A 55,114-nucleotide genomic window follows, 5' to 3' on the forward strand; every position below is an offset into this window, starting at 1 on the left:
AGTGTTCCGGTGGTCATAGCGAGAGGGAAACGCCCGGTCACATTCCGAACCCGGAAGCTAAGCCTCTCAGCGCCGATGGTACTGCAAGGGGGACCTTGTGGGAGAGTAGGACGCCGCCGGACTCAACGTAAGTGATGTGGCCATCGGCCCTCCATCGAGAACTCGTAGGGGAGACCCTCGTTCTCATGGAGGCCGGTGGCCACATCTGTTTCCGCCGTAGGTCGCTCGACTCGCGGTCCGGTTCGTGATGGACTGGACCCGCAGTGAGCACGGACGACCGTGCGGTACCCCCCACAACGACACAGCGGACGACCGCCCGGCGTATTCGAGCACGGGCACGCGATGAGGAGCAACGGTGGCGAACGACGACGAGCAGCAGCGCAACGACCGGGATCGCGGGGAGCGGCGCGAGGGCAGCCGCTGGTCGTCCGGGCCGCGCGACTTCGAGCGTCGCGAGGGGGATCGTGCGCGACGGGACGGTGACCGTCCAGTCCGCGACGCCGGCCGGAACGGTCGCGACGACCGTCGGGGCTTCCGCGAGGGCGACCGGTCGTTCGGTGATGGTGGCCGTCGGCCGGCTCGGCAGGGTGACCGCGACGGTACGGGGCGTCCGCCCCGCGGTGACGGTCCTCGAGGCGCTGACCGCCCGGCCCGTGATGGTGACCGCCGTCCGTTCCGTGGCGGCGACGACCGTCGGCCGCAGCGTGATGGTGATCGTCCTTTCCGTGGTCGCGATGACCGAGCGCACTTCCGTGGTGGCGACGACCGTCGTCCGCAGCGTGACGGTGGCGACCGTCGGCCGCAGCGGGATGGTGATCGTCCTTTCCGTGGTCGCGATGACCGCGCGCCCTTCCGTGGTGGCGACGACCGTCGTCCGCAGCGTGACGGTGGCGACCGTGGTCCGCAGCGTGATGGTGATCGTCCCTTCCGCGGTCGCAATGACCGCGCGCCTTTCCGCGGTGGCGACGACCGTCGTCCGGCGCGTGACGGTGGCGACCGTCGTCCATTCCGTGTTGGTGATGACCGTCGTCCGGCGCGTGACGGTGGCGAGCGCCGTCCGTTCCGTGGTGGCGATGACCGCCGTCCGCAGCGTGACGGTGATGACCGCCGTCCGTTCCGTGGTGGCGATGATCGTCGTCCGCAGCGTGACGGTGGTGAGCGTCGTCCGTTCCGCGGTGCCGACGACCGCCCGCGCCGCGACGACGACCGGGGCGACCGCCCTCGGTTCGGCGACGGCTCCCGTCATGCCGGCGCACGCTTCGGCGAGGCTGCCCGTGACGACTGGGAGGACCGTGACCCGTACGGCACGCGTTCCGTCCGTCCGCGACACGAGGACCCCGAGATCGACGAGAGCGTCTCGCCGCGGGACCTCGACCCGGCTGCCCGCGCCGAGCTCAAGACGCTCAGCAAGGACAACGCCGAGTGGGTCGCGAAGCACCTCGTCATGGCGGCGCTGCTCGTCGACGAGGACCCGGAGACGGCCAACCTGCACGCGCTGAGCGCTGCGCGTCGGGCCGGTCGTGTGGCGGTCGTCCGCGAGACCGCGGCGATCACCGCGTACCGGACGGGCGACTTCGCCACGGCGCTCCGTGAGCTGCGCACCTACCGTCGCATCTCCGGCAAGAACGACCAGCTGCCGATGATGGTCGACTGCGAGCGGGGTCTCGGACGTCCGGAGCGGGCGCTCGAGCTCGGCCGGTCGGTCGACCGTGCCGCGCTGGACACGGCGGTGCAGGTGGAGCTCGCGATCGCGATGTCCGGTGCCCGGATCGACCTGGGCAACCCGACGGCCGCGCTCGGCGAGCTCGAGATCCCGCAGCTCGACCCGACCACGGCGTACAGCTGGTCGCCGGCCCTCTACAGTGCTTACGCGGCCACGCTCGAGGAGCTCGGCCGCCAGGACGAGGCCGACGAGTGGTGGGCGCGGGTCGACCGGGCTGCCGCCGCCCTGGCCGAGATCGCCGACGAGAACGCATGGGAGACTGTCGATGTGGTCGAGGAAGAAGTCGAAGGACACGACGAGCACGACGCCGTCGTCGGTGACGAGTCCGTCGCCGGTGACGAGCACGGGACCGGAGCGCTCGACGACACCGACCAGCTCGGCGGCGACGTCGACCCCGACGACGACCTCGGCGAGATCGACGACGACAACCCCCGCGACGTCGACGGCTCCGCAGCCGACTGACGTCCCGAGGCCGCCGACGGACGGTGTGGACGTCGTCCTCACCGACCTCGACGGTGTCGTGTACCGCGGACGCAACGCGATCCCGCACGCTGTCGAGGCCCTGACACGGGCGTCGCTGACGGCTCGGGTCGGCTACATCACGAACAACGCCTCTCGTCGGCCGTCCGACGTCGCGGAGCACCTGGAGGGCTACGGCCTCGAGGTGACCGCCGACGACGTCGTGACCTCGTCGCAGGCGGGCGTGCGGCTGCTCGAGACACTGGTGCCGGCCGGGTCCACCGTGCTGGTCACCGGCGGCCTCGGGCTGACGAGCATCGTCGAGGAGGCGGGCTTCACCGTGACGACGAGCGCCGACGACGCTCCGGCAGCGGTCATCCAGGGGTTCTCGCCGGACCTCGGGTGGACGCACCTGGCCGAGGCCTCCTTCGCCCTCGCCGATCCGGACGTGCCGTGGGTGGCGACGAACATGGACTGGTCGATCCCGGTCGAGCGTGGCATCGCGCCCGGCAACGGCACGCTCGTGTCCGCGGTGCACCAGGCCGTCGGGCGGATGCCGGTGGTGGCGGGCAAGCCGGAGCGACCGATCTTCGACGCCGCGATCGCCCGCTTCGGCGGCGAGCACCCGCTGTTCATCGGCGACCGGCTCGACACGGACATCAAGGGCGCGAACGACGCCGGCATCCCGAGCGTGCTCGTGCTGACGGGCATCGACCAGGCGAAGCAGGTGCTCGCGTCCGACCAGCGCTCGCGTCCGACGTACGTCCTGCAGGACCTCCGTGGGCTGTCCGAGCCGTACCCGGTGACGGTGCGGCGGCAGGACCCGGACGGCACCCGGTACGTCACGGTCGGCGACGCCACGGTCGCGATGCACGGGCACGTCGTCCGGGTGCTCGACAGCGGGACCCCGATCGACCTGCTCCGCGCCGGAGCGGCGCTGATCTGGGAGTCCGGACTGGCGATCTACGGCCTCGACGTCGACCCGAAGCTGTACGGCGGCGAGTAGCGTGACCGACGTGCCCCACCCGCAGCAGCCGCCCGAGCAGGAGCAGGGCGAGCAGCAGCAGCCGGGCGAGCGACAGCCGGGCGAGCACCGACTGCCCGCGCAGCAGCCGGATGGCTTCGCGGAACGCACCGCGGCTGCCGAGGCGCTGCCCCTGCCCGAGCGCGCCGACGCCTTCGCCGCGCTGCACGACGATCTGCGCACCCGCCTCGAGAGCGGCCAGGCACCGCAGGGGCACAGCTCGGGTCGCGCTGCCGGCGCCACGCAGGTGTGGGGGAGCGGACGAGGAGACGGCGGTGCCGGTGCCTGAGCACGACGAGGAGCGCCCGGTCCGGTTGGACGCCCTGCTCGCCGCCCGCGGGCTGGTCAGGTCACGGACCGCCGCGGCGAAGCTGGTCCAGGCCGGCCGCGTGACGGTCGGGGGCACGGCGGTCGTGAAGCCGTCGGCCCCGGTCGCGCCGGACGCCGAGCTCGTCGTCGACACCGAGGACGAGTGGGTGTCGCGTGCGGCGCGGAAGCTCGTCCGTGCCCTCGAGGCCTTCGACGTCGACCCGAGCGGGCGCGTCGTGCTCGACGTCGGCGCGTCCACGGGCGGGTTCACACAGGTGCTGCTCCACCACGGAGCCGCCCGCGTCGTCGCCCTCGACGTCGGGCACGGTCAGCTCGACCCGGTGGTCGCCATCGACGAGCGGGTGCGTGTGGTCGAGGGGTGCAACGCCCGTGACCTCACGCCGGACACCTACGCGGCGCTCGACGACGCAGCGCCCCGCACGAGCCTGGTCGTCGGGGACCTGTCCTTCATCTCCCTGCGCATCGTCCTGCCCGTGCTGGCGGCCGCCGTGCCCGCGGACGACTTCGTGCTGCTCGTGAAGCCGCAGTTCGAGGTCGGCCGTGGTGGTGTGCGCGAGGGCATCGTGCGCGACCCCGCCCTGCGGAACGACGCGCTCATGAACGTGCTCTGGTCGGCGTGGGACGCGGGCCTCGGGACGGTCGGGCTGACCGCATCGCCGATCGTCGGCACGCACGGCAACCACGAGTACCTCGCGCACTTCCAGCGTGGTGTCGGGGGTCATCCGGCAGGATGGGGGAACCCGACAGCGTGGATCGGTCGGGCCACCGAACTCACCGAAGGGGCTGCATGAGCGACGACGACCGGCACATCCTGCTCGTCTCCCACACGGGCCGACAGGACTCCATCGACGCCGCCGTCGAGGTCTGCGACCTGCTGCACGCCGCCGGACTCACCCCGGTGATGCCGTTCGACGAGTACGCCGACGTCCGACGGGCGGAGGCCTCGGTCGGCCAGGTCGACATCCTGGGTGTCGACGTGCAGGCCGACGCCCTCGAGATCGTCATCGTCCTCGGCGGGGACGGCACGATCCTCCGTGCCGCCGAACTCGTGCGGGGGACGCGCGCCCCGATCGTGGGCGTGAACCTCGGACACGTCGGCTTCCTGGCCGAGAGCGAGCGCGACGGGCTGCGGGCCACGGTCGAGCGTGCCCTGGTCGGCGACTACAAGGTCGAGGAGCGTGTGACGCTCCAGGTCGACGTGGTCGTCGGGCACGAGGTCGTCTACTCCTCGTGGGCGCTGAACGAGGCGACGATCGAGAAGGCCTCCCGCGAGCGCATGCTCGAGGTCGTCACCGAGGTGGACGGTCGGCCGCTGTCGTCCTTCGGCTGCGACGGCGTCGTCGTCGCCACCCCGACCGGGTCCACGGCCTACTCGTTCTCCGGCGGCGGCCCGATCGTCTGGCCGGACGTCGACGCCCTGCTCATGGTGCCGCTCAGCGCGCACGCCCTGTTCTCGCGTCCGATCGTCGTCGGGCCGGACTGCACCCTCGCGATCGAGGTCCTCCGGCGCACGAGCGGCGTCGGTGTCCTGTGGTGCGACGGCCGTCGCACCCACGACCTGCCGCCGGGTGCCCGGGTCGAGGTCCGTCGATCGCCCGACCCCGTCCGGGTCGCCCGGCTGAAGGACGCTCCGTTCACCGACCGGCTGGTCGCCAAGTTCCAGTTGCCCGTCGCGGGTTGGCGCGGTCCGGCGACCGAGGACGACGCATGATCGAGGAGATCGTCATCTCCGACCTCGGCGTCATCGGCGAGACCACGCTCGAGCTCGGACCCGGCTTCACCGTCGTCACCGGCGAGACCGGTGCGGGCAAGACCATGATCGTCACGGCGCTCGGGCTGCTGCTCGGTGCCCGGGCGGATGCCGGCTCCGTGCGCCGCGGCGCCTCCAGCGCGGTGGTCGAGGGGCGTTGGCACGTCCCGGACAACGCCGCCGTCGCGGAGCGTGTCGAGGACGCGGGCGGGACCGTCGAGGACGGCGAGCTCATCCTGACCCGCACGGTCTCGGCGGAGGGCCGCAGCCGTGCGACGGTCGGTGGCCGCAGTGCCCCGGTCGCGGTGCTCGGCGAGCTCGCCGACCAGCTGGTGACCGTGCACGGGCAGTCGGACCAGATCCGCCTGACGTCGGCCTCGGCGCAGCGCGCCGCCCTCGACGGCTTCGGCGGCAGGGCCGTGCAGCGGGCACTCGGTGCCTACGTCGCCGCCTACGACACCTGGCAGGCGCACGCCGGCGAGCTGGAGACGCTCGTGCGGGACCGCGACGACCGCGTCGCCGAGGCCGAACGCATCCGCGCCGCGTCGGACGAGATCGAGTCGGTCGACCCGCAGCCCGGCGAGGACGTCGAGCTCGCCGAACGCGCCGAACGCCTCGGCAACCTCGAGGAGCTCCGCCTGGCCGCCGGCACCGCCCACGAGGCACTGTCCAGCGAGTCCCTCGACGGGGTCGCCGACGTCGTCGGACTGGTCGAGGCGGCACGCCGGGCCGTCGAGCGCGTCGCCGGGTCCGACCCGGCCCTCCAGCCCGTGCTCGAGCAGCTGACCGAACTCGGGATCCAGGCCTCGGACGCATCCGCCGGCCTGTCCAGCTACCTCGGCTCGTTGGAGCCGGACGCCGGGCACGACCTCGAGCTCGTCAACGAACGCCGGGCACTCCTGGCGAACCTGACGCGCAAGTACGGCGAGACGGTCGACGACGTGATCGCGTACGGCCAGCGGGCGAGCGACCGGTTGCTGGAGCTGGACGGTGACGACGACCGCATCGTCGCGCTGCAGCAGAGCGTCGAGCAGGACGAGCAGGCCCTCGCGCAGACGGCCGCTGCGCTGACCGCGGCCCGCACGAAGGCCGCGGGCGACCTTGCGAAGCGGGTCACCGCGGAACTCCGGACGCTGGCGATGGCCGGCGCGACCCTGGTGGTCGAGGTCACCGACGGCGGCGAGTACCGCCGGCACGGGCGCGACCAGGTCGCGATCCTGCTCCAGCCGCACTCCGGCACCGACCCCCGCCCGATCGGCAAGGGCGCGTCCGGCGGCGAGCTCTCGCGCGTGATGCTCGCGATCGAGGTCGTCATGGCCGGCAGCACGACCGTCCCGACCTTCGTGTTCGACGAGGTCGACGCCGGCGTCGGCGGAGCCGCGGCGATCGAGATCGGTCGGCGGCTCGCGAAGCTCGCCGAGCGGACGCAGGTCATCGTCGTCACGCACCTCGCCCAGGTCGCCGCGTTCGCGAACAACCACCTCAACGTCGTCAAGGACGCCAGCGGCGCCGTGACCTCGTCGAGCGTGCGCCGGCTCGAGGGCGAGGACCGGCTCCAGGAGATGGCCCGCCTGCTCTCCGGCCTGGGCGACAGCGCGAGCGGCATCGAGCACGCGCGCGAGCTCCTCGACGTCGCCGGCCAGCGCGCCTAGCCAACGGTCCGGCCTGGAGGCACGCCCCGCCCCGTCCCTCCGCCCTCGTCCGCAACACGCAACGAAGGCGGCTCCGCGCAGCGGTACAGCGCTGCGCACAGTCGCCGACGTTGCGTCCTGCGGGGACGGCGGGGGTGACCGGTCGGCGGGCGCAACGCCCGCGGCGAACGCGGGTCGCGCCTCCCGGCAGTTCTGACGTACGATGGAACCCCGTGGCGGACACTCTCAGCGGCGGAACCAATTCTTCGACCTCGACCCCGAAGGTCACGAAGCAGATCTTCGTGACCGGCGGGGTCGTCTCGTCCCTCGGCAAGGGCCTGACGGCGGCCAGCCTCGGCAACCTGCTCACGGCGCGCGGCCTCAAGGTCGTCATGCAGAAGCTCGACCCGTACCTCAACGTGGACCCGGGCACCATGAACCCGTTCCAGCACGGCGAGGTCTTCGTGACCGACGACGGTGCCGAGACGGACCTCGACATCGGGCACTACGAGCGCTTCCTCGACATCAACCTGTCGCAGGCCGCGAACGTCACGACCGGTCAGGTGTACTCCAGCGTGATCGCCAAGGAGCGTCGCGGCGAGTACCTCGGCGACACCGTCCAGGTCATCCCGCACATCACCGACGAGATCAAGCGTCGGATGCGCGAGCAGGCCGAGAACGACCCGCAGCCCGACGTCATCATCACCGAGGTCGGCGGCACGGTCGGTGACATCGAGTCCCAGCCGTTCATCGAGTCCGCCCGCCAGGTCCGCCACGAGCTCGGCCGCAACAACGTGTTCTTCGTGCACGTGTCGCTCGTGCCGTTCATGAGCGCCTCGGGCGAGCAGAAGACCAAGCCGACGCAGCACTCCGTCGCCGCGCTCCGCTCGATCGGCATCCAGCCGGACGCCCTCGTGCTCCGCTCGGACCGCCCGGTGTCGGAGTCGAACAAGCGCAAGATCGCCCTCATGTGCGACGTGGACGAGGACGCCGTGGTGAACGCCGTCGACGTCCCCTCGATCTACGACCTGCCGACGCTGCTGCACGACCAGGGTCTCGACCAGGTCATCATCGACGCGCTGAAGCTCGACGCGCACGACGTCGACTGGTCCGCGTGGAACCCGGTCCTCGACGCGGTGCACGAGCCGAAGAAGCACGTCACGATCGCGCTGGTCGGCAAGTACATCGACCTGCCGGACGCCTACCTGTCGGTCACCGAGGCCCTGCGCGCCGGTGGCTTCGCCCACAACGCCAAGGTCACGCTGAAGTGGGTCGTGTCCGACGACTGCACGACGCCCGAGGGTGCCGCGAAGCAGCTCGGTGACGTCGACGGCATCTGCGTCCCCGGCGGGTTCGGTGTCCGCGGCATCGAGGGCAAGCTCGGCGCGCTCAGGTTCGCGCGTGAGCAGGGCATCCCGACGCTCGGCCTGTGCCTCGGCCTGCAGTGCATGGTCATCGAGTACGCCCGCCACGAGGCCGGCCTGACCGACGCGTCGAGCACCGAGTTCGACCCGGAGACCTCGACGCCGGTCATCGCGACCATGGCGGAGCAGGTCGACATCATCGCCGGTGGCGACATGGGCGGCACGATGCGCCTCGGCCTGTACCCGGCGCACTTCACCGACGGGTCGCTCGCGGCCGAGCTCTACGGTGCGTCCGAGGCCTCGGAGCGCCACCGTCACCGCTACGAGGTGAACAACACCTACCGTCAGCAGATCGCGGACGCCGGCCTGGTGTTCTCGGGCACCTCGCCCGACGGCACCCTGGTCGAGTACGTCGAGCTGCCGCGCGACGTGCACCCGTTCTACATCGCCACGCAGGCACACCCGGAGCTGCGCTCGCGTCCGACGAACGCGCACCCGCTGTTCGCCGGGCTGGTGGACGCGGCGATCGCGCGCCACGAGGCGTCCAGCCTGTTCGACCCGGCCGAGGAGTCGGCGGAGGTCGTCGCGTAACGCGCGCTGTCGCTCAACGCGCGTTGTCGCTGACGGGAGGCGCGGTGCCAGCTGGCACCGCGCCTCCCGTCCGTCCCGGGGAGGGCTGACGGAGCCGCGTGCCAGGATGGGCTGGTGACTGCCGCTGACGCACCGATCGCCGACGAACACGCCTCGTACGAGGTCACCGACTCCACCGTCGTGTACGAGGGTGCCGTCTGGGACGTCCGCCGTGACCACGTCGACTACGACGGGCACGACATGGTCCGCGAGTACATCGACCACACGGGCGCCGTCGCCGTCTTCGCGGAGGACGACGAGGGCCGCGTGCTCGTCATCCAGCAGTACCGCCACCCCGTGCAGCTGCGCGACTGGGAGCTGCCGGCCGGGCTCCTCGACCACGAGGGCGAGGACCACCTCACCGCCGCGCAGCGGGAGCTCGGGGAAGAGGCCGACCTCGAGGCGGACCACTGGGAGCCCCTCGTCCGGTACAACACCTCGTCGGGCGGCAGCGACGAGTTCATCCAGGTCTACCGGGCCCGTGGGGTCCGTGCGACGGCGTCCGCGTTCGAGCGTGAGGCCGAGGAGGCGGACATCGTGACCCGATGGGTGCCGCGGGCGGAGCTCGTCGAGGGGATCCTCGCGGGCCGCCTGCAGAACTCGGCGCTCGTCGTCGCGACCCTCGCGGTCGATGCGATCGAGCGGGGCGCGGTCGAGCGCGGCGCGGTCGAGCGGGACGCGGTCGAGCGGGACGCGACGGCGTGACGGCCGACAGCGGGCTCGGTGCCCTGCTGCGGGACGGGCTCTGGACGCACGAGCCCGTCGCCGTCGAACCCGTCGTCGATCGTGCCGCCCTGCTCGTGACCGCGGAGGAGGGCAGCGATGCCTGGCGGACGACCTCGTACGGGTTCGTCCACGACTCGGAGCACGCGCTCCTCCGACCCACCGACGGCGCGTTCGCCGTGGAGGTCTCGTTCGTCCTCGACTTCGCGGAGCAGTTCGACCAGGCCGGGGTGTTCCTGCGGGTCGACGAGCAGGAGTGGGTGAAGGCGGGCGTGGAGTTCTCCGACGGGCTGCCGCAGGTCGGGGCCGTCGTGACGCACGGGACGTCCGACTGGTCCGTCGCGCCCGTGCCGTCCTGGACCGGGCGGGTCGTGACGGTGCGCGCGAGCCGCTCCGGTGACGCCGTGACGGTCCGGGCCTGGGCCGACGGCGAGGAGCCCCGGCTGGTGCGGGTCGCGCACCTCGACCCGGACGCCGTCGTGTCGGCCGGCCTGTTCTGCGCCGCACCAACCCGGGCCGGGCTCACGGTGACCTTCACCGCCTGCCGCTTCGGCGAGCCGGACGCCGGGCTGCACTGACGACCTCCGCAGGGCGGTCCCGCACTAGTTTTGTCGGGTGATCCCCCTCGACCGTGCCACCGACACCTACCTGCGGCACGTCGCCGTCGAGCGGGGACTGTCGCAGCACACGGTGGCGGCCTACCGGCGGGACCTGGCGGTGTTCGCGGAGTGGCTCGCCTCGGCGCCGTCGATCGCGTCCGCGGGTGCGGACCGGGCCGGGGGAGCGGAGGCCCTCGCGGACGTCGCGCGCCTGGCACGAGCGGACGTCGCCGGGTTCGTCACGCACCTGACCTCGCGCCCGGAGCGGCCGCTCGCGCCACGGTCGGTGGCCCGGATGCTCAGCTCGGTGCGGTCCTTCACCGCGTTCGCGGCCGCCGAGGGCTGGCTGCCGCTCGACCCCGCCACGGCCGTCCGGCCACCGAAGGCGCCGTCACGGCTGCCGAAGGCGATCTCGGTGCACGACATGGAGCGACTGCTCGGTGCCGCGGGCTCGGCCGACGACGACCCCGTGCAGCTGCGGGACCGGGCGCTCCTCGAGCTGCTCTACGCCACGGGAGCGCGCATCTCCGAGGCCGTCGGGTTGTCGGTGGACGACGTCGCGACGCTGTCCGGCCCCGAGGACGACGAGGGCGACGGGCTCGCGGTCGTGAAGGTCACCGGCAAGGGGAACAAGCAGCGCATCGTGCCGCTCGGCAGCTTCGCGCGGGCCGCGGTCGACGCCTACCTCGTCCGGGCCCGGCCGGTGTTCGCGGCGCGTGGGCCGTCGACCCCGGCGCTGTTCCTCGGCGCCCGTGGTGCGCGGCTGTCGCGGCAGAGCGCCTGGCTCGTGATCCAGGCGGCGGCGGAGCGGGCCGGACTGGCGGCGCACGTGTCCCCGCACACGTTCCGGCACTCGTTCGCGACGCACCTGCTCGAGGGCGGCGCGGACGTGCGCGTCGTGCAGGAGCTGCTCGGGCACGCGAGCGTCGCGACGACGCAGATCTACACGCTCGTCACGGCCGACATGCTGCGCGACGTGTACCAGACGGCGCACCCGCGGGCGCGGCGGTAGCGCTGCGCCCGGGCGGGGCCGGGGCCGGCCGGGCGGGGCCGGAGGCGGGGTCGGGGTGACGTGCGGCGCGACGTGCTCGGGCACAACCGGAAGCACGTCGCGCCATGGAGAACCGTGGCGCGACGTGTTTCCCGTGGTGCGGCGCGCCGAGCGCCGCGGGCGCGGCGGTAGCGCTGCGCCCGGCCGCCCGGCCGCCCGGCCGGGCGGCCGGGCGGGCAGGGCCGCAGGCAGGGTCGGGGTGACGTGCGGCGCGACGTGCTCGAGCACAACCGGAAGCACGTCGCGCCATGGAGAACCCTGGCGCGACGTGCTTCCCGTGGTGCGGCGCGCGGCGCGCCGAGCGCCGCGCGCCGAGCGCGCGAGCGCCGCGGGCGCGGCGGTAGCGCTGCGCCCGCAGCGCTCAGAACAGGTGGAACTGCGCGGATGCAGCGACCACGCCCGTGGCGACCGCGACCACGAGGGCGCTCGCCGCGGCGCTCCGCCACAGCGCCCGCCAGCCGCCGGTCGCGCCGGGACGCACGATCGCGAGGACGCCCGTGACGACGGCCAGCGTGCTCGCGATGCCGACCGGGTTCCAGACGATCGACACGACCGCGAGCAGGACCGCCACGAGCGCCGCCGCCCCGACCCGCTGCACGGACCCGCCGGACGCCCAGGACCCGGTGCGCACCGCTGCGCCCTCGACGGAGAACGACGGCCCGACCGGTGCGACGACGACCGGTGCGACGGGCTCCTGCCGTGCCGGGAGCACCCGCGTCGCCCCGCCCCACGCGTGGCCGTCCCACCACCGGAGGCGGTGGGCGTCCTGGGGGTCCGGGAACCAGCCGGCGGCCGGCAGCGTCACGGGGTGCTCCTCGCGGGTGCGGTGGATGGTGCACCTCGACGCTACGCAGCCGGGAGGCACGGCCACAGTCCCACAGCGGGTGTCGGCAACAAGGGGGACCGGTCGCACCTGCGCTACGGTCGTGCGGTGATCACCGCCGACGCCGAGACCCTGTCCGCCTTCTGGGCCGCCCGCCGCGACGAGGCACCGGAGCTGCCCGAGGCCGTGCCGGAGGCGTGGGCGTTCGGCGCGACGCCCGACCACGCGGACGGTCTGCTCGACCTGGTGCTCCGCGGGATCAAGGACGGCACGGCGTCGTCGATGTGGGACTACGAGGCGACGGGCGACCCGCTGCCCGAGGTCGGCGAGCTCAGCGTCATCCTCGACGGGAGGGGTGACCCCCGAGCCGTGATCGAGACGACGGACCTGCGGGTCGTCCCGTTCGACCAGGTCGGCGAGGAGCACGCCCGCGCCGAGGGCGAGGGGGACCGCACCCTCGCGCACTGGCGTGCGGTGCACGAGCGCTACTGGCGTGAGCACTCCGAGAACCCGCGCGGGTACGAACCGGACATGCCGGTGCTGTGCGAGCGCTTCCGCCTGCTCTGGCCGGAAGCGCCCGCCGGGGCGTGAGCCGGACGACCCGACCTACGTGGGGACGGTCGCGGCGTCGACCTCGTCCATGACGGCCTTCGTGGCTGCGAGCAGGCGGGCGTTGAAGTCCACGCCGAGCTGGTTCGGCACGGTGACGAGCACGGTGTCGGCAGCCCGGACCGCGGCGTCGGCGGCGAGTTCGGCCACGATCTGCTCCGGCTCCCCGATGTAGGACCGACCGAAGCGGGCGAGCCCGCCGTCGAGGTGCCCGACCTGGTCCTGCCCCTCGACCTGTGCCCGCACGCCGAAGTAGTGCCGCGACTCGTCGTCGGTGATCGGGATGATGCTGCGCGACACCGAGACCCGGGGCGTCCGCTCCCAGCCCATCTCGCGCCACGTCGTCCGGAAGCGCTCGATCTGCTCGGCCTGCAGCTGGTCGAACGGCACGCCGGTGTCCTCGGTGAGCAGGGTCGACGACATGAGGTTCATGCCCTGCTCGGCCGTCCACTCGGCGGTCGCGCGGGTCCCGGCACCCCACCAGATCCGGTCGGGCAGCGAGTCCGACAGCGGGGACACCGACAGCGACCCGGCCGACCCGGTCGTCTGCGGGTTCGCGTGTGCCATCGGCTCGCCGGCGATCGCACGACGGAACACGTCGGTGTGGGAGCGCGCCATGTCGCCGCCGTTGGTGTCGTGCGCCTCGGGCACGTAGCCGAACTGCTGGTACCCGGCGAGGGCGGTCTCGGGTGACCCCCGCGAGACACCGAGCTGCAGTCGGCCTCCCGAGATGAGGTCGGTGGCCGCGGCTTCCTCGGCCATGTAGAGCGGGTTCTCGTAGCGCATGTCGATCACGCCGGTGCCGATCTCGATGCGGCTGGTCCGGGCGGCGATCGCCGAGAGCAGGGGGAACGGCGCCGCCTGCTGCGGAGCGAAGTGGTGCACGCGGAAGTACGCGCCGTCGACGCCCGCTTCCTCGGCCGCGACGGCGAGGTCGATCGCCTGCACGAGGGCCTCGCGGCCGCTGCGGACACGCGAGCCCGGCACGTCGCGCCAGTGCCCGAAGGACAGGAACCCGATCTTCGTCATGCCGATGCGAACGCATGCTGCTGCGGCCGCATTCCGACGCGACTACGGTCGTCGGCATGGACGACCCCCGCACCGCGCTCGCCGACGAACGGCGGCGCAACGCGCGGCTGCTCGCCGACGTCGAGCGCAGCATGCGGGACGTCAGCGACGCGCGCCAGGACGCCAACGCGGACGACGAGCACGACCCCGAGGGGGCGACCCTCGCCTGGGAGCGTGGGTCGCTCGGTGCGGTGCGCGACGACGCCCGGGAACGCATCCGCCTGGTCGACGCCGCGCTCGCGCGGCTCGACGCCGGCACCTACGGGCGGTGCGCCGTCGGCGGCGAGCCGATCCCGGAGGCCCGTCTCGCCGCGGTCCCGTGGGCCGCGACGTGCGTCGCTCACGCGTGACGAGCCTCCAGGCCGACGGGGCCCGCTGACGGGGCTGCGGCCGGCGCGACACGGCCCCGACTGCGCGAGACGCCGCGGGGCGCGCAGAACGCCGTTGCATCCGACGCCGTCGCGACGAGACCGCGGCGTCTCGACGGAACGAGGGCTCCGGTGGGCCGAGGCCCGTGACGGCCGGGAGGCGCGGTGTCCGCCCGTCCCACTGCTCACGTGGCGTGGACCGGTTGCGCCGCCGTTTCCCAGCCGCGCGCCCTAGGTTGCCGCCATGGACGACACCCACGAGCGACCCGACGCGGTCGTGCGTGCCGACACCACGGCTCCCGAGACCGACGCCGACGACCGGCACCACCGCTTCCGGTGGTTCCGTCGGATGCGCGCCTGGATCCACGCGCGGCCGGGGTGGCACCTGTTCTACAAGGTGCTCGTCGGGATCGTCGGCGGACTCGTCGTGGTGATCGGGCTCATCCTCGTGCCGCTGCCCGGTCCGGGGTGGCTCGTGGTCTTCATCGGCCTGACGATCCTGGCGAGCGAGTTCCACTTCTTCCACCGCATCATCACGTGGCTGCGCGCGCAGCTCCACCGCTTCTGGGACTGGGCGAAGGCGCACGGACCGCAGTGGCTGCGGAGGGCGGCCGACCGCGGCAAGGCCGACGTCGACGCGGCGCACGCCGACGCACACCGCAGCACCGGGGTCCGCGCACAGCGACCGAACCGGGCGCGGGCCGGGCACTAGCCCTCGCGCAGCGCTACTCGGCGACGGTCCGGACGGAACCGGTCGCGGTGCGCTCGACGGCCTCGGCGGCGCGCTCCTCGACCCCGGCCGCGCTGCGTGACGCGAGCTGCAGCACGAGGGCGATCGCCGCGGCGAGGACGATGAAGGCGCCGTAGCCGGCGAGCACCGGCACGAAGCCGAACGCCGGTTCGACGAGTCCCGCGACGACGGCGGGTACGCCGAACGCCAGGTAGCTGACGATGTAGACCGACGACAGGAGTCCGGCGCGGTGCGTCGGCGCCGCGGTGGCGAGCAGCATCCGCAGGGGTGCCTGGAAGCCCGCGCCGAAGCCGACGCCCGCGATCGCGCTGCCGACGACGAGCCCGGGCAGCGAGTGCGCGAACACGAACGTCACGGTGACGACCGGGCCGACGATGAGCGCGACGAGCCCGAGGAACAGGCTCCGACGTGTGTCGAGGCGCTGGATGGCGAGACCGGTGAGTCCGCCGACGCCGGTGACGACGGCGATGAGAGCCCCGGCTGCGAAGTGGTCGTGGATGCCGAACACCGCGCCGAGGGCCGACGGCACGAGCGACAGGAACAGCCCGCCCAGTGCCCAGCTGGCGACGAGCGCCCCGGCGACGCCGCGGAAGAGCGCCCGCGACGCCCGCGGGACGGACACGGTCGGGCGGAGGGAGCGGAGTGCACCCGGTCGGCGCGTGACCCGCTCGGGCACGACGACCAGGGCGGCGACGAGCAGCAGCAGGAGCGCACCGAAGAGCACGTAGACGAGCTGCTCCGGTGCCGGGCCCCACTCCACGAGGGCGCCGCTCGACACCGCGCCGGTCGCCAGGGCGAAGGGTGGGACGGCACCGTTCAGCACGCCCGCGAGCGAGGGGAAGCGCTCGAGCGAGTTGTCGATGAGCGCTGCACCGAGGGCGCCGATGAGCAGCCCGACCGCGACGCCCTGCACGATCCGGTCGACCACGAGGGCCGTGAACCCGTCGGCGCCGGTGAACAGCACGAGCGACACGACGAGCAGCAGTCCGCCGGCGACGAGCACGGGCTTCCGGCCGACGTGGTCGGACAGCCGACCGGCGACGAGCATGGTGACGAGGAGTCCGGCGACGTAGATCGCGAACACCCCCGTGAGCATGAGCGGCGTGAGGTCCCACTCGGCGGCGTAGACGGGGTAGATCGGCGACGGGACCGAGGACGAGGCCATCGCCACGAAGAGCATGGCGGCGAGGATCCAGAACCCCGCGACTCCGCGTGCTGACTGCATGGTGGCACCTTCCGGCCGGATCGACTGCTGTACGACAGCATTCGTACAGCAGTGCACCAGTACGACGCAAGTCGTACTACTGCCAGCGCGGTGCTACCGTCGTCGCATGCCCGCCGCGCCCGTGGACTCCGTCGTCGCCCCAGAACGCCTGCCGCAGCCGACCGTCGCCGAGATGGACCTGCCCGTCGTGCTCGACGCACTGAGCGACCCGATCCGGCTGACGATCCTGCACCGCTACCTGGTCGACGCCGCCGGCGGCGTCCGCAGCTGCGGGTGGGTCGGGGTCGACCGACCGAAGTCGACGCTGACGCACCACTTCCGCGTCCTGCGCGAGGCCGGCCTGCTCGAGCAGCACCAGGAGGGACTGACGCGGTCGAGCCGGGTCCGGGTCGAGGACGTGCAGCAGCGCTTCCCCGGGCTCCTCGACCTGGTGGCCGCGTGGAAGGTCCCCGCGACCGTCATGCGCGAGGAGGTCCCCGCGTGACCGGCCGGCCCCGCGGTCCGATCGCCCACGAGCTCCCGACGATCACGACCGTCCCCGCGGTGACGACGGCGCTCGCCGCCGACCTCGACGCCGCGGGCTTCACCGTCGACCGCATCGACGCACTCTGGGGCACCGAGGCCGCCGCATCGCTGCACCGCGGTTCCCGGGTCGCCGCGCTGCGGGCGCTCGCCGCGCGGGACTCCACGCCGCTGACCACGCTCGCGACGCTGTTCGTGCTCGGCCTGCCGGTCGACCGGAGCGATGCCGAGCGGGCGTTCCCGACGGCCGGGCTCGACGCGGTGCTCGCGGCCGGTCTGCTCCGGATCGACGACGACACGGACGACGCCGGTGCTCCCGACGCCGACCACCTCCTGGTCCACCCGACCGTCGACCTGCGGCCCTACGCCTTCGTCGACGACCTCGGCGCCGGCAGCTGGTGGATCGTCTCCGACCTCGGGGAGCTCGCGCTCGGCACCGCACTGGGCGAGGAACACGTGCTCGGCATCGGCGGCGCGACCACCACGCTCTCCGGGCTCCAGGTCCCGGTGCCGGTCCGACGGGTTCTCGACCTCGGGACCGGGTGCGGGATCCAGGCCATGCACGCCCGTCGCTTCGCCGACGAGGTCGTCGCCACGGACATCTCCCGCCGTGCGCTCGACATCGCCCGGTTCAACGCGGCGCTCAACGGCATCGACGGCATCGAGTTCCGGCTCGGGTCGCTGTACGAGCCGGTCGCGGGCGAGCGGTTCGACCGGATCGTGTCGAACCCGCCGTTCGTCATCACCCCGCGTCGCGACGACGTGCCCTCCTACGAGTACCGCGACGGCGGCATGGTCGGCGACGCGCTCGTCGAGACCGTGCTCCGCGGGCTCGCCGACCACCTCGCACCCGGCGGGACCGCGCAGCTGCTCGGCAACTGGGAGTACCGCTGGGGCGTCGACGGGCTCGACCGGGTGCGCTCGTGGTTCGCGGACGCCGAGGACCTCGACCTGTGGGTCGTCGAGCGGGAGCGCGAGGACCCGCCCGCCTACGCCGAGACCTGGATCCGCGACGGCGGCACGAAGCCCGGCACGGACGGGTTCGACCGGCTCGTGGACGCCTGGCTCGACGACTTCGCGACCCGGCGGGTCACCGGGGTCGGTTTCGGGTACGTGGTCGTCCGGCGTGCGTCGGCGTCGGCAACGGAGATCGGTCGGCCGGGAGGTACGGCTCGCCTCCGCCGCACCGAGCGGGTCCCCGAGGCGCTCGGTTCCAACCCCGTGGGGCTCGGCGCGACGGTCGCACGGGTGCTCGACGCCACCGGGTGGCTCGAGGCGCACGACGACGAGGCGCTCGCCGCCGCCCACCTGCGGGTCGCCGGTGACGTGACCGAGGAGCGGCACTACTGGCCCGGGAACGACGACCCGACCGTGATCACGCTCGTGCAGGGCGGTGGGTTCGGCCGTCGGGTGGACGCGGACACGGCGCTCGCCGCGTTCGTGGGTGCCTGCGACGGGGAGCTGTCGGTCGCGGCGATCGTCGGCGCCATCGCGCAGATCACCGGCGTCGACGAGGACGCGCTCGCGGCAGACCTGCTGCCGCGCGTGCGCGACCTGGTGCTGGACGGCCTGCTGCTCGCGCCGACGTCCTGAGGCCGCCCCGCGCCTCCCGTCCGGTCTCCCGCGGAACGCAACTGTGGCGGCTGCTCGCAGCGGTGGAGCGCTGCGAGCAACCGCCGACGTTGCGTCCCGCGGAAACGGTCAGCGCGAGCGGTGGTTCCGCCAGGTGTGCTCGGGGGCGTAGCCGAGGAGCTCGCGGGCCTTCTCGCTCGAGAGCAGGGAGCTCGTGCCGTCGATGTCCGCACGGCGCTCGATGTCCGGCACGAAGCGCTCCACGAGCTCGATCGTCGGGGTGTCCATCACGGTGTCGGGGCTCGCGATGACGAACGCCTCGAACCCGGTGAGCTCGGCCTCGAGCGACCGCCGCACGGCCTGCGCCCCGTCGCGCGAGTCGATGTACGACCACAGGTTGAAGGTCTTCGCCTCGGGGGAGGCGTCCCACGGGAACGACGGGTAGTCGGTCTCGTCCATGACGTTCGAGAAGCGCAGCCCGATCATCTTGAGCTCCGGGTCCCAGCGGGTGAAGTGGCGGGCCATCTCCTCCTCGACCGCCTTGCCGAGCGAGTACGAGGACTGCGGGCGGACCGCGAACTCCTCGTCGACGGGCAGGTACGGCGGGTGGTGCTCGCCCATCGGGATGCCGAGCAGGGTCTCGCTCGACGCCCACACGACGTTCTTGATCCGGGCGACACGGGCGGCGTGGAAGACGTTGATCGACGCGGTCACGTTGTTCGTGATGAGAGCGACGTCGGGCACCTGTCCGGGGGCCGGTACGGCGGCGAGGTGCACCACGGCGTCGACGCGGTCGTAGCGGTCGTCGATGCCCGTGAGCGCCCCGAGCACCTGGCCGTAGTCGCTCAGGTCGATGCGGACGAAGGGCACCCGCTCCGGCTTGTCGGGGGAGGGCACCCGGTCGAGCAGGACCACGTCGTACCCGTGCTCGTCGAGGTCGCGGACGACCGCCCGTCCGAGCTTCCCGCTGCCTCCGGTCACCACAACACGCGTCATCGCGTCACTCCACATCGTCGTCGGACGGCCTGGTCGGCCGGACCCCATCCTGCCGTGCGCGCCCGAGCGGGGACCAGGCACTGGCGGTACCTGTCCGGGCGGCGCAGGCGGTGCAGGCGACGCAGGCGATGCGGCCGACGCGGCCCGGGGCCGGAGCGGTCGAGCGCGGCGGGAGCGCGGCGGGCCGGGGTGCCGGCGTCAGGCCGGGGCGGGCGTGACGGACTGCGCGACCGCGAGCCGTGCGACGAGCTCGACGTGGTCGGCCATGTCCCGCGACGGGTCGTACAGCCACTGGATCTGCATGCCGTCGGAGATCGCCAGGAGCACGCTCGCCAGCTGCTCGGTGTCCACGTCGGAGCGGAGCCGGCCGTCCTGCTGCATGGTGCGGAAGTCCCGGGCGAAGTCGCTCCGGCTGCGCTCGTAGCGCTCGCGGAAGTACTCGTGCGCGGGGTGCTCGTCGTCGGTCGCGGCGGCCGCCGACAGGTTGACGAACATCTGCACGAGGCCCGGGACCTCGGTGTTGTGCCGGACAATCGCCGCGAGGAACGCACCGGGGTCCTCGGCCGCGGTGCCCCAGTCGTGCGCCAGGTCGACCTCGTCGCGGCGACGGAGGATCTCCACCCAGAGGTCGTCCTTCGAGTCGAAGTAGTGCAGCAGCCCGGCCTGGGTGAGCCCGACCGCGTCGGCGATGTCCTTGATGCTCGTGCGCCGGAACCCCTGCTGCGCGACGAGGTCGAGCGCGACCGTGAGGATCTCCTCGCGCTTCGCGATCCCCTTCGCGTACGAACCCCGTCGTGCCATGGCGCGAGCGTACAGCGGGTTCGAGACCCAACAAACCTACTTCCGATAGGTTTTGGGTGCTACGCTGCCCGCAGCCGCCGACGATGGCGCGCGGAGGTCATGCCCCGTCGCCTGCGTCGCACAACGAAGGGACCGACCATCGTGACCACCGTGGACGACACCACCCGCGCCTCCCGGCCGACCGCCGCGTCGCCGCTGGACGAGCGCATCGCCGCGCTCGTCGGACAGCTGACGACCGCGGAGAAGGTCCAGCTGCTGACCGGGCGCGACTTCTGGACGACCTGGCCGGTCGAGAAGATCGGGCTGCGCCGCATCCTGATGTCCGACGGTCCGTCCGGCGTCCGCGGCGAGGTCTGGGACGAGCGCGACCCGTCGCTCAACCTGCCGTCCGCCACCGCCCTGTCGGCGAGCTGGGACCGCGCGATCGCGAAGCGCTACGGTGCCGCCGCGGCGGTCGAGGCCCGCCGGAAGGGCGTCGACGTCGTCCTCGGCCCGACGATCAACCTGCACCGCTCGCCCCTCGGTGGTCGCCACTTCGAGGCGTTCAGCGAGGACCCGCTGCTGACCGGCGACCTCGCCGCGTCCTACGTCGACGGCGTGCAGGAGAACGGCGTCGCCGCGACCCCGAAGCACTACATCGCGAACGACTACGAGACCGACCGGTTCACCGCGTCGACGGAGGTGTCGGACCGTGCGCTCCGTGAGCTGTACCTGCTCGCGTTCGAGAAGGCCGTGACCGAGGCGCACGCCTGGGCGGTCATGTCGTCCTACAACGCGATCAACGGCGTCACCGCGTCCGAGAACGACCTGCTCGAGACACCGCTCAACTCGGAGTGGGGCTTCGACGGCATCGTCGTGTCCGACTGGACCGGCGTCCGCTCGGTGGAGTCGGCGAAGGCGTCGCAGGACGTCGCGATGCCCGGGCCGAACCCCTGGTGGAGCGAGGGGCCCCTGCTGCAGGCGGTCGAGTCGGGCGAGGTCCCGATGGAGGCCGTCGACCGCAAGGTCCGCCGCATCCTGACGCTCGCCGCCCGCGTCGGCGCGCTCGAGGGCTTCGAGCCCGTGGCCGCGCAGCCGGTGCACGTCGAGGACGGCGTCGCGTTCGTGCGGACGGCCGAGGCCGAGGGCACCGTCCTCGTCCGCAACACCGGGATCCTGCCGCTCGATGCGTCCGCGGTGTCGCGGATCGCGCTCCTCGGGCACAACGCCGACCAGGCCCGCACGCAGGGCGGCGGTTCGGCGACGGTGGTGCCGGAGCACGTCGTCACGCCCATCGAGGGCATCCGAGCGGCCTTCCCCGGCGCGACGGTCGACCACGCCATCGGCGCCGTGGTGCAGGAGGGCATCGCGGAGTTCCCGCTGTCCAGCATCACGAACCCGGCCACGGGGGAGCCCGGTGCACGGGTGGCGTTCGTCAAGGGCGGCGAGGAGCTGTTCGTCGAGGACCGCCGTGCCACCGCGCTGTTCTGGTTCGGCGGCGACGCCCCGATCCGGGAGTCCGACCGACTCGACGTCACCACGACGTACACCGCCGAGACGACGGGGACCGTGCGGATCGGCATCGGTGCCGCCGGTCGCTCGCGCATGTGGGTCGACGGCGAGCTCCTGCTCGACGAGACCGTGCCGGTCGAGGGGGACCAGCTCGGTGCGGCGTTCCTCAACCCGCCGGCGCGCTCGGTGCCGGTGTCGGTCGAGGCCGGGCAGCAGCTCGCGATCCGGATCGAGCACGACATCGTGCAGGACGAGGCGCTGGGCGGTGTGCTCGCCTACCAGTTCGGTACCGAGCCGAGCGACGCCGACCCCGCCGCACTCGTCGAGGCCGCGGTCGCGACGGCCCGCGACGCCGACGTGGCGATCGTCGTCGTCGGGACGAACAGCAAGGTCGAGTCCGAGGGCTACGACCGCTCGTCGCTCGCGCTGCCGGGCCACCAGGACGAGCTGGTCCGTGCCGTCGCCGCCGTGAACCCGAACACGGTCGTCGTGGTGAACTCCGGTTCGCCGGTCGAGATGCCCTGGCGGAACGACGTCGCCGCGGTGCTCCTGACCTGGTTCGGCGGACAGGAGTACGGCAACGCGCTCGCCGACGTCCTGACCGGTGCCGCGGAGCCCGGCGGGCGCCTGCCCACCACCTGGCCGGCGACCCTCGCCGACGTCCCGGTGCAGGACGTCACGCCGGTCGACGGCAAGGTCGCCTACGACGAGGGCGTGCACGTGGGCTACCGTGCCTGGCTGCGCGCCGGCACCGAACCCGCCTACCCCTTCGGCCACGGCCTGGGCTACACCACCTGGACGATCGACGGCGTGGCCGCGTCGCCGACCGTGACGGAGGGTGACGCCGCGATCGTCACCGCGACCGTGGCGAACACGGGCGACCGTGCCGGGAAGCACGTCGTGCAGGTCTACGCCTCGCGGACGGAGTCGTCGGTCGACCGTCCCGTTCGCTGGCTCGTCGGCTTCGCGCCCGTCCGGCTCGGGGCAGGGGAGTCCACCGAGGTGTCGATCGAGGTTCCGGCCCGGGCGTTCGCACACTGGGACGGCGCCTGGCGCTACGAGCCCGGGACGTTCGAGCTCCACGTCGGTGCCTCGGTCGCGGACCTGGCCGGTTCCGCGGCCCTCGAACTGGAGTGAGCCGATTTCCGCACGGTCGTGGATGCGTTCAGTAGCATGAATCCGCGCCAGTCGGCTGGTTACCGTCGGCGCGCGCACCACCGAGGGATCGTCGTGTGAGCGAAGCGGCCTCCTGATCCGGCCGTGGAACCCCGTCGATCCCGGTGCGTCCAGAATGCGTCCCCGCGTCCGCGCGGGGGCGCATTCGTCGTCCTGTGGGCAAAGGTACGAGAGCGTACCTTTCCGCTTCTGACCAGGGGTTGTCGTGCGCAACTGGCCATGTGCCCGTTCCCGGGGAAGTGATGATGACAAATCCTTCAGAAAGTGAAAGAGTGATGCCACCATCCCGTACGGATCAGGGACGAGATGGTCATCCGGCCCGGGGCTCGTCGGACCTCACCACCCCGACTCGAGCCCCGGCCGGGTGCCTGTCGTCAGCGGTCGTGCTCAGGGCAGCCGCGGGGCGATCTCCTCGGCGACGAACCGCAGGATGCGTTCGTGCGCCGCGGCGTCGCCGTTCGCCGGCAGGGTGATCACCAGCTCGTCGGTCGCCTGGACCGCGGGGTCGGCTGCCAGGGCGTCGACGATCTCGTCCACACCGCCCGACACGATCCTGCTGAACCGGAACGGCGGACCGCTCAGGGGGCGCCCCTCGTCGTCCATCCCGCTCGCGTACCCGGTGAGGAACTCCTCGTGCACCCGGCGGTCGTGGTCGTCGAGCAGCGGGACGACGATCCGACCGACCGCCACCTTCGGCGTGCGGCCGGGGTGCTCGCCGGCGGCCTGCAGCTCGGCGAAGCGGTCGCGGTACGCGGTGAGCTGGTCCGCCTGTGCCTGGGCGAACGGGGCGCCCGTGTCCTCGGTGTTGAGCGTCGAGCAGTGCAGCAGCAGGCCCTTCTCGGCCGTGCGGACCGCGGTGCCCGTGCTGCCGCCGCCCCACCAGACGCGGTCGCGCAGGCCGGGCGACAGCGGCTGGAGGGTCAGGTCGGCACCGGCGGGGATGCTCTCGTAGCCCTTCCCTGCAGTGCCGAGCGGCTCGCCCTGCAGGACCTCGAGCAGCCGCGCCGCACGCACCTCGGCCTCGTCGCGGAAGCTGCGCTCCGACCCGCCGAACACCGGGTCGAGGATCGGGCCGTACCCGGCGATCCCGGTGCTGATGCCGAGCTGCACCCGGCCGTCGCTGAGCAGGTCGACGGTGCTGGCGTCCTCGGCGAGACGGATCGGATCCTCGTACCGCATGCCGAGGACGGCGGTGCCGAAACCGATGGTGCTCGTGCGCTGGGCGGCCGCCGCGAAGAACGTCATCGGGCTGGTCAGGAAGGGCTCGAAGTGGCGGCCCCGGACCCAGCCGGTGCCGTACCCGAGCGACTCGGCCGTCTCGAACAAGCGGAGACCGTCCTCCAGGGCGGCAGCAGCACCGGCGGTGCCGCCGTGGTTGGGGACGAAGGAGAGGAAGCCGAGTTCGCGCACGGTCTGAGTCTATGCGCGCGCATCGATTCCCGACAGGGCGCCGGACGGGAGGCGCGGCTCGTCTCCGGCCTGCGACCTGCGGTCGGTGCGTGCGGACGCCGGATGCGTGACGGAGCGGCCCCGTGCCTCCCGTCCGCCGCTGGCTCGTCTGCCGGTCACCGCCCACCTGGGAGGATGGGCGCATGACCGACGTCACCACCACCCCGCCGCTCCTCGCCGCCCTGCCGGCGGCGGTCGACGGCGCCGTCGACCCCGACGCGGTCTACCAGGCGTTCGCCGACTGGGCCGAGGCGGGCGGACGACCGCTCTACCCGGCGCAGGACGAAGCGCTCATCGAGCTCGTCTCCGGCGCGAACGTCGTCCTCAGCACGCCGACCGGTACCGGCAAGTCCCTCGTCGCGGCCGGGGCGCACTTCGCCGCGCTCGCCGAGGGCAAGCGCAGCTACTACACGGCGCCGATCAAGGCCCTCGTCTCCGAGAAGTTCTTCCAGCTCGTGGACCTGTTCGGCGCGCAGAACGTCGGCATGGTGACCGGTGACTCGAGCGTCAACGCGGACGCCCCGATCATCTGCTGCACGGCCGAGATCCTCGCGAACACCGCGCTCCGCCAGGGCCCGGACGCCGAGGTCGACGTCGTGGTGATGGACGAGTTCCACTTCTACGGCGACCCCGACCGCGGCTGGGCGTGGCAGGTGCCGCTGCTCGTGCTCGAGCGCGTGCAGTTCCTGCTCATGTCGGCGACGCTCGGCGACGTCACGACCATCGCCGACGACCTGTCGCGCCGGACCGGGCGCCCGACCGCACGGGTCACCGGCGTCTCGCGGCCCGTGCCGTTGTCGTACGAGTACGTGCTGACCCCGGTGCAGGAGACGGTCGAACGTCTGCTCGAGGAGGGGAAGGCGCCGGTCTACATCGTGCACTTCGCCCAGGCCGCGGCGCTCGAGCGTGCGCAGGCGCTCATGTCCGTGAAGGTGGCGTCGCGTGAACGCCGGGACGAGATCGCCGCCGCGATCGCCGGGTTCCGCTTCAGCGCCGGGTTCGGGCAGACGCTGTCACGACTCATCCGGGCCGGCATCGGCGTGCACCACGCGGGCATGCTGCCGAAGTACCGCCGGCTCGTCGAGCAGCTCGCCCAGCGCGGCCTGCTGCCGGTGATCTGCGGCACCGACACCCTGGGGGTCGGGATCAACGTGCCGATCCGCTCCGTGCTGCTCACCGGGCTGACGAAGTTCGACGGCTCCCGGATGCGGCAGCTGTCCGCCCGCGAGTTCCACCAGATCGCCGGACGAGCCGGACGAGCCGGCTACGACACCGAGGGCGACGTCGTGGCCGAGGCGCCGGAGCACGAGATCGAGAACGCCCGGGCCGTCGCCAAGGCCGGGGACGACCCGAAGAAGAAGAACAAGGTCAAGAAGAAGAAGGCGCCGGAGGGGTTCGTCTCGTGGGGGCCGGCGTCGTTCGACCGGCTCATCGCCGCCGAGCCCGAGCCGATGGTGTCCCGGATGCGGATCACGCACGCGATGGTGCTCGCCGTCGTCGCCCGCGGGGGTGACGCCTTCGCCGACGTCCGCTCGCTCGTGTTCGAGAACCACGAGCCGCGCTCCCGGCAGCTCGCGATGGCCCGACGCGCGCTGTCGATCGCCCGCACGCTGATCAACGCCCGCGTGATCGAGAAGGTCGACGGGCGCTACCGCATGACCGTCGACCTGCCCGTGAACTTCGCGCTCAACCAGCCGCTGTCGCCGTTCGCACTCGCCGCCTTCGAACTGCTCGACCCCGAGTCCCCGACGTACGCGCTCGACATGGTGTCGGTCGTCGAGGCGACCCTCGACGACCCGCGCGCCATCCTCGCGCAGCAGCAGTTCAAGGAGCGCGGCGAGGAGGTCGCCCGGATGAAGCGCGAGGGCATCGAGTACGAGGAGCGGATGGAGCTGCTCGAGGAGGTCACCTGGCCCAAGCCGCTCGACGAACTGCTGACCGCCGCGTACGAGGCCTACGCGGCCGAACAGCCGTGGGTGCTCGACTTCACGCTGTCGCCCAAGGCCGTGGTGCGCGACGTGTACGAGCGGGCGATGACCTTCGGCGACTTCGTGCGGTTCTACCAGCTGACCCGCTCCGAGGGACTCGTGCTCCGCTACCTGTCCGACGCCTACCGCACCATGCGCCAGACCATCTCCGAGGAACAGCGCACGCCCGAGCTCGACGACCTGATCGAGTGGCTCGGCGAGGTCGTGCGGCAGACCGACTCCTCGCTCGTCGACGAGTGGGAGGCGCTGGTCAACGGCTCCGTCGCGGAGGCCGCGGCGGAGCACGACGAGATCGCGCCGCCGCAGCCCGCGCGGCTCACCGGCAACCCGAGGGCGTTCCGGGTGCTCGTGCGGAACGCCCTGTTCCAACGCGTGCTGCTCGCGGCGGCCGACGACGTCGCCGGGCTCGCCGCGCTCGACGGGGCCGCAGGGTTCGGGCAGGACGAGTGGGACGCCGTGCTCGAGGAGTACTACGAGGAGCACGACGCGATCGGGACCGACGGCGACGCCCGCTCGATGGCGTACCTGGTGCTCGACGAGCACGGACCGGGTCGGACCTGGCGGGCACGGCAGATCTTCGCCGACCCCGAGGGCGACAAGGACTTCGGGTTCTCGGCGACGATCGACCTGGACGCGTCCGACGAGACCGGTGAAGCCGTGGTGCGCGTCACCGAGATCGGCCGGTTCGACGGCTGGGCCGAGGTCGACGTCGACTGAGGCCGGCCTCGCTCGGCGATCACACGGAACCTCGCCGCCGCGGTCCGGGTACCTTCGACGCCAGCCCCGGACACCCGGGACGGGGCACCACGGAAGGACCCGTCATGCGCATCGGATCGAGCATCGCCCTGATCGTCATCGGAGCGATCGTCGCCTTCGCGGTCGACTACCAGATCGCCGGCATCGACCTGCGCCTGATCGGCTACATCCTGATGGCCGCCGGGGTCGTGCTGCTCATCATCAGCCTGGCGGTCGGGTTCGGCGGGCGTCGGACCACGACCACCACCCGGTCGGGCGTCGACCCGGCGTCGGGGGAGCAGATCACCCGGCAGGACCGTCGCGACGGCACCTACTGAGCGCACGTCCCGAGCGGACGACGGGCCCGGGCGAGGACATCGCCCGGGCCCGTCGTCATGCGGCTCGTCGTCGTGCGGCCCGACAGGGCGTGCGGCTCGTCAGAACAGGGTGGCGGGCGGTTCGACCTGCACCGGCTCCGGAGCGGGCGGGACGACGGTGTCCGGCCAACCCGGACCGGTCGGCACCTCGGTGTGGTTCTGGAAGGCGGTCGCAGCGCCGCGGGCACGGACGTCCGCGGCCTCGTTCATCTCGTGGCCGACATGCCCGCGGACCCACTCGAAGGTGACCTTGCGGCCCTGCAGCTCGGCGTCGAGCTCCTTGATGATCTCGACGTTCAGCACGGGCTTGCCGTCGGCCTTCCGCCAGCCCTTGCGCTTCCACCCGGCGAGCCACTCGGTGCACGCCTTGATCGCGTACTGGCTGTCGCAGAGGATGTGCAGCGGCTCGCCGGTGTCCTTCGTGGCGCGGAGCAGCTGCAGCACGGCCGTGAGCTCGCCGATGTTGTTCGTCGCCCGCGGCCATCCACCGGCTGCCCAGCGGTCGTCATCGACGTACCAGGCCCAGCCGGCCGGTCCGGGATTGCCGAGGGCGGAGCCGTCTGCGGCGGCGACGATGGTCACGATGTGGCCTCCTGGGTGGTGCGGGGTGCTGGTCGAGCGTAACGGACCCGCACCGGGCTCCGTGTCAGCGCGAGGCCGGGTCCAGGTTGATCCAGGAGCCGGCGAGCACCCAGTTGTTGCCACGGGTCTGCATCGTCGGGTTGAGCCACCGCAGCTGGTCCACGGTGATGCCGAAGCGCTTCGCGATGGTGGACTGGTCGTCGCCCTCGTTGACCTTGTAGCTGACCGGGGTGCCGGTCGTCCCGCGGAGGGTCTCGTCGGCGGCGTCGAACGCGTAACCGTACGCACCCGGTCGGGCCGTGCCGAGCGTGACGTGCAGGTCCGGGTCGGGGTTCGGGATCGACCAGGAGAGCTTCCCGATCGCGAGCACCTTGTAGACCCACGGGCGGGCACTGTCGTCGCCGTCGGACTGCGGGACGAGGACGACCGTGTGCAGCCAGTCCGGGTAGGGGCCGCCGTCGCTCAGGCTGACCGTCGCGGGCGGCTGGGCGTCGGCGTCCCACTGCGTCGTGGCGACCGCTTCGGTGTCACCACCGTCGCCGTACTGCGCCGTGCGCCGGAACTGCACGGACATCGGCTGCGGCTGCGTGGTGCGGTAGTCCGACAGCTGCGCGTCGAACGTGCCGTGGTCGTTCGCGACGACCCGGACGTGGATCGACGTGTCGCCGGTCTTCGACACCGCGTCGGTCTCCGCGACGACCGTGCCCGCCGGGACCGCCTGCGGCGCCGCGACGGGCTGTGCGGTGTCGCCCGACCCGCCGACGGGCCCCGGCGTCGCGGAGGCGCTCGGCGCAGCGTGGCCGGTCGGCGCCGGCAGCGGGGCGTCGTCGCCGAACAGCGAGCAGCCCGCCAACAGCAGCGTGCTCATCCCCACCAGTGCGACGGCCGCCGTGCCCCGTGCCCTCGTCCGACCCATCGTCCGACCCCTTTCGTCGGGACGACGGTACCCGAGCGCGAACCGGATCACGGCCGTCGTGACCGAACCGGTACCAGGAGCCCCGGCCTACTGTGCGGGGCATGAGCGACAGCATCCCGAACGTGCCCGGCCCCGACGAGTCCGACGACCGCGCCCGCAACGACGAACTCCGCGACGCGGCGCACAGCGACGACGTCGACGGCGTGAGCGACCGCGAGCAGCGCGCCGCCGACACGTCCTACAGCCCGTCGAGCGAACGGGAGACGGTCGCGTCCCAGACGCAGCAGCGCAGCCGCGAGGACCTCGAGCAGGACGGCATCGACCCGTCCCGCGTGGTGGCGGCACCAGGCACCGGCGGTGCGGACGACGCGGGCGACATCGAGCCCGAGCCGGGCGACCTGAACCTGCCGTGGCAGTCCGAGGAGGACCGCCGGGGCTAGGGCGTGTCTCCTGAAGACCAGGTAGAGCGCTGGCGCGCTGTAGTGGTGAGATGATTCCAGCTGCTCTCCGATGCTCAGTGGTCTTCGATCCAGTCGTTCATGCCTCGTCCGACAGGCAAACGTGGCCGTCCGTTCGCGGACGCTCGGAGCATGGTCGAGGGGATCGTGTACCGGTATCGGACCGGGATCGCGTGGCGTGACCTGCCCGAGGTGTTCGGGCCGTGGCAGACGGTGTGGAAGTGGCATCGCCGGATGGCAGGCGACGGCACGTGGGACAGGGTCCTCGCCGCGGTGACAGCGTCCGCGGACCAGGCTGGGGCGGTGGATCGGTCGTTGTCAGTGGACTCCACGATCGCTCGCACGCATCAGCACGCCACGAACATCGCCCGCACCACAGGGGGAACCATCGAATCACACGGATCCGGGACTCGAGCCGCCTGATCACGGATTCGGCCGCTCCCGCGGCGGCCTGTCCACGAAGGTCCAGCAGCTCGTCGACGGCCACGGGTTGCCCCTGGTCACCCTGATCACGCCCGGACAAGCTGGTGACTCACCGATGCTGCTGCCGCTGCTGGCAGCGCTCGAAGTGGCCCGTCCGGTCGGCAGGCCGCGGACCCGACCGGACCGGCTCCGCGGTGACCAGGCGTACTCATCCAAAGCGATCCGGCAACACCTGCGCGACCGCGGTATCGAGTCCGTGATCCCCGAGCCTCGCGACCAGCAAGGACACCGGAAACGGCGTGGTTCCCGCGGCGGGAGACCCGTGACCTACGACCGCATCGACTACAGGAACCGGAACGTCGTCGAGCGTGGCTTCTGTCGCCTCAAGCAATGGCGAGCCCTGGCGACGAGGTACGACGACCTCGCGATCGTCTACCGCTCAGCCGTCGTGCTCAACGCCGTCATCGCCTGGACCCACCATTCAGGAGACACGCTCTAGATCCCTCCCGCTCCGCCCATCGTCCCCGATCGACCCAGGAGCAGGAACCATGATCACCACGACACGCACCACCAAGACCGCGGCCCGCCGTCCGGCCGGGAAGACCTCGACGCCCCGCCGCACCATCGAGGAGAAGAAGGCGCAGGCCGCCGCACTCCACGAGTCGATCGCGACGCAGGTTGAGAGCTTGCGTGACTCGGAACGGTGGACGGCGTTCCTCGCGCGCGCGTCCGCGTTCCACGCCTACAGCCTGGGCAACGTGTCATTGATCCTCGGTCAGCGCCCCGACGCGTCGCGCGTCGCCGGGTTCGGCAAGTGGCAGGGACTCGGCCGACGATGATCCCGCACACGATCGGTGCAGCTGACGGCAGGCCTGTCGGCGCGCTCACCATTCTTGCTGCGGCAGGTGAGCACGCGCACATCGCACCCTGATCGAGGACGGACATCGACCGGTCAGCGCCTGTCGTGATCCGGCAGCGGTTCAGTCCAGGACGAAAGCGGCGCGCCGCCGCCGGTCGATCGCATGGATGGTCAGAGCAATGACCGCGCCCAGCAGTGCTCCGACGGTGTTCATGAACCAGTCGTTGGTGTCGCATCGCCGGCCGAGTGCCGGTGCGAGGGCCTGCACGACCTCGATGGCGATGGAGAGGGCGACGGTGCCGGCGAGGACGGTGAGTGGCCGGCTCGTCGCCACGCTGAGGAAGAGCGCGAGCGGCAGCAGCAGCGCGATGTTGGCGAGGGTGTCGATGCCCTGGAACGGGACCGAGAACTGCACGGTGCAGGTGACGCCGCCAGAGCGGGCACCGTCGGGGAGCAGGGTGAGCACGAGGGCGGCGACGAACGACAGGCCGGAGAGGCCGAGCAGGACGCCGCGGAGCCGCAGACGGTGGAGCAGCCACGCGACCCCCGTGGCGACGGCGAGGGCGACCCAGAACCCGATGGGGACGAGGGGTGCGTGTTCGGCGAGGAACGTGGAGATCATCGGGTGCCTTCGTGGTCCTGGTGGTGGTCGGCCTCGTGGTCGAGTCGGTCGAGCCAGATCCGCATGAGTGCGGTCTCCTCGGGGAGCAACGCGCTCGACCCGTCGTCGTCGAGCCGGGCGCGGAGCTGGCGACGAGCAGCCGCGTCGAGGTCGTCCTGGTCGCGGGCGGACGCCTCGATGAGGACGGCGTCGAGGACCGCGTCCCGGAGCGCGTCGTCGTCGGCAGTGTCCGGAGCCGTCGTGGTCATCTGGTGGAGTGCGAGTCCGACGTTGGCGGCGAGCAGCATGGTCGCTGCGACGGGGACGTCGACGCGGAGCAGGCCCGCGGCCGCGCACCGGGTCAGCGTCCGTTCGAGCAGCGAGGTCAGGCCGTCCCGCGCGGAACTGCTCGCCCACGGCCGTGGGGCGAACATCAGCCGGTAGAGGGCGGCGTGTTCCCGAGCGAACGCGAGGTGGTCGTCCCATCCATGGCGCAGGTCCGCTGCCGGGTCGTCGGACACCTCGAGCTCGGCCTTCCGAGCGGTGTACCGCTGCAGGCCCGTCTCGGCGAGGGCGTCGAGGAGCCTGCGCTTGTCGCCGAAGATCCGGTAGAGCACGGGCTGGGTCACGCCGGCCGCTTCGCAGACCGCTCGGGTGGCGACGTCCCCGTCGGGGGCAGTGACCAGCTGGTCCTCCGCTGCGCGGAGCAGGGCGCTGCGGAGCGCTTCGTCAGATCGGGCCATGCAGTGATCGTAGCGCAATTTGTATCGCTGATCGTAACTGTGCTACGTTCTGCCGTAGCGCCGAAATGCTCGGCGCGTATCACTGAAAGGACAGACGATGAGCACCACTCCTCGCCGCGTCGCCCTGGTCACCGGCGGCTCTCGCGGCATCGGCCGCGCCGTCTCGATCCGGCTCGCCGCGGACGGCTTCACGGTCGTCGTCAACCACGCCAGCGGGACGGCCGCCGCCGAGGACACCGTCGCCGAGATCGAGCGGACGGGCGGCCGTGCCGTCGCCGTGCAGGCCGACGTCGCGGACGAGCACGCCGTGGCCGCGATGTTCGACCGGGTCGAGGCCGAACACGGCGGCGTCGACGTCGTCGTGCACTCCGCCGGCCGCCTTGCGCTGTCGACGATCGCCGACCAGGACCTCGACGTCCTCGACGCACTGCACCGGACGAACATCCGCGGCACCTTCGTCGTCGCGCAGCAGGCTGCCCGTCGTCTCCGGGCCGGCGGGGCGTTCGTCGGCATGTCGACGTCGGTCGTGGGGACGCAGTTCCCGACCTACGGCGCCTACGTCGCGAGCAAGAGCGCGGTCGAGGGCATGACGATGATCCTCGCGAAGGAGCTCCGCGGCCGGGACGTCACGGCGAACGTGGTGGCTCCGGGGCCGACGGCGACCGAGCTGTTCCTCGACGGCAAGACGCAGGACCAGATCGACACCCTGGCGAAGGTCCCGCCCCTCGAACGGCTCGGCATGCCGGAGGACATCGCCGGTGTCGTCGCGTTCCTCGCCGGGCCCGACGGGCACTGGGTCAACGGCCAGACCATCCGCGCCAACGGCGGGATGGTCTGATGCCGACGCCGCGGGTCGTCCTCGTCACGGGCGCGTCGAGCGGCTTCGGCCGGCTGACGGCGGAGTCGCTCGCGCGGGCGGGGCACGTCGTCGTCGCCGGGATGCGTGCGGTCGACGGCCGGAACGCGCCCGCCCGTGCCGCGCTCGACGACCTCGCCGTGCGCGAGGGCCTGCAGCTCGGCGCGGTCGAGCTCGACGTGCAGTCGGAGCAGTCCGTCGACGAGGCGGTCAGCACCGTGATCCGTGCGCACGGGCGCATCGACGTGCTGGTGCAGAACGCCGGCCACATGGCCTACGGTCCGGCCGAGGCGTTCACGCCGGAACAGTTCGCCGCCCTGTACGACGTCAACGTCGTCGGCGCCCAGCGCGTCGCACGTGCCGTCCTGCCACACCTGCGGGCGCGCCGGTCCGGACTCGTCGTCTGGGTCGGCAGCTCGGCCACCCGCGGCGGCCACCCGCCGTTCCTGGCGCCGTACTTCGCGGCGAAGGCCGGCATGGACGCCCTGGCCGAGAGCTACGCGGCGGAACTGATCCGCTTCGGCATCGACACCACGATCGTGGTCCCGGGCGCCTTCACCTCGGGCACGAACCACTTCACGAACGCCGCCGTCCCGACGGACACCGCCCGCGTCGACGAACACGACACGGAGTACGGGGCGCTCCGGCGCGACCTGACCGACCGCCTCGCCGCGATCGTGCCGGCCGACGCCGACGTGCAGGACGTCGCCGACGAGATCGTGCGCGTGGTCGGCCTGGCCGACGGCGCCCGCCCGTTCCGGACCCACGTCGACCCCTCCCGTGACGGCAGCGAGGTCGTCTCGGCGGTCGCCGACCGCATCCGATCCGAGTTCTACCACCGCGTCGGCATCGAGGACCTCCTGTCCCCGAACGCCGCGCTCTGACCCCCGGAACGTCCGGGACACCCCACCGAGAGGAACACCATGCCCTTCGCCAACATCAAGGTCCCCGCTGACACCCTGACCCCGGAGTCGAAGAAGAAGCTGCAGGACGCCGTCACCGACGCCATCGTCGACGTCTACGGCGAGCGAGCCCGACCCACGACGCTCGTCATCCTCGACGAGGTCGCCGACGGCGGCTGGATGCTCGGCGGCACCATCCTCAACGAGGCGATGCTCGGCCGCGTCTGACCATCTCCGGGCGCGGCGGGGACCGACAGCACGGCCCCGCCGCGCCCCGCACCGGGAGCCGATCCGCGCTCCCTCGTCCTGCACATGCTCGCGTCCACCGACGACGGTGTGGCGCCCTCACCGAAGGAACCCCGTGCACCTCACGTCTCGAGCACGCCGCACCATCGCCCTCGCCGTCGTCCCGACGGCTGTCCTGGCCTCCGGCCTCGTCATCGCCCAGGCGTCCTACGCCGCCTTCTCGGCCACGACGAGCAACGCCCCGAACACCTGGTCTGCCGGGTCCGTCTCGCTCAGTGACGACGATTCCGACACCGCGCTCTTCACGGCCTCCGGGCTGCAGCCCGGTGACACGCGGACATCGTGCATCGTCGTCACGTCGACCGGCTCACTCCCCTCGACGGTGAAGCTGTACGGCACGGACCCGGCGACCACCAACGCACTGTCGAGCTCCTTGCACGTCACCGTCACCGAGGGCACCGGCGGGTCCTTCGGCAAGTGCAGCGGCTTCACCCCGCTCTCGCCCGCCGCGGTCTGGTCGGGCTCCCTCGCCGACCTCGGATCGACCGCCACGAGGTTCTCGAACGGCATCGGCACCTGGCGCACCGCCGGCGGTTCCTCCGAGTCGCGCACGTACCAGGTGACGGTCGCGCTCGACGCCGCGACGCCGAACTCTGCCCAGAACGGGACCGCGCGCATCGGTCTCACCTGGGAAGCGCAGAGTTCCTGAGCCCGGCCGTGGCCGACGTCACCCTGCGTCCGGACGGACGACGCGAACAGCCCTCGGCTGTCGCGGTGACACGATCCGGGCACGCCTCCGCCTCGACCTGGGTGGTGTTCGCTGCGGCACTGCTCGGCCGCACGGTCCTCGTGGTCACCGTGAGCCTCCTGCTCTGGGCAGCGCTGCCTGCGTCATGGGCGTGGACCCCCACGACGGTGGTGTCCGGATCCATGGCGCCGAAGATCCTCCCTGGTGACGTGGTCGTCGCGATGCCGGTCCACGATCGGGAGGTGACGATCGGGCAGGTGCTGCTGGTCGAGGACCCCGACCACCCGGAAGCGCTGCTGCTGCACCGACTCGTCGCGCGGACGCCGTCGGGTTCCCTGCAACTCCGCGGTGACGCGAACCCCACGCCCGATGCCCGGACGGTGGAGCCGGAGGACGTCCGCGGGGTCGGTGTGCTCCGGGTCCCGCTGGTCGGTCTCCCTGCACTGTGGGTCCGCGAGCACGACGTCGGCAGGCTCGCCGCGGCGACGCTCGGACTCGGGGGCGCCCTCGTGCTCTCGTCCCGCCTGGGCAGCCCAGGCGGACCCGAGGTGACCCGTGCGGTCGGGCACGGTCGGCGACGACGGCGGTCCGTCCGCGCGGAACGTGCCCGGAGCGTGGTCTTCGTCGGTGCACTCGCCGCCGTCCTCGCCGTGGTGATCGTGGTGGACGATGCCGCTCGCGCAGCGTTCACGGCCACCGCGGCGAACACGGGTACCCGGCTCGCCACCGCGACGTTCCCGTGTCTGCAGCGAGCGCCGTTCGCACACACGTACCTGACCTACCGGTTCGACGACGCTCCCGGCACCTCCGCGGCCGACGGATCCGGGAACGGTCGCCACGGCACCCTCACCTCGGGAGTCTCGCTCGCCCCGGGCACCTGCCGAGCCGGGGACAGTCCGTCCCTGCTGGCGGGCGGGGTGCGGGGGCAGGTGATCACGGACGCGGCGGTCGATGCACCGCAGATCTTCGCGATCGAAACGTGGTTCCGGACCACGACGACGACCGGCGGGATGCTCCTCGGCTTCGGCAACCTCCGCTCGGACCAGTCCACCAAGTACGACCGACAGCTCTACCTCTCCGACGAGGGCGCCGTGCACTTCGGCGCCTACAACGGCACCAACATCGCGATCAGCTCCGCAGCCGGCCTGAACGACGGCGTCTGGCACCTCGCCACCGCGACCATGGACGCGTCGGGCATGCGGCTGTACGTCGACGGCGAACAGGTCGCCGCGAGCTCGAACGCCAGAGCAGAGGTCAGCACCGGGTGGTGGCGGATCGGCTTCGACAACCTCAACGGCTGGCCCGGCAACCACACGACGTTCCACTTCAAGGGCAACCTCGACAACGTCGCCGTATATGAAGACACGCTGCCGGCGGCCGCGGTGCAGGAACACTTTGCCGTCGGCAGATGACCGGCAGGACGCCGAAGCAGTAGGCACGCAGGCCCTGGTCACTCGGGAACGGGGCCCGCCCGCCGAGCCGGGACTCAAGCGCATGTTCAAACCGAGTCGTCGGCAGATCAGTCCGGTGCGATTCCTCTGGACCCCAGCCGAACGGACGCGCGTACCACTGGCATCTCCGTTGGTGAAGAAGTCTTGGTAGGTCGGATCGATCCTGTCTGTAGCGCCGGCGGCGTCGACTGGCCGTCCGCTCGGGTGCGGGTGCAGCGACGATCGCCGTTGCACAACAGCGTTGATGTCGTCGGGTGACGGGTCCGACTTTCGCCCACTCGGGGCTGCCGCGTGTGGCGTCGTGAACGCGGGTTCGGCCAGCAGACCTCGCTTCAACGAAGTTCGCTGACCGGAAGGAGCTCTTGTCAGGGGACGACAGGGGGAACCATCGAATCACACGGATCCGGGACTCGAGCCGCCTGACCACGGATTCGGCCGCTCCCGCGGCGGCCTGTCCACGAAGGTCCAGCAGCTCGTCGACGGCCACGGGCTGCCCCTGGTCACCCTGATCACGCCCGGACAAGCCGGCGACTCACCGATGCTGCTGCCGCTGCTGGCAGCGCTCGAAGTGGCCCGTCCGGTCGGCAGGCCGCGGACCCGACCGGACCGGCTCCGCGGTGACCAGGCGTACTCATCCAAAGCGATCCGGCAACACCTGCGCGACCGCGGTATCGAGTCCGTGATCCCCGAGCCTCGCGACCAGCAAGGACACCGGAAACGGCGTGGTTCCCGCGGCGGGAGACCCGTGACCTACGACCGCATCGACTACAGGAACCGGAACGTCGTCGAGCGTGGCTTCTGTCGCCTCAAGCAATGGCGAGCCCTGGCGACGAGGTACGACGACCTCGCGATCGTCTACCGCTCAGCCGTCGTGCTCAACGCCGTCATCGCCTGGACCCACCATTCAGGAGACACGCTCTAGATCCCCGGCGACGGCGACGGCGTCAGGACACCGAGTCCGGGTGCGACCCGGTCCGCTGTCCGTTCTCGAGACCGGCGATCGCGGTCAGGTCCTCGTCGGTCAGCTCGAACCCGTCGACGTCGATGTTCGCCCGGATGCGCGACGGCGTCACCGACTTCGGCAGCACGACGACCCCCTGCTGCACGTTCCACCGCACGAGCACCTGCGCCACGCTCACCCCGTGCGCGTCCGCGATCCGCGTGAGCACCGGGTCGTCGACGAGCCGCCCACGTCCGAGCGGCGACCACGCCTCGGTCCGGATGCCGTGCTCCTCGTGGAACGCGATCAGCTCGCGCTGCGGCAGCCACGGGTGGCGCTCGACCTGGTTGACGGCCGGCACCTCGCCCGTCTCGTCGACCACCCGCTGCAGGTGCGTCACCTGGAAGTTCGAGACGCCCACGCTCCGCGCCCGACCCTGCTCGCGCAGCTCGACGAGCGTCCGCCACGTCTCGACGTACCGGCCGTTCGCCGCCGCCGGCCAGTGGATGAGGTACAGGTCGACGGCGTCGAGTCCGAGCCGCTCGAGGCTCGCGTCGAACGCCCGCAGGGTCGCGTCGCGCCCCTGGTGGTCGTTCCACACCTTGGTGGTCACGAAGACGTCGTCGCGGTCCAGCCGGGAGGCACGGATCGCCTTCCCGACGCCGGCTTCGTTGCCGTACATCTCGGCCGTGTCGACGTGGCGGTACCCGGCGTCGAGCGCCAGGCGGACGGCGGTCTCCGCCTCGGCGTCGTCGACCTTGTAGACGCCGAACCCGATCGCGGGGATCGACCGGCCGTCGTGGAGGGGGAAGGAGGTGACCATGCACCCATCCTGCCCATCGGGGCGGGGGTGCGTCGTGCCTCCCGGCCGTCAGCTCGGCAGCGTGACCGGCTCGGTGTCGGGGAGGGGACTCGCGTCGCGGCCGCGCAGGTCGGGCAACCACCGCTTCGTCACGAGCGGCAGGACGACCCCCGCCGCCGCCATGACCGCTCCGACGGTCATGCCACCGGTCGGGCCGTTCGCGTCGATGAGGAAGCCCGCGACCGCGGACCCGCCGGCGGCACCGATGAGCTGGCCGGTGCCCATCCAGCCGTAGGCCTCGGCCGTGTCGGAGAACTTGACCGTCGCGGACACCGAGCCGAACATGACCGCGAGTGCCGGGGCGATGCCGGCACCGGCGATGACGAGGGCCAGGCAGAGCCACCAGAAGTCGGTGCCGCCGACCGCGAGCGCGAGCCCGACGAAGACGATCGACATGCGCGCCCAGAGCGTGTTCTTCGAGATCGGTCGGTGTCCGAGCGCGAGGCCGCCGGCGAGCGACCCGACCGCGAACACCGCGAGGACGATGCCGGCGTTCGGACTGCCCTCTCCGAAGACGCTGGTGACGCTCGCCTCGACCGCCGAGCACGCGCCGATGAGCAGCAGGCCGGTCAGCGTCGCGACGATCACCGACGGCCGCTTCAGCACGACACCGAACGCGCGCTTCGACCGGGGGATGCGGACGCGACCGAGCTCGGGGGAGGCGATGAACCACACGCCGCCCACGACCAGGAACACCATGGCGACGACGATCGCCTGCACCGTGCCGACCTGCGTCGCGACGAACGTGGTGATGACCGGGCCGGCGACCCAGATGAGCTCCTGCGCACTGGCGTCGAGCGAGAACAGGGGGGTGAGCTGCGACGAGGTCACCATCTTCGGGTAGATGGTGCGCACCGCGGGCTGCACGGGCGGGACCGCCAGCCCGCCGAGGAACCCGACGACGACGTACCCCCAGAGCGGCATCGTGACGAACGCGATCACGACCATGCTCGCCAGGGCGACGGCGCTCGTCAGGACCAGCACCGGCCGCATGCCCCAGCTGCCCATCCAGCGGCTGGTGAGCGGGCCGGCGATCGCCTGGCCGATGCTCGTCGTCGCGAGGACGAGCCCCGCGGCGCCGTAGGAGTGGAACACGTGCTCGACGTGCAGCAGGTAGGCGAGCGACAGCATGCCGAACGGGAAGCGCGCGGTGAGCTGTGCTGCGATGACGCGACCGACTCCGGGGGTCTTCAGCAGGGGTCCGTAGGCGCTCACGGGACGAGCGTACCGACCGGACGGAACGTGCCGTCACCCGTCCGGGGGTGCTGTGGACAGACCGGGTGCCGACGGTGCTCGGCAGGGGCTGCCGCGACACGCCGACGCGTCGATTCCACACCTGTGGATCGAGGCTCTCCACGAGTGTGGGGAAGTGTCGGTGGTCGGCCGCAGAATGGCGGAACCGCGGGCCTCCCCGAGCTGTGCACACTGTGGAAGGGCTTGTGGAGAACTACACGGCTGTAACACTTCCTCTAGTGGTCGGTGCGGCAGTCAGCCACTAGATGTAGTGTGGAGACATCGCAGCGGCCCCTTCCCGGACACGTCTGCGCAGCTACCTGCACCACCTGCACACGTGGCATCAGCACCACCTCCACAGCAAGCACGACACCAGCAAGAACCAGGGGAGATCATGGCCGTCACCGTCTACACCAAGCCGTCCTGCGTCCAGTGCACCGCGACGTACCGCGCGCTCGACAACAAGGGCATCCAGTACGAGGTGCTCGACGTCTCCGCCGACGAAGCAGCGCTCGAGCACGTCAAGAGCCTCGGCTACATGCAGGCCCCCGTCGTCGTGACCGACGACGACCACTGGTCGGGCTTCCGTCCCGACAAGATCGCGACGCTCAGCGCCGAACTCGCGTGAGCCGTGCGGGTCCCGTCACCGGGGCCCGCAGCTCCGCCGGCCCGGAGGCGCGCAGCACCTCCGACGGGCCACCCCTGATCTGCTGTCCGCACCTCTCACAAGGAGCGCGCACATGAGTCGCCTCGTCTACTTCTCGAGCGTGTCCGGCTACACGGCCCGCTTCGTCGAGAAGCTCGGCCGTGACGCGGACCGCATCCCGCTCCTCCCGAGCGACCCGTTCCTCCACGCGGACGAGCCGTACGTGCTCGTGCTGCCCACCTACGGTGGCGGCAACGGCCAGGGCGCGGTCCCCAAGCAGGTCATCAAGTTCCTCAACGACGAACGCAACCGCTCGCTCATCCGCGGTGTGATCGTCGGAGGGAACACGAACTTCGGCGAGGCCTACGGGCTCGCCGGGGACGTCATCGCCGAGAAGTGCGGCGTCCCGCTCTTGTACCGCTTCGAACTCTTCGGAACGCCTGACGACGTGCAGGCGGTCAACTCAGGATTGGATGCATTTTGGACGCAGCAGTTGCAGACGTCGATCTGACGTCGCCGCAGACGGGGATGGACTACCACTCCCTCAACGCGATGCTCAACCTCTACGACGCGGACGGGAACATCCAGTTCGACAAGGATCGTGAGGCCGCCAAGCAGTTCTTCCTGCAGCACGTCAACCAGAACACCGTCTTCTTCCACAACCTGAAGGAGCGGCTCGACTACCTGGTCGAGAACGAGTACTACGAAGCCGCGACGATCGAGCAGTACTCGCTCGACTTCATCCAGCAGCTCAACGACCTGGCGTACTCGAAGAAGTTCCGGTTCCAGACGTTCCTCGGTGCGTTCAAGTACTACACGAGCTACACGCTCAAGACGTTCGACGGCAAGCGCTACCTCGAGCGCTTCGAGGACCGCGTCGTGATGACCGCCCTCGGCCTGGCGCAGGGCAACGAGCAGCTCGCGATCGACCTCGTCGAGGAGATCATCGCCGGCCGCTTCCAGCCCGCGACCCCGACGTTCCTCAACACCGCGAAGGCCCAGCGCGGCGAGCTCGTCTCCTGCTTCCTCCTCCGCATCGAGGACAACATGGAGTCGATCTCGCGCGGGATCAACTCGTCGCTGCAGCTCTCGAAGCGCGGCGGTGGCGTGGCCCTGCTGCTCTCCAACATCCGCGAGGCCGGCGCCCCGATCAAGCAGATCGAGAACCAGTCGTCGGGCATCATCCCCGTGATGAAGCTGCTGGAAGACTCCTTCTCGTACGCGAACCAGCTCGGCGCGCGTCAGGGTGCCGGTGCCGTCTACCTGTCGGCGCACCACCCCGACATCATGAAGTTCCTCGACACCAAGCGCGAGAACGCGGACGAGAAGATCCGCATCAAGACGCTCTCGCTCGGTGTCGTCGTGCCGGACATCACGTTCGAGCTCGCGAAGAACAACGAGGACATGTACCTGTTCTCGCCGTACGACGTCGAGAAGGTCTACGGGATGCCGTTCGGCGACGTCCCGATCTCCGAGAACTACCGCGCGATGGTCGACGACTCGCGCATCAAGAAGACGAAGATCAAGGCGCGTGACTTCTTCACGACCATCGCCGAGATCCAGTTCGAGTCGGGCTACCCGTACATCGTGTTCGAGGACACGGTGAACAAGGCCAACCCGATCAAGGGTCGGATCAACATGTCCAACCTGTGCTCGGAGATCCTGCAGGTCAACACCCCGACGACCTTCAACGAGGACCTGTCCTACAAGGAGATCGGCAAGGACATCTCCTGCAACCTCGGCTCGCTGAACATCGCGCTGACGATGGACTCGCCGGACTTCGGCAAGACCATCGAGACCGCGATCCGCGGCCTGACCTCGGTCTCGCAGATGTCGCACATCTCGTCGGTCCGCTCCGTCGAGGACGGCAACGACAAGTCGCACGCCATCGGCCTCGGCCAGATGAACCTGCACGGCTACCTCGCTCGTGAGCGCGTGTTCTACGGCTCCGACGAGGGCATCGACTTCACGAACATCTACTTCTACACGGTGCTGTTCCACGCCCTGCGCGCCTCGAACAACATCGCGATCGAGACGGGGGAGACGTTCGACGGCTTCCGCGACTCGAAGTACGCGTCGGGCGAGTTCTTCGACAAGTACACCGACCAGGCCTGGACGCCGGCGACCCAGCGCGTCGCATCGCTGTTCGACGACGCGAACATCACGATCCCGACGCAGGACGACTGGAAGGCGCTGAAGGCGTCCATCCAGGAGCACGGCATCTACAACCAGAACCTGCAGGCCGTCCCGCCGACCGGGTCGATCTCGTACATCAACCACTCGACGTCGTCGATCCACCCGATCGCGTCGAAGATCGAGATCCGCAAGGAAGGCAAGCTCGGTCGCGTCTACTACCCGGCGCCGTTCATGACGAACGACAACCTGGACTACTACCAGGACGCGTACGAGATCGGTGCCGAGAAGATCATCGACACGTACGCCGCGGCGACGCAGCACGTCGACCAGGGTCTGTCCCTGACGCTGTTCTTCAAGGACACCGCCACCACGCGCGACATCAACAAGGCCCAGATCTACGCATGGCGCAAGGGCATCAAGACGATCTACTACATCCGTCTGCGCCAGCTCGCCCTCGAGGGCACCGAGGTCGAGGGCTGCGTCAGCTGCATGCTGTAGAGCTGCTGCTCTCTTCCTGGAGGCGCGGGGCGGGCCCCGCCCCGCGCCTCCAGTCCGTCCGATCGTCCTGTCCACCACCACCCGGAAGAAAGCCATGACCCTCACCGACCCGGTCCACGCCACGGGCAAGTCCATCCCGCTGATCAGCGCGGTCAGTGCCATCAACTGGAACCGCATCCAGGACGACAAGGACGTCGAGGTCTGGAACCGGCTGGTCAACAACTTCTGGCTGCCCGAGAAGGTGCCGCTGTCGAACGACGTGCAGTCGTGGAACACGCTCACGCCGGAGGAGCAGCAGCTCACCATGCGGGTCTTCACCGGCCTGACGCTGCTCGACACGATCCAGGGCACCGTCGGCGCGATCAGCCTGATCCCCGACGCGATCACCCCGCACGAAGAGGCCGTCTACACGAACATCGCGTTCATGGAGTCGGTGCACGCGAAGAGCTACTCGTCGATCTTCTCGACGCTCGCCTCGACGCCGGAGATCGACGACGCCTTCCGCTGGTCCACGGAGAACCCGAACCTGCAGAAGAAGGCCCAGATCGTCCTCGACTACTACACGGGTGACGACCCCCTGAAGCGCAAGGTCGCCTCGACGCTGCTCGAGTCGTTCCTGTTCTACTCCGGCTTCTACCTGCCGATGTACTGGTCCAGCCGGGCGAAGCTCACCAACACCGCCGACCTGATCCGCCTGATCATCCGCGACGAGGCCGTGCACGGGTACTACATCGGGTACAAGTTCCAGAAGGGCCTCGAGGGCGCTTCCGAGGAGCGCAAGCAGGAGATCAAGGACTACACGTTCAACCTGCTCTTCGAGCTCTACGAGAACGAGGTGCAGTACACGCAGGACCTCTACGACGGTGTCGGGCTGACCGAGGACGTCAAGAAGTTCCTGCACTACAACGCCAACAAGGCGCTGATGAACCTGGGCTACGAGCCGATGTTCCCCAAGGAGACGACGGACGTGAACCCGGCGATCCTGTCGGCGCTGTCGCCGAACGCGGACGAGAACCACGACTTCTTCTCGGGGTCGGGCTCGTCGTACGTCATCGGCAAGGCCGTCGTGACGGAGGACGAGGACTGGGACTTCTGATCCCGGTCTGACTCATGAGGACGCCCCGCTGGCTTCGGCCGGCGGGGCGTTCGTGTTCTTCCCGAGCCGCGAACGTGTCCGGATGGCGCCCCCTCACGGAGAACCTTTTCGGACGGGTCATGTGAGACGGGCGGTCTCGGAGCGCGTCCTGCCTGCGACGGATCCGGTCAAGGACCGGCTATCGGGACTGGGTCCGACCGCACGCCAATCGTTCACCAGGGGGCGCGGGTGCCGTCCCACGACCAGAGCGCTCCCGTGGGGCCGTCATCAGGGAGGAGCGCGAGCCGCACTGCGCCAGATGCGGCCTCGGCCGCGTCCCCGCCGGCCGACATGCCGGCGATGAGATTCGTGCGACGCAGGCCCGGGGCTAGGGCGTTCACCTTGACGTCATCGCCCAGCGCCTGCGCCGTGAGCATCGTCACCGCGTTGACCGCGGTCTTCGAGCTCCGGTAGGCCAGGCCACCGCCCTGCACTCGTTCCCAGTCGAACTGGGGGTTCGGGCCGCTGTTCCAGGTGAGTGATCCGGTGCCGCTCGAGATGTTGACGATGCGCGGGTGCGCGGACCGCCGTAGCGCCGGGAGGAACGCCTGGGTGACGGCGATGAGCCCGAAGACGTTGGTCTCGTAGGCGGCGCGAAGTTGCTCGATCGACGTCCCTGTGATGTCGTCACCGCCCGGGTTCACGCCGGCGTTGTTGACGAGGATGTCCAGGTCGCGGACCTGTTCCGCGGCTGCCGCAATAGAGGCCGGGTCCGTGACGTCGATCTCGACGACGTACGCTCCGGAGCCCAGTTGCTCAGCAGCCCGTTGCCCTCGTTCGTGATCGCGCGCGCCGATCCACACGGTCACGCCGTGGTCGAGGAGCTGACGGGCGGTCGCGAACCCGATGCCGCTGTTCGCGCCCGTGACCAGGGCTGTGGTTCCCGGCTCGGGCGTGCGAGCCGTGGCGGGCAGGCGAGCGATGTCGTTCATGTATTTCTCCATCTCCAACGATTTGGTTGGAATCGTACATCGGCGGGCATGCATCTCCAACCGCATGGTTGGTAGTCTTTGACCATGGCATGGGATGTCGAGCGGACGCAGCGCCGGCTCCGCGATGCCGCGCTCGTCGAGTTCGCAGCCAACGGGTACGACGGCACGACCGTCGCGGCGATCGCGGCGCGGTCCGGCGTGAACAAGGAGCGGCTCTACAGCTACTTCGGTGACAAGCGAGCGCTCTGGGACGTCGTCCTCACGGCGGAGCTCGAGCGCCTCGCCACGGCTGTCGAGCTGACGGGGGTCGGGCTCGACGACGTCGGTGCGTTCGCTGGTGCGACGTACGACTACCACTCGGCCCACCCCGAACTCGGCCGGCTGCTGCAGTGGGAAGGGCTGCAGGACGGCCCGCCGGCTCGTGTCGAGGTCCGTACCGCGCACTACCGGGAGAAGGTGGCCCGCTTCAAGGACGCGCAACGCGACGGTCTGCTCGACCCGGAGCTGGAACCAGCGCACCTCGTGTTCACTCTGATCGCCCTGGCAGCCTGGTGGCAGACTGTGCCGCAGCTCGCCGAGATGATCACGGGCGCCGGACCCACAGACGAACACGAGCGGGCCGCGCGCCGACGCTTCGTGATCGAGGCCGCGAAACGAATAGCCTCGCCGGTCGATTGGTAATCGGTACGATCACCCGCGCTGAGAACTGCGCTCAGTAGCAAGTGCGTGGTGCCGATGCGATCGTACCGGCCGGCCTAAAACCCGATGGAGGCGTCTGGCGCGACTAGCCTTCCCCGTCTGTTCCCCCGATATCGGGGCCTTGCGGCAGTCTGTTCCTGTACCCGGTCGTGTTCCTGCTCGCCGTGGGACCGTGGGCCGGCGCGTGGACTGCCCTGGCTCTGGCTTGTAGCTCCCTGAAGGCGGGCGGCAGCAGCCGCAACGAGTTGGTCGCGGCCTTCAGCGCGATCCTGCTCGCCCTGGGCCCGGTCCTGCTCTGGTTCGGATCAACGCTCACCTGAGCCACCGTCTCAGCTCACGTCTCGATGGCCGATGGGCTATCGGGACGGGGTGCGTGGCGTGACGAAGATGCAGAAGGGGTGCCCGGAAGGGTCAGCGAAGACGATCAGGGGTTCCGCGGCGTCGGCGGACCGGTCCGTCAGGACTGCCGCTCCGAACCGTAGGGCACGGGCCCGCTGCTGATCGAGGGCTGCTGTCGAGTCCACGGTCATGTCGAGGTGGAGCATCTGCGGGGGTGAGCCTGTCGGCCACTGAGGTCGTGGCAGGTCAGGAGCAAGTTGGAAGGCCAGACGGCGAGTTCCGTCGTCGGCGGTCAGCACCAACCACTCGGGCTGCTCCGACTCGTCGGCGTCGCGTGCGTCACCATCGCGGTACCGGAGTCCCAGCAGTGACCGGTAGAACTCGGCCAGCTCGCGCGGTGCAGGGGTGTCGATGACGGTCTGGAACAGGTGTGGGACGTCGTCCGAGGAGTGCATGCCTCTGTCTACCGTCCGGACCACCATCGATTACCGGGCGCTTGCCGTGGCGAGCGTCTGACCATGCTGCCTACCTCAGTTGCACTGCCCCCAGGGGGTGGCGGCTTCCTCCCCGTCTGGCTCTAAATTCCGATCGTCGCCGTTGTGTTCGTCGCAGCGGTCATCCTGTTCCTTCGGCGAAGCCGCTGATGACGTCTCGCTAATCGATCGGCTGGTCGTGCGATTTGCACCGTTATCCAGCGAGCCGCGCTCTTGTCGGGGTTTGGTCGCTATCGTGAGCGCATGGCACGCTCGATCCCGGCCCGGATCAATCCCGATATGCTCCTATGGGCGCGGGAGACGGCGCGGGTGTCGCTGAGCGATGCGGCGGACCGGCTTGGTGTCGGCGAAGCAGACCTAGACGCGTGGGAGCGGGGCGAGGACGGTCTCACGGTAGCCCGTCTGCAGAAGATTGCTGAGGCGTACCGGCGGCCGTTGGCGGCGTTCTTCCTCAGCGCCCGACCAGAGGTTCCGGAACGGGTACGGGACTTCCGACGGATGCCGGACGCTCCCTCGTCGTGGGGACCGAACCTGGCGTCGGAGCTGCGCCGAGCAGATCAGCAGCGAGACGCGGTGTTGGACCTGCTCGAGTTGCGCCGTGAGGATCCGTCCGGGGCATGGAAGGCCCCCGCTGTCGGCGGGATGGATGGGCTCGCCGAACGTGCGCGCGTACTGCTCCAGCAGTCCTCGTTGGCACTGAAACCGCGGGCGTCGGCTAAGCCGACGGACTGGTTCTTCTTTTGGAGCAGCGCTTTAGAGGAACTCGGCGTGTTGGTGATGACTATGAACCGCGTCGCTCCAGGGGAGGCTCGCGGGTTCTCGATCGCCGAAGAAACCGTGCCGTTGGTGGCGGTCAACGGCAGTGAGCACTTCAACGGGCGGATCTTCACATTGATGCATGAGTACGCGCACTTGCTGCTGAACACGTCGGGTCTGTGCGATTTGCATGAGGATCGGCGATCGACGCGAGGGGACGACGAGCTCGAGGTGATGTGCAATCGAATCGCGGCGGAGATTCTGATTCCGCCGGCAGCATTCGCAGATCGGCCGATCGTGCAGCGCAGCGACGCGCTCCACAACGATTGGCCGTTGCCGACGCTGATCGACGAAGCGCGGGTGTGGGGGGTGTCACCGGAGGTAGTGTTGCGGCGGTTGACGGATCTGGGCCGGGCGAGCCGGTCATTCTACGACCAGTGGCGGGTCCGTACTTCGCAGCGGCAGCAGGACGAGACTTGGACGAGTCCAGCCTCGACCGGCGGAGACGGGTTGCGGACCAAGGTCCGCAACCTCGGGAAGGGGTATGTGCGACTCGTGGTCGGCACGCACAACCAGGGGCTTCTCAGCACGTACGAGGCGGCTAATCTGTTGGGCGCGAAGACGTCCGCGATCCCTGGACTGTTGGCGCGCGCCGGATCGGCGGCCACTGACTGATGCCGTACTCGATCGACACCAGCATCGTCATCACCGCGTGGCGTGACCACTACTGGCCGCACATCTTCACCGGCTTCTGGGAACGCTTCAACGACGCAGTCGAGGACGGCACGTTCGTGGCGGTGCAGCCGGTCAAAGATGAACTGGTCCGCAAGGATGACGAGATCGGGAAGTGGGCAAAAGCCGCCAACGGGTTCTTCGTTCCCCTTGAGGAAGATGTGCAGGCCGCCGCGATCGACGTGCTTGCCACGCATCCGGGCTTGATCACCCAGGGCGGGAAGCGGTCGACTGTGGACCCGTTCGTCATCGCGCTCGGCATCGCGCGGGGGATCCCGGTGGTCAGCTACGAACGGCGCTCTCCGAACCCAGAGAAGCCGCACATCCCGAACGTGTGCGACGACAAGCACCACCCGTTTATGAGCATCCGAGAGCTGATGACCGAGCTCGGGTGGAACTTCCCTGCAGACGCTTTAGGGCGTTGACAAGCCGATTCGCTGCGGGCCTGCGGAGCCGCTGTCCTGCTTCCAGCGGCCGAAGAGGGGTTGCGACCTGTCGTCTTCGACTGCTGCGGCACCGACCGCGGCGGCGGTTTCCAGTGCTGTCTGTGGGGCGATGCCGGCGGCGAGGCCGAAGGTGAGGGCTGCGCAGAATGCGCCGCCGGCAGCGGCGGTGTTCCGCACCGACGCGGGTAGCGCGGCTACAACGGCGACGAGTTCGCCGCTGCGGTAGAGGCTTCCCGGTCGCCGCCTTGAGTGATGACGAGTTGCCGGGTCGCACGGACTTCGGGTTGAGCGGCCGATTCGGAGTCGTTGACGACGATGAGGTCGGCTCGCTCCCTCCTCAAGGCTGACATGGTGCGCGCGGGTGCCGCGTTGATCGCGAGGAACCCCTCGACGGCACGGCAGGCGTCTGACCGAGCAGGAGAAGGTCGAGGACCCGATCTCGACCGACAACCAGTTGATGCAGCTCGGCCGCATCGCATTCTGGGCAGCGCGTTGCAAGGTGGAGCTGACGAATGTCATCGTCCACTGGGCCCCTGTGAAGATGCCGCCTCAAACGATGCGATCACGCACGACACTACCGAAACGCGAAACCCCTCCAGAGCCGAGCTCCTCGGTCGCGGGAAGTGGCGCTTTACAGTTCCCGGGGCAGTCCGTTGCGGGGGTCGAAAACCTGCATCAGCGCTGTCGAGGTTTCGCTGTTCAGCAGCGACGGGTTCGCCTCTAGCATCAGCTTGACCCGCTCGACGAACTGCGTCGCCGTCAACACTTCGGACTCGGACGGCTCCTGCAGGACTGTCTGCCGGTCGTTGACACGAGCAATCGACAGAACACGCATCTGCTCTTGAGCGAAGGCGTCAGCGATGAGCATCGACCGGAAACGTCGCTCCCACTCGGCGCTGGTCATCCTGATCTCATCTGGCCGGGCCAGGACCACTCCAGTCGAAGAGGCAACGAACATGGCCTCCTCGACGAAGCCGGCCTGCGGCTCCTCCTTGCGGAACTTCTTCACCGCGGCCGACACGCGAGCACGCACCGTCTTCCCCCAAGGCACCACCGAGCTCGACCACCATCGCCGAACGTGCGGCGCAGCCACCTCGATGCCGATCACGATCCCTGCCAGGATCAGCCCGGCGAGTTGGGCAGCAGCCTCGATCTCTTCCGGTGTCAGCTCACGCGGCGGGTCGGGTTCGTAACTGAACACTGGCTCGTCGTCGGGCTCATCAACCCAGCGCCATGCAGCGTGGCCGACCAGCCTGTTCGTGCCGTTGTCAAAGAGATGCCCGGTCGCGGCCCCATCGACGTCGTGCGACGTCCCTAGGTGTTGCCCCTCGGGAATGATCGGCTCGTACGGCATGAGCTGACAGTATCGCCGCCCTGCCACCGACGAGTGTCCGATAGCCGATCGGCTATCGAGACGCCGTCAGGCGCAGTTCATCAGGCCGGGAGGGCTGCGCTCGGTAGCCCTCCCGGCTCCGATCAGAGCGTCCGGGCGTAGTCGATGGTCGGGTACGGGATGAAGCCGAGGGATTCGTAGAGGGCTCGTGCCGGGGCGTGGAACTCGTCGCCGCCCGTTCCGATGTGCACCACGGTGACCCCAAGCTCTCCGAGCCTGGTCAGCGCCGCCAAGCAGAGCGCTCGCGCGACCCCTTGCCGACGAGCGTCAGGGTGAACGGCAACCATCTCCAGTCGTCCGGACGTCGCACCGGTGGTGTTCCAGCCGACGTAGCCGAGCGGTGTGCCATGTTCTTCCGCGAGTGTGATGAAGCGGCCCTCGTCGGGAGCGAGCAGAGACGGGACCTCGTGGCGGTAGTCGTCTTCCCAGTGCCCGTGGTCGTGCGCGGTGACTTCGGCCCGTAACTTCACGAGGGAGCCGGCGAGGAGGGGCCGGAAGGTCTCGATCGTGAGCGCGGTGAGCGCGGGGAGGTCGAGCGGTGTGCAGTCGCGGATGTGCATGGTTGTGCTTCTTTCGTGAGCAGTCTGAAGGCTCCACACCCGGGCCGGGGTGGAGGAGGGCGACGGCCAGAGCCGTCCCTTCAGTTGCGAGTGCGCCAGCTCGCGAAGCAGTCCATGTGACCACGGTAACCACGGGGTACCAGCCGGGGAAGAGGTGCGTGCTCGCACGCACCGCCCACCGATCGGCTATCGGACGGCCGACTCCGCCTCCACCCAAGCGTCACGAATGCGCTCGATCTGGTCGTCCACGGTCATCCCTGTGACGTCGAGGACGAGGTCTACCGGCGGCGGAGTGGCACTCATTCGGTGCAGCAGCTCGAACTCTTCCTCAGTGATGTAGACCGGACGTGTTGTTGCTCGTCTGCGGGCCTCGTCGAGGGTAATAGCCAGGTGCACGATGAAGCACGCAGGCAGCTGCGCGCGGTACACGGGTAGGACCTCCGCGGTCACGACGTCGGAGGCCGTGACCGCGAATCCAGCGTCACTGAGATTGCGTGCGAGGCTCGCGGTGTTGCGGGCCGCAAGTGCGTGTTGCGCCCGACCTTCGGGGCCCGACCACAGCGTCGCGGCACCGGCAACGACGAGCTGACTGATGTCGTCACCATCGATGTAAGCCGCGCGTTTCTGATCGGCTGCGAGCGCCCGAGCGCACGTCGTCTTCCCGACTGCCGGGCCGCCCGAGAGGAGCAGTGGTCGCATCGTTGAGTCCTCCCGACAGCGGATCGCCTCAGACTAACCACGCGTTTCAATAGGCGATCGGCTATCAGACGGTTCGAGCAGCGATCCACTCGCGGTCGAGCATGGCGTACTGGTAGCCGTCGACCCAGCCGAGGTCGGCGTGCCAGGAGTCTTCGATGCCGTGTTGCTCGCGTCGCATGCCGTTCTTCTCGAGGACGCGGGCTGAGGCGACGTTGTCGGCGTTACAGCTCGCGGTGACGCGTCGAAGCCGGAGGGCGTCGAATGCTGCGGTCAGGAGGCCGCGTGCCAGGTCTGTTCCGAGTCCGTGCCCGGCGAGGTCGGGTTGCAGCATGTAGCCGATGACACCTTGCGTCGCCAGCGGCGTACCGGGTTGTCCTTGTCCGTCGATGACGTCGAGGAAGCCCAGGCCGGCGAGTCGTCCGTCCAGCTCTGCGATGCAGGAGAAGTCGGTGTCGCTGTCGGGGATGCTGGCCCACTCTCGGGCGTAGGCGTCCGGATCGACGTGGGTGCGGAGCATGAACCGGTTGACGACCGGGTTGTTTCGCAGCGCGACAAGCTGGTCTGCATCCTCGGGACGAGGATCGCGGAGGAGGAGAGCCCCGCTTTGAGCTGGCCACGGAGAAGTGCGCACCCCGTCATCCTTCCAAGAGTCAAGTTCAGCGACCGATCCCGTACCGGACGTGGCCGGGCGGGTAGGTTCTGGCGCACCGAGTCAGCACCGTACGAGGAGGACACGATGGCAGCCACCGACACCGCGCAGTTCGTCCGCGAGTTCTACGAGCAGGCGTTCAACGCCGGCGAACCGGAAGCCGCGGCCGCGCGGGCCCTCGGCGACACCTACACGCAGCACAACCCACAGGCCGGCGACGGTCCCGACGCGTTCGTCGGGTACGTCCACTGGCTCCGCGGACAGTTCCCCGAACTGCACCTCGACATCAAGCGGACCATCGCCGAGGGCGACCTCGTCGTCACCCACAGCAACCTGCACCTGGCGCCGGGCGACCGCGGCATGGCGGTCGCCGACTTCTGGCGACTCGACGGCGGCCGGATCGTCGAGCACTGGGACGTCATCCAGGAAGTCCCCGAGGAAGCAGCGAACACCAACACGATGTTCTGACGTGGACCGATCGACTCGGGGCCGATCGGGCTGATTGCTACGGTGACGGTGAACGAGGAGGCACTGATGGTGAAGCGGATGATCGTGGGGCCGTGCACGATGTGGCCCGAGGACAGCGCATTCATCCGTCACGTGCTGGATCGGATCGGCGACAAGTGGACGGTGCTCGTCCTGAGCACCCTCGGCGACCAGCCGCTGCGCTACTCGGACCTCATGGCGAGCATCCCCGGGATCTCGCAGCGGATGCTGACGGTGACGTTGAAAGCGCTCGAGCGGGACGGCGTGGTGGTTCGCCAGGCGTACGCGGAGATGCCGCCACGGGTCGAGTACCAGGTCACTGACCTCGGCCAGTCGTTGCAACGCGCGGTGATGCAGTTGTCGCAGTGGGCTGCGGAGCACCATGCCGAAGTCGCAGCGAACCAGGCGCTGCACGACCGGATCGGAATCGGCCGAGCGCGGACCGCGTGAACGACCACACCCGGCCCGACAGCTGACGCCCTCACCGCGTTCGGGTCGCGGTGAGGGCGCCAGTCCTCCTCAGATGACGGACCAGCCACCGTCGCTAGGGAGGACGACGCCGTTCACGTTTGCAGCGTCGTCGCTGAGGAGCCAGGTGATCGATGCCGCGAGGGTCTCTGGCGCCGCTGCGGGCGGAAGGACGACCTGCATCAGCGGACCGACCATGCCTGCGGCGTAGTCGCTTCGCATCGTGCCCTCGATGTTGGTCATCACGGCGCCGGGGGCGACGGCGTTCGCTCGGATGCCCTGGGGGCCGTGGTAGAACGCGACGCTCTTGGTGAACCCGGCGATGGCGTGCTTCGACGCGGTGTAGGCGGCACCGGCGGTGGAGCCGCGGAGGGCTGCCTCGGAGGCGACGTTCACGATCGCGCCGTGTTCGGCGGCGATCATCCCGGGCAGGACCGCGCGGGTGAGTCGCATCGGTCCGGTGACGTTGACGCTGAAGACGCGGTCCCAGGTGGCGTCGTCGATCTCGCTCGGCGGCAGGAAGCCGTCCATGATGCCCGCAACATTCGCCAGCCCGTCGACGCGGTCGCCCGCGGCAGAGAGGATCGCGTCGATCGTGTCGGAGGCTGAGACGTCCCCGACGACGGTCTCGACCTGGTGTCCGTCGAGTTCGCTACGGAGCGCGTCGAGTCGTGCGGCGACGACGTCGGTCGCGATGACCCGGCCGCCTTCGTGGGCGATGCGGGTCGCGGTGGCGCGGCCGATGCCGGAGCCTGCTCCGGTGACGATGATGGTCTTGCCGGTGAAGCGTCCGGCGGTGGTGTCGGTCATGGTGTCTCCTCGTTGAGCTGCGCTGGATGCGCTGGTGGTGGTGTGTTCCGCCGGTGGCCGCGCTCGGGTAGCGCTGCCACCGGCGGGCGGATCGGTTGTCTACTTCTTGACGGCGATCTCGTGCACGTCGCGGATGGTGTGCGCGTCCCAATACCGGGGCGCGATCTCGGACGGGGACAGGCTCGGGATGGAGCTGTCCGCCGGAGCGTCGTCGGTGATCCATGGGCTGATGGCGACGTGTGCGAGGTGAACACCGGTGCCATCAGCGGCGAGGGCCGAGCCGAGGTTGATCGCCCAGTTCCGGAGCGCTGCTCCACCGATGTTGACGTTGCCGAACATCGGCACCGGGTTGATGGAGCCGCCACCAGTGGTGACGATGATCGTGCCACTACCGGCGTCAAGCATCTCGGGCAGGACAGCGGCGGTGGCGGTCATCGCGCCGTAGAGGTAGTACTCGACCTGCGGCTGCACGTTCTCCGGAGTGGTGTGCCGTACGTCCACGGTCTCAAAGACACCGCCCGCGGTGTCGGCCGGGGAGTACTCGAGCACGTCGATCGACCCGAAGTGCTCCTTCACGGCCTGCAGTGCTGCGGTGAGGCTCGGCCGGTCGAGGACGTCGGCGGTGAAGCCCTTCGCGGTGATGCCCTCGGACTCGAGCTGAGCGGCGAGCTGGTCGAGCTTGGCCTGGGTGCGGGAGACCAGGGCGACGGAGAATCCCTCCTTCCCGAACGTCCGGGCGATGGCGAGACCGAGGCCGGGGCCCGCTCCGACGATGGCGATGGTGGGCATGTACTACTCCTGTTCGAGCGCAGCCGGGACCGGCTGCCGTTGCGTGGTGGGTTGCTGGTCGGTGGTGGAGCTGCCGCGGGCGGCGGGGATCTCGCAGTGCCCGGTCTCGGCATCGCACCACCCCTCAGCGGCGCCGCCGAGGGTGACGAGGGGCATCATCGGGTCGCCGCGCTCTCGCGGGCGACCTGCTCGAGTGCCTGCCGGTAGCCGTCCTCGGACTGCGCGCCGGCGGCTGCGTAGCGGTGGTCGAACACGACGAACGGCACACCGGTCACGCCGAGCGCACGCCCGTCGGCGATGTCCGCGCGGACGGCGTCGGCGAAGTCGTCGGAGGCGAGCACCTGTCGGACTTCGTCGGCCGGGAGGCCTGCTTGGACGGCGGCGCTGACGAGCTCTTCGACGTCGAACGGATTCAACGTGCCGGCGAAGAAGCCGTCCTGCACCGTGCTGAAGAACGGCTCCGCCAGGCCGAGGGTGTCAGCGAACTGCAGCACCCGGTGGAAGGTGAACGTGTTCGCGTTCGGTCGGTCGAGGTCGAACGCGAGACCCTCGCGGTTCGCGATGCCCTGGATGTGCCGCTCCGCCTGCAGGACCACGGATGCATCCCCGCCGTGGGCGCGGATGAAGGCCGCCTCGATCGTCTCCGGCGTGGTCGGGGTGTTGGGATTCAGTTCGAACGAGTGCAGTCGGAGCGTGAACCGGTCCGCGTCGGGGCGGCTCTGGATCGCCCGGGTCAGTCTGTGCTTGCCGACGTAGCACCACGGGCAGCCGAGGTCTGCCCACACGTCGATGACGACCGGATCCGTACCGGCCGAGGGGGTTGTCGTTTCGCTCATCTGCTTACCTCACTTTGAGTGCGTAAACGCATCTTGCGTCACTGCGGGACGGCCTACAAAAGGCACATTGGAGTGCGTGGTGGGGCGCGATCTGACTGCCGTTGGGCCGGCCGCACCGGCGGCCTTGCGCACTCGAATGTGCCTTTTGTGAAGCGCTCGCGTCCGTTGCACGCTCCTATTACGCACAAGGAGTGCGTAAATTGACAGACTGAAGGTAACCATGGCCGTTCTGCTCCACATCGACTCGTCCTCGCTGGGCTCCGCGTCCGTCTCTCGCCAGGTCGCGCAGAGCTTCCTCGCGGAGTGGCAGGGCGAAGTCGTTCACCGCGACCTCGCAGCGCAGCCCGTCCCGCACCTCACCGCCGCCGGCATCACCGCCCGCACGACTCCCGCAGAGAACCGGACCGCTGACGAAGCCGACGCCGCCGCGATCCAGGACGAGCTCATCAACGAGATCCTCGCCGCCGACGCGTACCTCTTCACAGTGCCGCTGTACAACTACTCGATGCCGTCGGTCTTCAAAGCCTGGCTCGACCAGGTCCTCGTCCCCGGCCGC

At 70.4% G+C, this 55,114-nt stretch carries 59 protein-coding genes, 1 rRNA gene and 1 pseudogene (1 of these 61 cut by a window edge); 39 read left to right on the top strand and 22 right to left on the bottom strand.

Annotated elements, in window-relative coordinates:
• Positions 1 to 5 precede the first annotated feature (5 nt).
• From rrf to M3666_RS15180, 11 genes are all read left to right on the top strand, one after another.
• Positions 6 to 122 (top strand): 5S ribosomal RNA (rrf, locus tag M3666_RS15130).
• Between the two features lie 1,322 nt (positions 123 to 1,444).
• Positions 1,445 to 2,185 (top strand): hypothetical protein, encoded by a 741-nt coding sequence (locus tag M3666_RS17190; protein WP_251155662.1) that lies wholly within the window; start codon positions 1,445 to 1,447, stop codon positions 2,183 to 2,185.
• Positions 2,186 to 2,210: 25 nt separating this feature from the next.
• Positions 2,211 to 3,188: an HAD-IIA family hydrolase gene (locus tag M3666_RS15140; RefSeq protein WP_251155663.1), complete on the top strand. Its 978-nt coding sequence runs from the start codon at positions 2,211 to 2,213 to the stop codon at positions 3,186 to 3,188.
• A 10-nt stretch (positions 3,189 to 3,198) separates the two neighbouring features.
• Complete coding sequence (locus tag M3666_RS15145; protein WP_251155664.1) at positions 3,199 to 3,495, top strand: hypothetical protein; 297 nt, start codon at positions 3,199 to 3,201, stop codon at positions 3,493 to 3,495.
• The gene (locus tag M3666_RS15150; RefSeq protein ID WP_251155665.1) at positions 3,482 to 4,327 is read left to right on the top strand and encodes a TlyA family RNA methyltransferase; all 846 of its coding nucleotides are present in this window, start codon (positions 3,482 to 3,484) and stop codon (positions 4,325 to 4,327) included. The genes M3666_RS15145 and M3666_RS15150 overlap by 14 nt, the downstream gene beginning before the upstream one ends.
• A complete protein-coding gene (locus M3666_RS15155; protein ID WP_066656388.1) occupies positions 4,324 to 5,247 on the top strand; it encodes an NAD kinase in 924 nt (307 codons plus the stop codon). Before M3666_RS15150 ends, M3666_RS15155 begins: the two co-directional genes overlap by 4 nt.
• Positions 5,244 to 6,938 carry a DNA repair protein RecN gene (gene recN, locus M3666_RS15160; protein ID WP_251155666.1) on the top strand — a complete coding sequence of 565 codons (1,695 nt, stop codon included), beginning with the start codon at positions 5,244 to 5,246 and terminating at the stop codon, positions 6,936 to 6,938. Before M3666_RS15155 ends, recN begins: the two co-directional genes overlap by 4 nt.
• A gap of 212 nt (positions 6,939 to 7,150) precedes the next feature.
• Entirely contained in the window at positions 7,151 to 8,872 is a 1,722-nt protein-coding gene (locus M3666_RS15165) for a CTP synthase (RefSeq protein ID WP_066656378.1), read from the top strand.
• Positions 8,873 to 8,986: 114 nt separating this feature from the next.
• Positions 8,987 to 9,616, top strand: coding sequence for an NUDIX hydrolase (locus M3666_RS15170; RefSeq protein WP_251155667.1), 630 nt, complete (start codon positions 8,987 to 8,989; stop codon positions 9,614 to 9,616).
• Complete coding sequence (locus M3666_RS15175; protein ID WP_308301857.1) at positions 9,613 to 10,212, top strand: DUF1349 domain-containing protein; 600 nt, start codon at positions 9,613 to 9,615, stop codon at positions 10,210 to 10,212. The genes M3666_RS15170 and M3666_RS15175 overlap by 4 nt, the downstream gene beginning before the upstream one ends.
• Before the next feature lie 40 nt (positions 10,213 to 10,252).
• Positions 10,253 to 11,245: a site-specific tyrosine recombinase XerD gene (locus tag M3666_RS15180; RefSeq protein WP_251155739.1), complete on the top strand. Its 993-nt coding sequence runs from the start codon at positions 10,253 to 10,255 to the stop codon at positions 11,243 to 11,245.
• A 400-nt stretch (positions 11,246 to 11,645) separates the two neighbouring features.
• On the opposite strand, the gene M3666_RS15185 is transcribed toward M3666_RS15180, so the two are convergent.
• Positions 11,646 to 12,089, bottom strand: coding sequence for a DUF2510 domain-containing protein (locus M3666_RS15185; protein ID WP_066656369.1), 444 nt, complete (start codon positions 12,087 to 12,089; stop codon positions 11,646 to 11,648).
• Positions 12,090 to 12,218: 129 nt separating this feature from the next.
• Here M3666_RS15185 and M3666_RS15190 point away from each other — a divergent pair, with 129 nt between their 5' ends.
• On the top strand, positions 12,219 to 12,698 hold the full coding sequence (locus tag M3666_RS15190) for an ASCH domain-containing protein (RefSeq protein ID WP_374109596.1): 480 nt from the start codon (positions 12,219 to 12,221) through the stop codon (positions 12,696 to 12,698).
• Positions 12,699 to 12,713: 15 nt separating this feature from the next.
• On the opposite strand, the gene M3666_RS15195 is transcribed toward M3666_RS15190, so the two are convergent.
• Positions 12,714 to 13,745, bottom strand: a complete 1,032-nt coding sequence (locus M3666_RS15195; RefSeq protein ID WP_285841436.1) for an LLM class flavin-dependent oxidoreductase — start codon at positions 13,743 to 13,745, stop codon at positions 12,714 to 12,716.
• Between the two features lie 56 nt (positions 13,746 to 13,801).
• On the opposite strand from M3666_RS15195, the gene M3666_RS15200 reads away from it, so the two are divergent.
• Positions 13,802 to 14,134 (top strand): TraR/DksA C4-type zinc finger protein, encoded by a 333-nt coding sequence (locus M3666_RS15200; RefSeq protein ID WP_251155669.1) that lies wholly within the window; start codon positions 13,802 to 13,804, stop codon positions 14,132 to 14,134.
• Positions 14,135 to 14,396: 262 nt separating this feature from the next.
• Entirely contained in the window at positions 14,397 to 14,864 is a 468-nt protein-coding gene (locus tag M3666_RS15205) for a TIGR02611 family protein (protein WP_235426374.1), read from the top strand.
• Between the two features lie 13 nt (positions 14,865 to 14,877).
• On the opposite strand, the gene M3666_RS15210 is transcribed toward M3666_RS15205, so the two are convergent.
• Positions 14,878 to 16,128 carry an MFS transporter gene (locus tag M3666_RS15210; RefSeq protein ID WP_066656361.1) on the bottom strand — a complete coding sequence of 417 codons (1,251 nt, stop codon included), beginning with the start codon at positions 16,126 to 16,128 and terminating at the stop codon, positions 14,878 to 14,880.
• A gap of 106 nt (positions 16,129 to 16,234) precedes the next feature.
• Here M3666_RS15210 and M3666_RS15215 point away from each other — a divergent pair, with 106 nt between their 5' ends.
• Both M3666_RS15215 and M3666_RS15220 read left to right on the top strand, forming a co-directional pair.
• On the top strand, positions 16,235 to 16,612 hold the full coding sequence (locus tag M3666_RS15215) for a helix-turn-helix transcriptional regulator (RefSeq protein WP_251155670.1): 378 nt from the start codon (positions 16,235 to 16,237) through the stop codon (positions 16,610 to 16,612).
• Entirely contained in the window at positions 16,609 to 18,243 is a 1,635-nt protein-coding gene (locus M3666_RS15220; RefSeq protein WP_374109594.1) for a methyltransferase, read from the top strand. The genes M3666_RS15215 and M3666_RS15220 overlap by 4 nt, the downstream gene beginning before the upstream one ends.
• Positions 18,244 to 18,351: 108 nt before the next feature.
• On the opposite strand, the gene M3666_RS15225 is transcribed toward M3666_RS15220, so the two are convergent.
• Together M3666_RS15225 and M3666_RS15230 are read right to left on the bottom strand one after the other, a co-directional pair.
• Positions 18,352 to 19,218 carry an NAD(P)-dependent oxidoreductase gene (locus M3666_RS15225; RefSeq protein WP_066658693.1) on the bottom strand — a complete coding sequence of 289 codons (867 nt, stop codon included), beginning with the start codon at positions 19,216 to 19,218 and terminating at the stop codon, positions 18,352 to 18,354.
• Positions 19,219 to 19,416: 198 nt separating this feature from the next.
• A complete protein-coding gene (locus tag M3666_RS15230) occupies positions 19,417 to 20,019 on the bottom strand; it encodes a TetR/AcrR family transcriptional regulator (RefSeq protein WP_209685936.1) in 603 nt (200 codons plus the stop codon).
• Positions 20,020 to 20,160: 141 nt separating this feature from the next.
• Here M3666_RS15230 and M3666_RS15235 point away from each other — a divergent pair, with 141 nt between their 5' ends.
• On the top strand, positions 20,161 to 22,647 hold the full coding sequence (locus M3666_RS15235) for a glycoside hydrolase family 3 C-terminal domain-containing protein (protein ID WP_251155671.1): 2,487 nt from the start codon (positions 20,161 to 20,163) through the stop codon (positions 22,645 to 22,647).
• 426 nt (positions 22,648 to 23,073) lie between these two features.
• Here M3666_RS15235 and M3666_RS15240 read toward each other — a convergent pair whose 3' ends face one another.
• Complete coding sequence (locus M3666_RS15240) at positions 23,074 to 24,096, bottom strand: LLM class flavin-dependent oxidoreductase (RefSeq protein ID WP_251155672.1); 1,023 nt, start codon at positions 24,094 to 24,096, stop codon at positions 23,074 to 23,076.
• Between the two features lie 182 nt (positions 24,097 to 24,278).
• On the opposite strand from M3666_RS15240, the gene M3666_RS15245 reads away from it, so the two are divergent.
• Both M3666_RS15245 and M3666_RS15250 read left to right on the top strand, forming a co-directional pair.
• On the top strand, positions 24,279 to 26,840 hold the full coding sequence (locus M3666_RS15245) for an RNA helicase (protein WP_251155673.1): 2,562 nt from the start codon (positions 24,279 to 24,281) through the stop codon (positions 26,838 to 26,840).
• A 104-nt stretch (positions 26,841 to 26,944) separates the two neighbouring features.
• Positions 26,945 to 27,196 carry a DUF6458 family protein gene (locus M3666_RS15250; RefSeq protein WP_066656348.1) on the top strand — a complete coding sequence of 84 codons (252 nt, stop codon included), beginning with the start codon at positions 26,945 to 26,947 and terminating at the stop codon, positions 27,194 to 27,196.
• Positions 27,197 to 27,295: 99 nt separating this feature from the next.
• Here the strand turns inward: M3666_RS15250 and M3666_RS15255 are convergent, their stop codons facing one another.
• Both M3666_RS15255 and M3666_RS15260 read right to left on the bottom strand, forming a co-directional pair.
• A complete protein-coding gene (locus M3666_RS15255; protein WP_126890654.1) occupies positions 27,296 to 27,817 on the bottom strand; it encodes a ribonuclease H in 522 nt (173 codons plus the stop codon).
• A 64-nt stretch (positions 27,818 to 27,881) separates the two neighbouring features.
• Positions 27,882 to 28,733, bottom strand: a complete 852-nt coding sequence (locus tag M3666_RS15260; protein WP_251155674.1) for a LysM domain-containing protein — start codon at positions 28,731 to 28,733, stop codon at positions 27,882 to 27,884.
• A 101-nt stretch (positions 28,734 to 28,834) separates the two neighbouring features.
• Here M3666_RS15260 and M3666_RS15265 point away from each other — a divergent pair, with 101 nt between their 5' ends.
• The 3 genes from M3666_RS15265 (at position 28,835) to M3666_RS15275 (ending at position 30,453) form a co-directional block, all read left to right on the top strand.
• On the top strand, positions 28,835 to 29,173 hold the full coding sequence (locus M3666_RS15265) for a hypothetical protein (protein WP_251155675.1): 339 nt from the start codon (positions 28,835 to 28,837) through the stop codon (positions 29,171 to 29,173).
• A gap of 99 nt (positions 29,174 to 29,272) precedes the next feature.
• A protein-coding gene (locus M3666_RS15270) for an IS5 family transposase (protein ID WP_251155676.1) occupies positions 29,273 to 30,113 on the top strand; the annotation gives its coding sequence in 2 pieces (ribosomal slippage) (positions 29,273 to 29,575 and positions 29,577 to 30,113; 840 coding nt in all).
• Positions 30,114 to 30,162: 49 nt separating this feature from the next.
• A complete protein-coding gene (locus M3666_RS15275) occupies positions 30,163 to 30,453 on the top strand; it encodes a hypothetical protein (protein WP_251155677.1) in 291 nt (96 codons plus the stop codon).
• Between the two features lie 141 nt (positions 30,454 to 30,594).
• Here M3666_RS15275 and M3666_RS15280 read toward each other — a convergent pair whose 3' ends face one another.
• Positions 30,595 to 31,095 carry a VanZ family protein gene (locus M3666_RS15280; protein WP_251155678.1) on the bottom strand — a complete coding sequence of 167 codons (501 nt, stop codon included), beginning with the start codon at positions 31,093 to 31,095 and terminating at the stop codon, positions 30,595 to 30,597.
• Positions 31,092 to 31,817, bottom strand: a complete 726-nt coding sequence (locus tag M3666_RS15285; protein WP_251155679.1) for a TetR/AcrR family transcriptional regulator — start codon at positions 31,815 to 31,817, stop codon at positions 31,092 to 31,094. The genes M3666_RS15280 and M3666_RS15285 overlap by 4 nt, the downstream gene beginning before the upstream one ends.
• Positions 31,818 to 31,914: 97 nt before the next feature.
• Here M3666_RS15285 and M3666_RS15290 point away from each other — a divergent pair, with 97 nt between their 5' ends.
• The 6 genes and pseudogenes from M3666_RS15290 to M3666_RS15315 all read left to right on the top strand — a co-directional run.
• Positions 31,915 to 32,655, top strand: coding sequence for an SDR family oxidoreductase (locus M3666_RS15290; protein WP_251155680.1), 741 nt, complete (start codon positions 31,915 to 31,917; stop codon positions 32,653 to 32,655).
• On the top strand, positions 32,655 to 33,557 hold the full coding sequence (locus tag M3666_RS15295) for an SDR family oxidoreductase (RefSeq protein ID WP_066656329.1): 903 nt from the start codon (positions 32,655 to 32,657) through the stop codon (positions 33,555 to 33,557). The genes M3666_RS15290 and M3666_RS15295 overlap by 1 nt, the downstream gene beginning before the upstream one ends.
• A 39-nt stretch (positions 33,558 to 33,596) precedes the next feature.
• Positions 33,597 to 33,803 carry a tautomerase family protein gene (locus M3666_RS15300; RefSeq protein WP_066656327.1) on the top strand — a complete coding sequence of 69 codons (207 nt, stop codon included), beginning with the start codon at positions 33,597 to 33,599 and terminating at the stop codon, positions 33,801 to 33,803.
• A 133-nt stretch (positions 33,804 to 33,936) separates the two neighbouring features.
• Positions 33,937 to 34,530, top strand: coding sequence for a hypothetical protein (locus M3666_RS15305; protein ID WP_066656325.1), 594 nt, complete (start codon positions 33,937 to 33,939; stop codon positions 34,528 to 34,530).
• Positions 34,531 to 34,538: 8 nt separating this feature from the next.
• A complete protein-coding gene (locus M3666_RS15310) occupies positions 34,539 to 35,981 on the top strand; it encodes a LamG-like jellyroll fold domain-containing protein (RefSeq protein WP_251155681.1) in 1,443 nt (480 codons plus the stop codon).
• A 418-nt stretch (positions 35,982 to 36,399) separates the two neighbouring features.
• Positions 36,400 to 36,942: pseudogene (locus tag M3666_RS15315) on the top strand (IS5 family transposase); the annotation flags it as partial.
• A gap of 22 nt (positions 36,943 to 36,964) precedes the next feature.
• On the opposite strand, the gene M3666_RS15320 reads toward M3666_RS15315, so the two are convergent.
• Both M3666_RS15320 and M3666_RS15325 read right to left on the bottom strand, forming a co-directional pair.
• Positions 36,965 to 37,783, bottom strand: coding sequence for an aldo/keto reductase (locus M3666_RS15320; RefSeq protein ID WP_251155682.1), 819 nt, complete (start codon positions 37,781 to 37,783; stop codon positions 36,965 to 36,967).
• A gap of 48 nt (positions 37,784 to 37,831) precedes the next feature.
• Entirely contained in the window at positions 37,832 to 39,037 is a 1,206-nt protein-coding gene (locus M3666_RS15325; RefSeq protein WP_066656297.1) for an MFS transporter, read from the bottom strand.
• Positions 39,038 to 39,449: 412 nt separating this feature from the next.
• On the opposite strand from M3666_RS15325, the gene nrdH reads away from it, so the two are divergent.
• The 4 genes from nrdH (at position 39,450) to nrdF (ending at position 43,431) form a co-directional block, all read left to right on the top strand.
• Positions 39,450 to 39,683: a glutaredoxin-like protein NrdH gene (gene nrdH, locus M3666_RS15330; protein WP_058727719.1), complete on the top strand. Its 234-nt coding sequence runs from the start codon at positions 39,450 to 39,452 to the stop codon at positions 39,681 to 39,683.
• Positions 39,684 to 39,795: 112 nt separating this feature from the next.
• Positions 39,796 to 40,212, top strand: coding sequence for a class Ib ribonucleoside-diphosphate reductase assembly flavoprotein NrdI (gene nrdI, locus M3666_RS15335; protein ID WP_066656296.1), 417 nt, complete (start codon positions 39,796 to 39,798; stop codon positions 40,210 to 40,212).
• A 17-nt stretch (positions 40,213 to 40,229) separates the two neighbouring features.
• The gene (nrdE, locus tag M3666_RS15340) at positions 40,230 to 42,335 is read left to right on the top strand and encodes a class 1b ribonucleoside-diphosphate reductase subunit alpha (protein WP_251155683.1); all 2,106 of its coding nucleotides are present in this window, start codon (positions 40,230 to 40,232) and stop codon (positions 42,333 to 42,335) included.
• 94 nt (positions 42,336 to 42,429) lie between these two features.
• Entirely contained in the window at positions 42,430 to 43,431 is a 1,002-nt protein-coding gene (gene nrdF / locus M3666_RS15345; RefSeq protein WP_058725585.1) for a class 1b ribonucleoside-diphosphate reductase subunit beta, read from the top strand.
• A gap of 212 nt (positions 43,432 to 43,643) precedes the next feature.
• Here nrdF and M3666_RS15350 read toward each other — a convergent pair whose 3' ends face one another.
• Positions 43,644 to 44,468, bottom strand: a complete 825-nt coding sequence (locus M3666_RS15350; protein WP_251155684.1) for an SDR family NAD(P)-dependent oxidoreductase — start codon at positions 44,466 to 44,468, stop codon at positions 43,644 to 43,646.
• Positions 44,469 to 44,486: 18 nt separating this feature from the next.
• Here M3666_RS15350 and M3666_RS15355 point away from each other — a divergent pair, with 18 nt between their 5' ends.
• The gene (locus M3666_RS15355) at positions 44,487 to 45,083 is read left to right on the top strand and encodes a TetR family transcriptional regulator (RefSeq protein ID WP_251155685.1); all 597 of its coding nucleotides are present in this window, start codon (positions 44,487 to 44,489) and stop codon (positions 45,081 to 45,083) included.
• Positions 45,084 to 45,250: 167 nt separating this feature from the next.
• Complete coding sequence (locus tag M3666_RS15360; RefSeq protein ID WP_251155686.1) at positions 45,251 to 45,421, top strand: hypothetical protein; 171 nt, start codon at positions 45,251 to 45,253, stop codon at positions 45,419 to 45,421.
• Positions 45,422 to 45,457: 36 nt separating this feature from the next.
• On the opposite strand, the gene M3666_RS15365 is transcribed toward M3666_RS15360, so the two are convergent.
• Positions 45,458 to 45,895, bottom strand: coding sequence for a VOC family protein (locus tag M3666_RS15365; RefSeq protein WP_251155687.1), 438 nt, complete (start codon positions 45,893 to 45,895; stop codon positions 45,458 to 45,460).
• Positions 45,896 to 46,177: 282 nt separating this feature from the next.
• On the opposite strand from M3666_RS15365, the gene M3666_RS15370 reads away from it, so the two are divergent.
• Entirely contained in the window at positions 46,178 to 47,365 is a 1,188-nt protein-coding gene (locus tag M3666_RS15370; RefSeq protein WP_251155688.1) for an ImmA/IrrE family metallo-endopeptidase, read from the top strand.
• Positions 47,365 to 47,847, top strand: a complete 483-nt coding sequence (locus M3666_RS15375) for a DUF4411 family protein (protein WP_251155689.1) — start codon at positions 47,365 to 47,367, stop codon at positions 47,845 to 47,847. The genes M3666_RS15370 and M3666_RS15375 overlap by 1 nt, the downstream gene beginning before the upstream one ends.
• A gap of 652 nt (positions 47,848 to 48,499) precedes the next feature.
• On the opposite strand, the gene M3666_RS15380 is transcribed toward M3666_RS15375, so the two are convergent.
• The 4 genes from M3666_RS15380 to M3666_RS15395 all read right to left on the bottom strand — a co-directional run bounded on the left by M3666_RS15380 (position 48,500) and on the right by M3666_RS15395 (position 51,151).
• Positions 48,500 to 49,222: a hypothetical protein gene (locus tag M3666_RS15380; RefSeq protein WP_251155690.1), complete on the bottom strand. Its 723-nt coding sequence runs from the start codon at positions 49,220 to 49,222 to the stop codon at positions 48,500 to 48,502.
• A gap of 122 nt (positions 49,223 to 49,344) precedes the next feature.
• Positions 49,345 to 49,821, bottom strand: a complete 477-nt coding sequence (locus M3666_RS15385) for a GNAT family N-acetyltransferase (protein WP_251155691.1) — start codon at positions 49,819 to 49,821, stop codon at positions 49,345 to 49,347.
• A 186-nt stretch (positions 49,822 to 50,007) separates the two neighbouring features.
• Complete coding sequence (locus M3666_RS15390) at positions 50,008 to 50,520, bottom strand: hypothetical protein (RefSeq protein WP_251155692.1); 513 nt, start codon at positions 50,518 to 50,520, stop codon at positions 50,008 to 50,010.
• Between the two features lie 64 nt (positions 50,521 to 50,584).
• Positions 50,585 to 51,151 (bottom strand): GNAT family N-acetyltransferase, encoded by a 567-nt coding sequence (locus tag M3666_RS15395; protein WP_251155693.1) that lies wholly within the window; start codon positions 51,149 to 51,151, stop codon positions 50,585 to 50,587.
• Positions 51,152 to 51,256: 105 nt separating this feature from the next.
• Here M3666_RS15395 and M3666_RS15400 point away from each other — a divergent pair, with 105 nt between their 5' ends.
• Positions 51,257 to 51,637 (top strand): nuclear transport factor 2 family protein, encoded by a 381-nt coding sequence (locus M3666_RS15400; RefSeq protein WP_251155694.1) that lies wholly within the window; start codon positions 51,257 to 51,259, stop codon positions 51,635 to 51,637.
• 48 nt (positions 51,638 to 51,685) lie between these two features.
• Positions 51,686 to 52,105, top strand: coding sequence for a helix-turn-helix domain-containing protein (locus tag M3666_RS15405; RefSeq protein WP_251155695.1), 420 nt, complete (start codon positions 51,686 to 51,688; stop codon positions 52,103 to 52,105).
• A 69-nt stretch (positions 52,106 to 52,174) separates the two neighbouring features.
• On the opposite strand, the gene M3666_RS15410 is transcribed toward M3666_RS15405, so the two are convergent.
• From M3666_RS15410 to M3666_RS15425, 4 genes are all read right to left on the bottom strand, one after another.
• Positions 52,175 to 52,933, bottom strand: coding sequence for an SDR family NAD(P)-dependent oxidoreductase (locus tag M3666_RS15410; protein ID WP_251155696.1), 759 nt, complete (start codon positions 52,931 to 52,933; stop codon positions 52,175 to 52,177).
• Positions 52,934 to 53,032: 99 nt separating this feature from the next.
• Entirely contained in the window at positions 53,033 to 53,722 is a 690-nt protein-coding gene (locus M3666_RS15415) for an SDR family oxidoreductase (protein WP_251155697.1), read from the bottom strand.
• 3 nt (positions 53,723 to 53,725) lie between these two features.
• Positions 53,726 to 53,881: a hypothetical protein gene (locus tag M3666_RS15420; protein ID WP_251155698.1), complete on the bottom strand. Its 156-nt coding sequence runs from the start codon at positions 53,879 to 53,881 to the stop codon at positions 53,726 to 53,728.
• Positions 53,878 to 54,558 carry a DsbA family protein gene (locus M3666_RS15425; protein WP_251155699.1) on the bottom strand — a complete coding sequence of 227 codons (681 nt, stop codon included), beginning with the start codon at positions 54,556 to 54,558 and terminating at the stop codon, positions 53,878 to 53,880. The genes M3666_RS15420 and M3666_RS15425 overlap by 4 nt, the downstream gene beginning before the upstream one ends.
• Before the next feature lie 220 nt (positions 54,559 to 54,778).
• On the opposite strand from M3666_RS15425, the gene M3666_RS15430 reads away from it, so the two are divergent.
• On the top strand, positions 54,779 to 55,114 hold the 5' portion of the coding sequence (locus M3666_RS15430) for an FMN-dependent NADH-azoreductase (protein WP_251155700.1). 312 nt of this gene lie beyond the right edge of the window; only the first 336 of its 648 coding nucleotides appear in the window; the start codon lies at positions 54,779 to 54,781; its stop codon lies beyond the right edge, outside the window.

This window comes from Curtobacterium sp. ODYSSEY 48 V2, from assembly GCF_023712625.1.
Lineage (GTDB): Bacteria > Actinomycetota > Actinomycetes > Actinomycetales > Microbacteriaceae > Curtobacterium.

Excerpts from the sequence above, each read along its gene's own strand:
- nrdE (WP_251155683.1), top strand. The coding sequence starts at position 40,230 with ATGGACTACCACTCCCTCAACGCGATGCTCAACCTCTACGACGCGGAC.
- M3666_RS15205 (WP_235426374.1), top strand. The coding sequence starts at position 14,397 with ATGGACGACACCCACGAGCGACCCGACGCGGTCGTGCGTGCCGACACC.
- nrdH (WP_058727719.1), top strand. The coding sequence starts at position 39,450 with ATGGCCGTCACCGTCTACACCAAGCCGTCCTGCGTCCAGTGCACCGCG.
- M3666_RS15280 (WP_251155678.1), bottom strand. The coding sequence starts at position 31,095 with ATGATCTCCACGTTCCTCGCCGAACACGCACCCCTCGTCCCCATCGGG.
- M3666_RS15200 (WP_251155669.1), top strand. The coding sequence starts at position 13,802 with ATGGACGACCCCCGCACCGCGCTCGCCGACGAACGGCGGCGCAACGCG.
- M3666_RS15320 (WP_251155682.1), bottom strand. The coding sequence starts at position 37,783 with ATGGTCACCTCCTTCCCCCTCCACGACGGCCGGTCGATCCCCGCGATC.
- M3666_RS15385 (WP_251155691.1), bottom strand. The coding sequence starts at position 49,821 with ATGCACATCCGCGACTGCACACCGCTCGACCTCCCCGCGCTCACCGCG.
- M3666_RS15425 (WP_251155699.1), bottom strand. The coding sequence starts at position 54,558 with ATGAGCGAAACGACAACCCCCTCGGCCGGTACGGATCCGGTCGTCATC.
- nrdI (WP_066656296.1), top strand. The coding sequence starts at position 39,796 with ATGAGTCGCCTCGTCTACTTCTCGAGCGTGTCCGGCTACACGGCCCGC.
- M3666_RS15245 (WP_251155673.1), top strand. The coding sequence starts at position 24,279 with ATGACCGACGTCACCACCACCCCGCCGCTCCTCGCCGCCCTGCCGGCG.
- M3666_RS15415 (WP_251155697.1), bottom strand. The coding sequence starts at position 53,722 with ATGCCCACCATCGCCATCGTCGGAGCGGGCCCCGGCCTCGGTCTCGCC.
- M3666_RS15370 (WP_251155688.1), top strand. The coding sequence starts at position 46,178 with ATGGCACGCTCGATCCCGGCCCGGATCAATCCCGATATGCTCCTATGG.
- M3666_RS15250 (WP_066656348.1), top strand. The coding sequence starts at position 26,945 with ATGCGCATCGGATCGAGCATCGCCCTGATCGTCATCGGAGCGATCGTC.
- M3666_RS15195 (WP_285841436.1), bottom strand. The coding sequence starts at position 13,745 with ATGACGAAGATCGGGTTCCTGTCCTTCGGGCACTGGCGCGACGTGCCG.
- M3666_RS15230 (WP_209685936.1), bottom strand. The coding sequence starts at position 20,019 with ATGGCACGACGGGGTTCGTACGCGAAGGGGATCGCGAAGCGCGAGGAG.
- M3666_RS15375 (WP_251155689.1), top strand. The coding sequence starts at position 47,365 with ATGCCGTACTCGATCGACACCAGCATCGTCATCACCGCGTGGCGTGAC.
- M3666_RS15260 (WP_251155674.1), bottom strand. The coding sequence starts at position 28,733 with ATGGGTCGGACGAGGGCACGGGGCACGGCGGCCGTCGCACTGGTGGGG.
- M3666_RS15215 (WP_251155670.1), top strand. The coding sequence starts at position 16,235 with ATGCCCGCCGCGCCCGTGGACTCCGTCGTCGCCCCAGAACGCCTGCCG.
- M3666_RS15400 (WP_251155694.1), top strand. The coding sequence starts at position 51,257 with ATGGCAGCCACCGACACCGCGCAGTTCGTCCGCGAGTTCTACGAGCAG.
- M3666_RS15265 (WP_251155675.1), top strand. The coding sequence starts at position 28,835 with ATGAGCGACAGCATCCCGAACGTGCCCGGCCCCGACGAGTCCGACGAC.
- recN (WP_251155666.1), top strand. The coding sequence starts at position 5,244 with ATGATCGAGGAGATCGTCATCTCCGACCTCGGCGTCATCGGCGAGACC.
- nrdF (WP_058725585.1), top strand. The coding sequence starts at position 42,430 with ATGACCCTCACCGACCCGGTCCACGCCACGGGCAAGTCCATCCCGCTG.
- M3666_RS15380 (WP_251155690.1), bottom strand. The coding sequence starts at position 49,222 with ATGCCGTACGAGCCGATCATTCCCGAGGGGCAACACCTAGGGACGTCG.
- M3666_RS15210 (WP_066656361.1), bottom strand. The coding sequence starts at position 16,128 with ATGCAGTCAGCACGCGGAGTCGCGGGGTTCTGGATCCTCGCCGCCATG.
- M3666_RS15285 (WP_251155679.1), bottom strand. The coding sequence starts at position 31,817 with ATGGCCCGATCTGACGAAGCGCTCCGCAGCGCCCTGCTCCGCGCAGCG.
- M3666_RS17190 (WP_251155662.1), top strand. The coding sequence starts at position 1,445 with ATGGCGGCGCTGCTCGTCGACGAGGACCCGGAGACGGCCAACCTGCAC.
- M3666_RS15410 (WP_251155696.1), bottom strand. The coding sequence starts at position 52,933 with ATGACCGACACCACCGCCGGACGCTTCACCGGCAAGACCATCATCGTC.
- M3666_RS15420 (WP_251155698.1), bottom strand. The coding sequence starts at position 53,881 with ATGATGCCCCTCGTCACCCTCGGCGGCGCCGCTGAGGGGTGGTGCGAT.
- M3666_RS15155 (WP_066656388.1), top strand. The coding sequence starts at position 4,324 with ATGAGCGACGACGACCGGCACATCCTGCTCGTCTCCCACACGGGCCGA.
- M3666_RS15290 (WP_251155680.1), top strand. The coding sequence starts at position 31,915 with ATGAGCACCACTCCTCGCCGCGTCGCCCTGGTCACCGGCGGCTCTCGC.
- M3666_RS15225 (WP_066658693.1), bottom strand. The coding sequence starts at position 19,218 with ATGACGCGTGTTGTGGTGACCGGAGGCAGCGGGAAGCTCGGACGGGCG.
- M3666_RS15365 (WP_251155687.1), bottom strand. The coding sequence starts at position 45,895 with ATGCACTCCTCGGACGACGTCCCACACCTGTTCCAGACCGTCATCGAC.
- M3666_RS15275 (WP_251155677.1), top strand. The coding sequence starts at position 30,163 with ATGATCACCACGACACGCACCACCAAGACCGCGGCCCGCCGTCCGGCC.
- M3666_RS15350 (WP_251155684.1), bottom strand. The coding sequence starts at position 44,468 with ATGCGGTTGGAGATGCATGCCCGCCGATGTACGATTCCAACCAAATCG.
- M3666_RS15390 (WP_251155692.1), bottom strand. The coding sequence starts at position 50,520 with ATGCGACCACTGCTCCTCTCGGGCGGCCCGGCAGTCGGGAAGACGACG.
- M3666_RS15295 (WP_066656329.1), top strand. The coding sequence starts at position 32,655 with ATGCCGACGCCGCGGGTCGTCCTCGTCACGGGCGCGTCGAGCGGCTTC.
- M3666_RS15355 (WP_251155685.1), top strand. The coding sequence starts at position 44,487 with ATGGCATGGGATGTCGAGCGGACGCAGCGCCGGCTCCGCGATGCCGCG.
- M3666_RS15300 (WP_066656327.1), top strand. The coding sequence starts at position 33,597 with ATGCCCTTCGCCAACATCAAGGTCCCCGCTGACACCCTGACCCCGGAG.